The sequence below is a fragment of the Aureimonas glaciei genome, from assembly GCF_014643375.1.
Taxonomy (GTDB): Bacteria; Pseudomonadota; Alphaproteobacteria; order Rhizobiales; family Rhizobiaceae; genus Plantimonas; species Plantimonas glaciei.
Genome location: NZ_BMJJ01000004.1, coordinates 169419 through 225542, shown reverse-complemented (window position 1 = coordinate 225542; position 56124 = coordinate 169419). Strand labels below are relative to the sequence as shown.

At 67.0% G+C, this 56124-nt stretch carries 50 protein-coding genes and 1 pseudogene (2 of these 51 running past the window's edge); 31 read left to right on the top strand and 20 right to left on the bottom strand.

Annotated features, from left to right (window positions below):
* Nucleotides 1-638 carry the 5' portion of a GntR family transcriptional regulator gene (locus IEX88_RS10350; RefSeq protein ID WP_188850532.1) on the bottom strand. The gene continues 31 nt to the left of window position 1, outside the view, so the window shows 638 of its 669 coding nt (coding positions 1-638); its start codon is at nt 636-638; the stop codon falls past the left edge of the window.
* Nucleotides 639-777: 139 nt separating this feature from the next.
* Between IEX88_RS10350 and IEX88_RS10345 the strand changes: the two genes are divergently transcribed.
* The 5 genes from IEX88_RS10345 to IEX88_RS10325 all read left to right on the top strand — a co-directional run bounded on the left by IEX88_RS10345 (nt 778) and on the right by IEX88_RS10325 (nt 4889).
* Entirely contained in the window at nt 778-1566 is a 789-nt protein-coding gene (locus tag IEX88_RS10345) for an HpcH/HpaI aldolase family protein (RefSeq protein WP_188850531.1), read from the top strand.
* A gap of 28 nt (nt 1567-1594) precedes the next feature.
* Nucleotides 1595-2590 carry a DctP family TRAP transporter solute-binding subunit gene (locus IEX88_RS10340; protein WP_188850530.1) on the top strand — a complete coding sequence of 332 codons (996 nt, stop codon included), beginning with the start codon at nt 1595-1597 and terminating at the stop codon, nt 2588-2590.
* Between the two features lie 70 nt (nt 2591-2660).
* Entirely contained in the window at nt 2661-3164 is a 504-nt protein-coding gene (locus IEX88_RS10335; RefSeq protein WP_188850529.1) for a TRAP transporter small permease, read from the top strand.
* Nucleotide 3165: 1 nt separating this feature from the next.
* On the top strand, nt 3166-4443 hold the full coding sequence (locus IEX88_RS10330; protein WP_188850528.1) for a TRAP transporter large permease: 1278 nt from the start codon (nt 3166-3168) through the stop codon (nt 4441-4443).
* A gap of 251 nt (nt 4444-4694) precedes the next feature.
* On the top strand, nt 4695-4889 hold the full coding sequence (locus IEX88_RS10325) for a hypothetical protein (RefSeq protein WP_188850527.1): 195 nt from the start codon (nt 4695-4697) through the stop codon (nt 4887-4889).
* Nucleotides 4890-5220: 331 nt separating this feature from the next.
* Here IEX88_RS10325 and IEX88_RS10320 read toward each other — a convergent pair whose 3' ends face one another.
* The 8 genes from IEX88_RS10320 to argH all read right to left on the bottom strand — a co-directional run bounded on the left by IEX88_RS10320 (nt 5221) and on the right by argH (nt 14949).
* On the bottom strand, nt 5221-7017 hold the full coding sequence (locus tag IEX88_RS10320) for a TRAP transporter permease (protein ID WP_188850526.1): 1797 nt from the start codon (nt 7015-7017) through the stop codon (nt 5221-5223).
* 195 nt (nt 7018-7212) lie between these two features.
* Nucleotides 7213-8187, bottom strand: coding sequence for a TAXI family TRAP transporter solute-binding subunit (locus IEX88_RS10315; protein ID WP_188850525.1), 975 nt, complete (start codon nt 8185-8187; stop codon nt 7213-7215).
* A 402-nt stretch (nt 8188-8589) separates the two neighbouring features.
* Complete coding sequence (locus IEX88_RS10310; protein ID WP_188850524.1) at nt 8590-9462, bottom strand: polysaccharide deacetylase family protein; 873 nt, start codon at nt 9460-9462, stop codon at nt 8590-8592.
* A gap of 25 nt (nt 9463-9487) precedes the next feature.
* Nucleotides 9488-10915 (bottom strand): MmgE/PrpD family protein, encoded by a 1428-nt coding sequence (locus IEX88_RS10305; RefSeq protein WP_188850523.1) that lies wholly within the window; start codon nt 10913-10915, stop codon nt 9488-9490.
* A 75-nt stretch (nt 10916-10990) separates the two neighbouring features.
* Nucleotides 10991-11827 carry an ABC transporter substrate-binding protein gene (locus tag IEX88_RS10300; protein WP_188850522.1) on the bottom strand — a complete coding sequence of 279 codons (837 nt, stop codon included), beginning with the start codon at nt 11825-11827 and terminating at the stop codon, nt 10991-10993.
* 26 nt (nt 11828-11853) lie between these two features.
* Entirely contained in the window at nt 11854-12621 is a 768-nt protein-coding gene (locus IEX88_RS10295; RefSeq protein ID WP_188850521.1) for an amino acid ABC transporter ATP-binding protein, read from the bottom strand.
* Between the two features lie 11 nt (nt 12622-12632).
* Nucleotides 12633-13490, bottom strand: coding sequence for an amino acid ABC transporter permease (locus IEX88_RS10290; protein ID WP_188850520.1), 858 nt, complete (start codon nt 13488-13490; stop codon nt 12633-12635).
* 52 nt (nt 13491-13542) lie between these two features.
* Complete coding sequence (gene argH, locus IEX88_RS10285; protein WP_188850519.1) at nt 13543-14949, bottom strand: argininosuccinate lyase; 1407 nt, start codon at nt 14947-14949, stop codon at nt 13543-13545.
* Between the two features lie 105 nt (nt 14950-15054).
* Between argH and IEX88_RS10280 the strand changes: the two genes are divergently transcribed.
* Nucleotides 15055-16026, top strand: a complete 972-nt coding sequence (locus IEX88_RS10280) for a LysR substrate-binding domain-containing protein (RefSeq protein WP_188850518.1) — start codon at nt 15055-15057, stop codon at nt 16024-16026.
* Nucleotides 16027-16661: 635 nt separating this feature from the next.
* On the opposite strand, the gene IEX88_RS10275 is transcribed toward IEX88_RS10280, so the two are convergent.
* Both IEX88_RS10275 and IEX88_RS10270 read right to left on the bottom strand, forming a co-directional pair.
* Nucleotides 16662-18029 (bottom strand): ATP-binding protein, encoded by a 1368-nt coding sequence (locus tag IEX88_RS10275; protein ID WP_188850517.1) that lies wholly within the window; start codon nt 18027-18029, stop codon nt 16662-16664.
* The gene (locus IEX88_RS10270) at nt 18026-18691 is read right to left on the bottom strand and encodes a response regulator transcription factor (RefSeq protein ID WP_188850516.1); all 666 of its coding nucleotides are present in this window, start codon (nt 18689-18691) and stop codon (nt 18026-18028) included. The genes IEX88_RS10275 and IEX88_RS10270 overlap by 4 nt, the downstream gene beginning before the upstream one ends.
* A gap of 111 nt (nt 18692-18802) precedes the next feature.
* Here IEX88_RS10270 and dsbD point away from each other — a divergent pair, with 111 nt between their 5' ends.
* Genes dsbD through IEX88_RS10250 form a run of 4 tightly spaced genes read left to right on the top strand, consistent with a single transcriptional unit; the run spans nt 18803 to nt 22915 of the window.
* Nucleotides 18803-20737: a protein-disulfide reductase DsbD gene (dsbD, locus tag IEX88_RS10265; RefSeq protein WP_188850515.1), complete on the top strand. Its 1935-nt coding sequence runs from the start codon at nt 18803-18805 to the stop codon at nt 20735-20737.
* Nucleotides 20734-21537 carry a TlpA disulfide reductase family protein gene (locus IEX88_RS10260; RefSeq protein WP_188850514.1) on the top strand — a complete coding sequence of 268 codons (804 nt, stop codon included), beginning with the start codon at nt 20734-20736 and terminating at the stop codon, nt 21535-21537. The genes dsbD and IEX88_RS10260 overlap by 4 nt, the downstream gene beginning before the upstream one ends.
* 59 nt (nt 21538-21596) lie before the next feature.
* Nucleotides 21597-22295: a L,D-transpeptidase gene (locus IEX88_RS10255; RefSeq protein ID WP_188850513.1), complete on the top strand. Its 699-nt coding sequence runs from the start codon at nt 21597-21599 to the stop codon at nt 22293-22295.
* Nucleotides 22292-22915 carry a DsbA family protein gene (locus IEX88_RS10250; protein WP_188850512.1) on the top strand — a complete coding sequence of 208 codons (624 nt, stop codon included), beginning with the start codon at nt 22292-22294 and terminating at the stop codon, nt 22913-22915. The genes IEX88_RS10255 and IEX88_RS10250 overlap by 4 nt, the downstream gene beginning before the upstream one ends.
* A 343-nt stretch (nt 22916-23258) precedes the next feature.
* Here IEX88_RS10250 and IEX88_RS10245 read toward each other — a convergent pair whose 3' ends face one another.
* From IEX88_RS10245 to IEX88_RS10235, 3 genes are all read right to left on the bottom strand, one after another.
* A complete protein-coding gene (locus tag IEX88_RS10245; RefSeq protein WP_244640028.1) occupies nt 23259-24644 on the bottom strand; it encodes an aspartate aminotransferase family protein in 1386 nt (461 codons plus the stop codon).
* Between the two features lie 67 nt (nt 24645-24711).
* Entirely contained in the window at nt 24712-26199 is a 1488-nt protein-coding gene (locus tag IEX88_RS10240) for an NAD-dependent succinate-semialdehyde dehydrogenase (protein ID WP_188850510.1), read from the bottom strand.
* 240 nt (nt 26200-26439) lie between these two features.
* Complete coding sequence (locus IEX88_RS10235; RefSeq protein WP_188850509.1) at nt 26440-26922, bottom strand: Lrp/AsnC family transcriptional regulator; 483 nt, start codon at nt 26920-26922, stop codon at nt 26440-26442.
* A gap of 710 nt (nt 26923-27632) precedes the next feature.
* On the opposite strand from IEX88_RS10235, the gene ehuR reads away from it, so the two are divergent.
* From ehuR to doeB, 10 genes are all read left to right on the top strand, one after another.
* Nucleotides 27633-29015 (top strand): MocR-like ectoine utilization transcription factor EhuR, encoded by a 1383-nt coding sequence (ehuR, locus tag IEX88_RS10230; protein WP_188850508.1) that lies wholly within the window; start codon nt 27633-27635, stop codon nt 29013-29015.
* 121 nt (nt 29016-29136) lie between these two features.
* Complete coding sequence (gene ehuA, locus IEX88_RS10225; RefSeq protein WP_188850507.1) at nt 29137-29922, top strand: ectoine/hydroxyectoine ABC transporter ATP-binding protein EhuA; 786 nt, start codon at nt 29137-29139, stop codon at nt 29920-29922.
* 28 nt (nt 29923-29950) lie between these two features.
* A complete protein-coding gene (gene ehuB, locus IEX88_RS10220; RefSeq protein ID WP_244640027.1) occupies nt 29951-30811 on the top strand; it encodes an ectoine/hydroxyectoine ABC transporter substrate-binding protein EhuB in 861 nt (286 codons plus the stop codon).
* A gap of 133 nt (nt 30812-30944) precedes the next feature.
* A complete protein-coding gene (ehuC, locus tag IEX88_RS10215) occupies nt 30945-31604 on the top strand; it encodes an ectoine/hydroxyectoine ABC transporter permease subunit EhuC (RefSeq protein WP_188850506.1) in 660 nt (219 codons plus the stop codon).
* Between the two features lie 4 nt (nt 31605-31608).
* Nucleotides 31609-32280, top strand: a complete 672-nt coding sequence (ehuD, locus tag IEX88_RS10210) for an ectoine/hydroxyectoine ABC transporter permease subunit EhuD (RefSeq protein ID WP_188850505.1) — start codon at nt 31609-31611, stop codon at nt 32278-32280.
* Nucleotides 32277-33071, top strand: coding sequence for an ectoine utilization protein EutA (gene eutA / locus IEX88_RS10205; RefSeq protein WP_188850504.1), 795 nt, complete (start codon nt 32277-32279; stop codon nt 33069-33071). Before ehuD ends, eutA begins: the two co-directional genes overlap by 4 nt.
* A gap of 2 nt (nt 33072-33073) precedes the next feature.
* Entirely contained in the window at nt 33074-34057 is a 984-nt protein-coding gene (gene eutB, locus IEX88_RS10200) for a hydroxyectoine utilization dehydratase EutB (RefSeq protein ID WP_188850503.1), read from the top strand.
* Nucleotides 34057-35049: an ectoine utilization protein EutC gene (gene eutC, locus IEX88_RS10195; protein WP_188850502.1), complete on the top strand. Its 993-nt coding sequence runs from the start codon at nt 34057-34059 to the stop codon at nt 35047-35049. The genes eutB and eutC overlap by 1 nt, the downstream gene beginning before the upstream one ends.
* Nucleotides 35050-35082: 33 nt before the next feature.
* Nucleotides 35083-36276, top strand: coding sequence for an ectoine hydrolase DoeA (gene doeA / locus IEX88_RS10190; RefSeq protein ID WP_188850501.1), 1194 nt, complete (start codon nt 35083-35085; stop codon nt 36274-36276).
* 12 nt (nt 36277-36288) lie between these two features.
* Nucleotides 36289-37290, top strand: a complete 1002-nt coding sequence (gene doeB / locus IEX88_RS10185; RefSeq protein ID WP_188850773.1) for a N(2)-acetyl-L-2,4-diaminobutanoate deacetylase DoeB — start codon at nt 36289-36291, stop codon at nt 37288-37290.
* A gap of 181 nt (nt 37291-37471) precedes the next feature.
* Here doeB and IEX88_RS10180 read toward each other — a convergent pair whose 3' ends face one another.
* On the bottom strand, nt 37472-38068 hold the full coding sequence (locus IEX88_RS10180) for a GntR family transcriptional regulator (RefSeq protein ID WP_244640072.1): 597 nt from the start codon (nt 38066-38068) through the stop codon (nt 37472-37474).
* A 214-nt stretch (nt 38069-38282) separates the two neighbouring features.
* Between IEX88_RS10180 and dctP the strand changes: the two genes are divergently transcribed.
* The 9 genes from dctP (at nt 38283) to ampC (ending at nt 49402) form a co-directional block, all read left to right on the top strand.
* Nucleotides 38283-39272, top strand: a complete 990-nt coding sequence (dctP, locus tag IEX88_RS10175; protein ID WP_188850499.1) for a TRAP transporter substrate-binding protein DctP — start codon at nt 38283-38285, stop codon at nt 39270-39272.
* Between the two features lie 154 nt (nt 39273-39426).
* Nucleotides 39427-39969: a TRAP transporter small permease subunit gene (locus IEX88_RS10170; RefSeq protein ID WP_188850498.1), complete on the top strand. Its 543-nt coding sequence runs from the start codon at nt 39427-39429 to the stop codon at nt 39967-39969.
* Complete coding sequence (locus IEX88_RS10165; RefSeq protein WP_188850497.1) at nt 39966-41294, top strand: TRAP transporter large permease; 1329 nt, start codon at nt 39966-39968, stop codon at nt 41292-41294. Before IEX88_RS10170 ends, IEX88_RS10165 begins: the two co-directional genes overlap by 4 nt.
* Nucleotides 41291-42649, top strand: coding sequence for a malonyl-CoA decarboxylase domain-containing protein (locus IEX88_RS10160; RefSeq protein ID WP_188850496.1), 1359 nt, complete (start codon nt 41291-41293; stop codon nt 42647-42649). Before IEX88_RS10165 ends, IEX88_RS10160 begins: the two co-directional genes overlap by 4 nt.
* Nucleotides 42646-44169, top strand: coding sequence for a malonate--CoA ligase (locus tag IEX88_RS10155; RefSeq protein ID WP_188850495.1), 1524 nt, complete (start codon nt 42646-42648; stop codon nt 44167-44169). The genes IEX88_RS10160 and IEX88_RS10155 overlap by 4 nt, the downstream gene beginning before the upstream one ends.
* Nucleotides 44170-44545: 376 nt before the next feature.
* Nucleotides 44546-45535 carry an iron ABC transporter substrate-binding protein gene (locus tag IEX88_RS10150; RefSeq protein ID WP_188850494.1) on the top strand — a complete coding sequence of 330 codons (990 nt, stop codon included), beginning with the start codon at nt 44546-44548 and terminating at the stop codon, nt 45533-45535.
* A 75-nt stretch (nt 45536-45610) separates the two neighbouring features.
* Nucleotides 45611-47113 (top strand): ABC transporter permease, encoded by a 1503-nt coding sequence (locus IEX88_RS10145; protein WP_244640025.1) that lies wholly within the window; start codon nt 45611-45613, stop codon nt 47111-47113.
* 7 nt (nt 47114-47120) lie between these two features.
* Nucleotides 47121-48131 (top strand): ABC transporter ATP-binding protein, encoded by a 1011-nt coding sequence (locus IEX88_RS10140; protein WP_188850492.1) that lies wholly within the window; start codon nt 47121-47123, stop codon nt 48129-48131.
* 113 nt (nt 48132-48244) lie between these two features.
* Nucleotides 48245-49402: a class C beta-lactamase gene (gene ampC, locus IEX88_RS10135; RefSeq protein ID WP_188850491.1), complete on the top strand. Its 1158-nt coding sequence runs from the start codon at nt 48245-48247 to the stop codon at nt 49400-49402.
* Nucleotides 49403-49426: 24 nt separating this feature from the next.
* Here the strand turns inward: ampC and IEX88_RS10130 are convergent, their stop codons facing one another.
* From IEX88_RS10130 to IEX88_RS10110, 5 genes and pseudogenes are all read right to left on the bottom strand, one after another.
* Nucleotides 49427-49690 carry a hypothetical protein gene (locus IEX88_RS10130; RefSeq protein ID WP_188850490.1) on the bottom strand — a complete coding sequence of 88 codons (264 nt, stop codon included), beginning with the start codon at nt 49688-49690 and terminating at the stop codon, nt 49427-49429.
* On the bottom strand, nt 49681-50916 hold the full coding sequence (locus tag IEX88_RS10125) for a geranylgeranyl diphosphate reductase (RefSeq protein WP_188850489.1): 1236 nt from the start codon (nt 50914-50916) through the stop codon (nt 49681-49683). The genes IEX88_RS10130 and IEX88_RS10125 overlap by 10 nt, the downstream gene beginning before the upstream one ends.
* A 112-nt stretch (nt 50917-51028) precedes the next feature.
* A pseudogene (chlG, locus tag IEX88_RS10120) lies at nt 51029-51942 on the bottom strand (chlorophyll synthase ChlG).
* 63 nt (nt 51943-52005) lie between these two features.
* The gene (gene ppsR, locus IEX88_RS10115; RefSeq protein WP_188850488.1) at nt 52006-53343 is read right to left on the bottom strand and encodes a transcriptional regulator PpsR; all 1338 of its coding nucleotides are present in this window, start codon (nt 53341-53343) and stop codon (nt 52006-52008) included.
* Nucleotides 53344-53455: 112 nt separating this feature from the next.
* Nucleotides 53456-54265, bottom strand: a complete 810-nt coding sequence (locus IEX88_RS10110; RefSeq protein WP_188850487.1) for a cobalamin B12-binding domain-containing protein — start codon at nt 54263-54265, stop codon at nt 53456-53458.
* A 492-nt stretch (nt 54266-54757) separates the two neighbouring features.
* Between IEX88_RS10110 and bchF the strand changes: the two genes are divergently transcribed.
* Complete coding sequence (bchF, locus tag IEX88_RS10105) at nt 54758-55285, top strand: 2-vinyl bacteriochlorophyllide hydratase (protein WP_188850486.1); 528 nt, start codon at nt 54758-54760, stop codon at nt 55283-55285.
* A gap of 71 nt (nt 55286-55356) precedes the next feature.
* On the top strand, nt 55357-56124 hold the 5' portion of the coding sequence (locus tag IEX88_RS10100; RefSeq protein ID WP_188850772.1) for a ferredoxin:protochlorophyllide reductase (ATP-dependent) subunit N. The gene runs 468 nt beyond the window's last position; 768 of the gene's 1236 nt are visible here — the first part of the coding sequence; its start codon is at nt 55357-55359; the stop codon falls past the right edge of the window.

Genomic DNA, 56124 nt, shown 5'->3' with positions numbered 1-56124 from the left:
GACCGCCCCCAAGCCAAGTGATCGCGCAACTTGACGCCCGCGACCACGGGATCTCCGGAGACGATTTCGTCTAGAATACCATGGTGTTGTTCGACGAGGGGACGCAGTCGCTCTGGATGGCGCCCGTGCAGTTCCACCGAGATACGGTGCATCCGATCTTCCAGTCGTTCGAGGATCCTGATCATCTCCTCGTTTCCGTGCAGACGCGCCAAGGCTATGTGGAAGCCCATGTCCAGACGGTGAAACGTCCGGGCGTCGTTGTCGAGCAGGCAGTCGGCCTGCTGCACGAGGATCGCCTCGATCTGCTGCTTCTGGGCAGGCCCGACCCGTCCTGTCAGACTGGTGACAACGTGGGCCTCGACGACCATACGCACCTCGTAGAAGTCGGCGATCGCCCTGTGGGTCATCGGCTTCAGCATGAACCCGGCATTCGGAAGCACCACGATCAGGCCTTCGTTCTGCAAGCGGCCGATTGCTGAGCGGATCGGGGCAAGACCCAACTCCAGACGCTTGGAAAGCGACCTCTCCGAATAGACTTCTTCCGGATCCGTGCTTTCGAACAGGGCGGATTTGATACGGGTGTAGGCCTCTTCCTTCGAGAGCGTCCGCCCTGCTACCGGCTCTTCGATCGTGGTCATCGATGCACTCCTCTCTCGCCAGGGCCAGGGGCGCCCGGCGAAGTCAACTTGACAGTAGGCCTTGCTCAACTGCAATGTCAGTGCAATGTCGCTGCAATGTCAATTGCCGCAGAGTTGACGTGTTGGGAGGAGAGACAGAATGCAAAGAGGAAATCCACTGCTTTCGGGCAAGGGCAAACGCCAGCCGCTCATCGGAACCTGGGCGCAGACGAAAAGCCCGGAGTTCTGCGAGATCGCGGGCCGGGCGGGATTCGATTTCGTCATAATCGACATGGAACACGGATCGTTTGGCATCGAAGGTGCTGTAGAGATGATCAGGGCCGTAGAGGCCGCCGGCTCGGTCCCCGTCGTTCGGGTTCCCGACCACACGCGAACCAATATCTTCAAGGTTCTCGACGCGGGGGCCATGGGCGTGCTGGTGCCGAGCGTCTCCAACGCGGCGGAAGCCAGGGCCATCGTCGAGGCAGCCACCTATGGCCCCAAGGGGAAACGGGGTGCGTGCCCCTGCACACGAGGCACGGGACACGGCGTCGAAGACTGGAGCGCCTATCTCGACTGGACGCGCGACAATGTCTTCGTGGCGGCTCTCATAGAGACGCCTGAAGGGGTCGAGAACTTTGACGCGATCATCGCTGTTCCGGGCATCGATTACGTCACCCTCGGCCCCTTTGACCTGGCGCAGGCCCTTGGTCACGAGGGAAATTTCGCCCATCCGGACGTGCAGGCCTGCCTGGAGGACCTTGCCGCCCGCGCCCTCGCCAAGGATGTAGGCGTGATGGCGGTGTCGTTCGCCAGCGACGGCGCGGGGGTTCGAAACGACTTCGACCGTTGGATCTTGAAGGGTGTCGACGTGGTCGCCATCAGCAGCGACCGCTTCCTGCTGTCGTCCGGAATGAAAGGCATCGTGGGAGCGGTGCGATCCAACTGAAAAAAACACTTTCTGGGAGAAGCATGTGATGAAGCATTTTTCGAAGAACAAAGCACTCGTCGTGACACTCGCATTCCTGATGGGCACGGGGGCTGCTGCGGCACAGACGACGATGAAGATCGCAAACGTGGCCCCAGCGTCGCATCCCAGCGGCATCGTTCTCCAGGAAATCGCCGATGCCCTGAATGCCAGGGATGACATCAATCTCGACGTCCAGGTCTTCAACGACGGCGTCCTCGGGAGCGAGATGGAGACCCTGGACCAGATCAACTCGGGAGTGCTGGAGGGACAGGTTGCGCAGGGAATATCGATTTTCCAGCCCTACTCTCCCCAGTTCGGTGTCGAGGAATTGCCCTTTCTCTTCCCGACACGGGAAGCCGCCTATGCCGCCGTCGACGGAGAGTTCGGCCAGCTGATCGCGGCCAAGGCGGAAGAGCATGGATTCAAGATTTTAGCGTTCTGGGAGAACGGCTTTCGCCACTTCACCAACAGCAAGCGTGCCATCGTCGTCCCGTCCGACATGAGCGGACTGCGTTTCCGCACGGCAGAGTCGCAGATCCGGCTCGCGATGTTCGCCTCTCTCGGGGCCAGTGCGGTGGCGCTGCCCTTCACCGAGCTCTACGCAGCTCTTCAGCAGGGCGTGGTCGACGGCCAGGAAAATCCGTTGGCCTTGATCTCCAAGGCCAGCCTGGCCAACGTGCAGAAGTATCTCAGCACCTCCGGCCACATCTGGAACGCCGCTCCGATCGTCGTGTCGAAAGTCTGGTGGGACGGTCTGGACCAGCCCACCCAGAGCGCTGTCCAGACAGCCTTCGACGAAGCCAAGATGCGGGAGCGCCAACTGATCGCGCAAGGCGACGAGCAGCTCGTCGAAGAACTCAAGGCTGCGGGAATGGAGGTCAACGAAGTCGACAAGCAGGCATTCCAGACGGCCACCGAAACGGTATGGGCAAGATCTGAGGAAACGATCGGCGCAGATCTAATGGCACTCGCAAGGCAAATCCGGGGCGGAAAGACGCAATAGTCGCGACGCCGAGGCCTGCTGTCCGCGAGCGGTGGGCAGCGCGCTCTCTGATCGAACCGGGAGGAATGCAATGAAAAATCTGGACTGGATCATACTGGCCCTGGACAGAGTGCTGTGCATCGCATGCACACTCATCGTCGTGGCCTTTGCCTGCCTTCTGGCTGGACAGGTCGCGCTGAGATACGCGTGGGACGCGCCTCTCTTCTGGGTGGAGGAACTATGCCGTTTCCTCCTGGTCTACCTGACATTTCTGGGTAGCGCCCTCGCCTGGGGTCGCCGGGACCATATCGCCATCGACTTCGTGCTCGACGTCGTTGGCGGCAGGATCCGAAAAGCGATGATCGTGATGGTCGATCTCCTGCTGCTCGGCTTCTTCATCTGGGCGGTTTACGCCGGATGGGTATACGCTTCGGCATCCATGTCCAGGATTTCGATCTCGCTGGGCGTGCCCAATGGATACGCCTATGCTTGCGCGCCCATCGCATTCGCGATCATGGCCGTCCAGACGATCGTCTTCCTCATCCGAGGAGATCGAGACCTCGCGCAACCAACTGTTCCGGTTCGGGAGGTCTGAGATGCCCCTTGTCGTTCTCAGCATGAGCTTCGTCCTGTTTCTGCTGCTGGCTGTGCCGGTGGCCTTCGCCATCGCCATGGCGATACTCTCTTATCTGGTCTACGATGGGCGCTTCGCCGCGGACATTCTGATTCAGCGCTCCATTGCCGGCGTAAATTCGTTCCCCATGCTGGCGCTTCCCCTGTTCATTCTGGTCGGCTACCTGATGGAGCTCGGCAGCACGCCCAGGCTGATGCGCTTTGCCAACTCCTTTCTTCGTCCGCTTCCCGGCGGCCTCGCCGTCGCCAACGTCGGCGCGTCGGCGTTTTTCGGTGCCGTGTCCGGATCAGGCGTGGCAACCATCGCCGCCGTTGGCGGGGTGATGGGACCCGAAATGGTCCGGAACGGTTATTCCAAAGGATATGCGACCGCAGTCATGGCGGCTTCGGGCGGGCTTGGTATCTTGATACCACCCAGCGTTCCGCTAATCATCTTCGGCCTCATAGGCGGAGTTTCCATTGGCGCCCTCTTCCTGGCCAGCCTGGTCCCCGGCATTCTCGTTGCCGTTCTTCTTTCCGCAACGGCCATGATTGTCGCGAGACAGGAAGGCTATGGCGGAGGTGGCACGCTCGACTTCCGGGAAATCGCTGTCTCCTTTACTTCGGCCATTCCGCCTCTTTTGCTGCCAGTGGTGATCCTGGGCGGCATTTTGGGAGGCTATTTCACGTCCACCGAGGCCGCCGCGGTCGGCGCCGTCTACGCTCTTCTTCTTGCCGGACTTCTCTATCGCGAGGTGACCGTCGCAAAGATGCAGGACATTCTGGTGAGGACCGTGCTGACGAGCTCCGTCATCCTTATCATCATTGCGACATCCTCCGCTCTCGCTTGGGTCATCACGATCAATCAGGTCCCGTCGATGGTCGCCGCCTGGATGCAGGGCATCACCGACTCACCAGTGGTTTCGATCCTGCTCATCCAGGCCTTCTTCCTGATCTTGGGCGTGTTCATGGAGACGATGGCCATCATCATCATCACCACGCCGATTTTTCTCCCCGTGGCGATCGCCCTCGGCTTCGATCCGCTGGTCTACGGCGTCGTCCTCATCATGAACCTGATCGTTGGCTCCATGACTCCTCCGCTGGCAGTGGGCATCTACACCGCCGCAAGGGTGATCGGGGCCAAGCCGGTCGAAGCCAACCGCTATCTGGTCCGCTTCATCATCCCGCTTTTGCTCGCCAGCCTCATAGTTCTCTTCGTGCCATCCATCGCCACGACTCTTCCCCGTGCTTTAGGCCTCTGAACAAGTCAGTCGTGTCTCACATGACGGCCGGACGGCATCATCAGGCGTGCAATTGTTGGATGGAGATCGGCGCCGGCCTCTTGAGCCGGACAAAATCAAGCGACGTTTTTTGCGCCCAGGCCGTGGATGTCCTACGCGACCTGGCGACCTCAGCGCGAGGCCGAAATCCGTCCGAAACGGACATTTGCGGGCATTACAGGATGCCGCCTACAGAGATCCAAAGCGCAGTTGTCTGAAGGATAGGTGGGCGGATGTATGCCGCTCCCACCGCGATGAACTTCGAGATTTTCAATCGCTTCGTCGCAGGGCTCGAAGCCGCGCCCCTGCTCAAGAGCCTTGATCGCATCTCAGTCATTTCAGGGCAGCCCGGACAGCACCACGAGATGGTGGGAGCACTGCAGGGTGTCTTCGAGGGGGCTCGCCTTCGGTTGCTGGAAGGCGCGTAGCGAGGCGGCCCCTACCAGGACGTCCCCGATGTCGTCTGTCGACGCGAACGCCTCACGCCCGCAGAGTGAGTCGCCGGGTTGGACATTCGGCCGGCTGTGTCACGCCGACTCCGGGCAATGAGCGCTTGCCGCCATCACACCTGGAGACGGTTTGCAGCTTCAGGCGCCTTTCGCCGAGCACAGATGCCGGCGGAAAGGCGACGTGACGCGGACCCGGCACAATTGCACGCACGATCAGGTCCATCAGCAGGCGGAGCGACTAGTGGATCATGTGCGTCCTCGGGCGCTCCGTCTGGGCTGACCGCGGCCCGAGACCACAAATGCCGCAGGATCAGACGGGCCAGAAGCAGATGGCGGCGCCTGCGACGGCGGCAGCAAGGCGCGGCCCCGCCTTGCCGTTCGAGATGAGCGCGAAGGAAATGGCCCAGAGCGCCAGCGCGATCCGGACGAAGGCAAAGGCGGCCGCAAGCGGTTGATCAGCCATGTGAACGATCGCCGGATTGGCAATCATCGCCAGCGGGATGATGTAGAGGCCAATGCCGAGCCGCATGGCCGAGCCCGCGACCTTCAACCAGTTTTCGCCGGCCATGCCGGCCGCGATGAACACGGCACCGCAGACCGGTGGCGTGATCGTCGACAACAGCGCGAACCAGAAGACGAAGAGATGGGCAAGCATTGGTTCGATGCCGAGACGCTGCAGCGCCGGGCCCGCCACCGTCACGCAGATGACGTAGGCCGCTGTCGTCGGCACTTCCATGCCGAGCAGGATGCAGGCCAGCGCCGTGAGGATCAACGCGGGCCAGAGCGACTCTCCGGCCACGGCAAGAATGGCGGAGGTGACCTTGATGCCAAGGCCAGTCATGCCGAGCACGCCGACAACGATCGAGGCACAGATGATGATCGCCGCGATCATGGCGATCTGCCTGCCGGCCTCGATCGCCGCGATGCTAACCCGCCTAGCGAAAAGGCGCGGCGAGATCGACAGACGGATGTCGACGAAAAGCAGCAGCACGGCCGACAGGATCGCCAAGCAGGCGGCATATTGTGGCGTCGTCTTTGTGACGAACATCCCCCAGAGCAGGACCGTGAACGGGACGGCAAAAAACATGGTGGTGACCACGACGTCGCGGATTTTCGGCCGGTCGGCGGCATCGATGGCGCCAAGGCCAAGCCGACGGGCGAAGAGGTCGATGCCGATCCAGGTGGTCAGGAAGTAGAGGATCGCCGGCGGCAACGCTGCCGCCATGATCGAGCTGTAGGGAATGCCTGTGAGCTCGACCATGACGAAGGCGCCCGCCCCCATCAGTGGCGGCATGATCTGCCCGCCCGAGGAGGCCACGGCCTCGACCGCGCCGGCCAGCGCCGGGGGATAACCGAGCCGCTTCATCGCCGGAATCGTCACCGCGCCGGTCGAGGCGACATTGGCCGAGGCCGAACCCGAGATCGATCCGAACATTGCCGAGGACAACACGGCGATCTTGCCGGCACCGCCGCGCAGTCTCCCGGCGGCCAGCGCCGCGAGGTTCATGAAGCCCTGCCCCGCCTCGCCGGCGTTCAAAACGGCGCCGAGAATGACGAAGATGGCGACGATGCCAACGGAGACGCCGGTGAGCGAACCCCAGATGCCGCCTTCGGTGATCGTCATCGTGCCGAGAAAACTCTCCAGAGGAAAGGCTGGGTGTCCGTATTCTCCGGGGACGTATTGGCCGAACAGGCCATAGAGGAGACACACGAGGGCGACCAGCGGCAGCGGCCAGCCAATGGCACGACGCGCCATTTCCAGCGTCACGACGATCAGTGCCGCCGCCACCGCTATCTGGAGCCCACTGTCGAGAAAGCCGTATTGGTCGGACAGCGCATCGGCGTTGAGCGCGATGTAGAGGCAGCCGGCCTCGCCGACGAGCAGAAAGATCCAGCCGGAGACTCGCTGGAACGCCCCCCGTGCCTGGAACACGAAGATCCAGGGAAGCGCCAGCGCCATGTGAATGGGGCGCGCCACCAGCGCCGGGACGAGGCCGCTGAAAATCAAACCGAGATGAAAGGCGATCGAGATCAGTCCGAGCACCTGCCAGCCCAGAAGCATGGTGGGCCGCGCTGGGGCTCCGGTTGCCATAGTGCTCACTGTCATCGCATGAATCTCCCCCGAAAACGGGTCGCCGAGAGCCCGACGGCCCTGCCGCCGGAGGTCTGGGATGTGCCGGGGCTTGTTGAGTGGCGTCCTGCCCCCAAGGACTTGGAGGCGCGTGCCGGCGTCCGGTCGACGCTTCAGGCCTCTTGTCGAGGCTGAGGCGCGACCGGGAACCGTCTGTTCAAAAACTCTGGATCAGAGCAGACCGTCCGGAACGGGAAGACCGGCTTCCTTATAGTAGCGCGCAGCGCCCGGATGAAGCTTGACCGCGCCGTTGGCCAGAAGCTCGGGCGCCACCGCCTTCCACCACGGCGAAGCGGCGGCGAGCTGAGCCTTGGCCTCCCAGAAGGTCTTGGTCAGGAGATAGGCCGTATCGTCGCTCATCTCGGTGGTGGCGAAAGCGAGAACCGGAAGAGAGGTCGTGACCGTGTCGGCATCGACCCCAGCATAGCTCCCGGCCGGGATCACCTGGCGAGTCTGCCCGGTCTTTTCGACTTCGGCATCGCTCATCGTGAGAAGCTTGATCTTGGTTGTCGCCGAGGCCTCGATGACGTTGGGCGCCGGGAAGGAGCCTGCGGTGACGAAGCCGTCGATCTGGCCATTCGTCAGCGCATCCGCCGCATTGCCGAGTTCGGCATCGGCAATGGTGACCTTATCGGTCAGGCCGAACAGTCCGAGATATTTTTCGCCTTCGGTCGCGCCGAAACTTCCTTTTCCCAGCAGGATCGTTTTGCCGACCATGGCCTCGAGCGACTGGTCGCCACCGTCGCCGGCCATGACGAAGTGCATCGTCAACGACGGGATCGGAAAGAGGGTCCGGATATCGGCAAAGCGCGGATTGGGTCGCTTCTCGAAGGCGCCCTTGCCAGCCGCTGCCGCTGAGACCAGCGAGGGGGGCGCGGTAAAGACATAGTTGCCGGGACGCGCCGCTGCCTCCATCACGTTCTGCACCGACCCCTGGCTTTCCTCCACCGTCAGGATCACGCCGCCATCGGTTCCCGCCTTCAGCGCGTTCGCCAGCTCGACGCCCATCTGGTAATAGGACGTCCCGCTCTTGGCCGACTTGTAGGCGATCCGCTCCTCGGCGGATGCGGATGGCGCGCCGACGGCGATCGCCGTCACGAGCAGTGCTGCGACGGCTACGCTCGCCCTCTGTTGGAAAACGCGCATGTTCTTCCCTCCCCTTTCTTGATCAGCGAACAGATGCTGATCCGCCCGGTCTCGTGAACCCGGTCTGTTCTGTCAAGAGCGCAAGGTCCGGCCGGTCATCCAATCCGCCCCTTCAAGCAAGTCAGAGTGTGCGGACCGCACCGTCCAATAGAGGCCTGACGACCGGGCGAGTGGCCAGCGAAGCTCTATCTGACGGGAAATGGAGTCGTCTCTGGCACCGACAATGAACTCCCCGTCCGCGCCAGCCCGGCCTTCTCAGTCGTCGCGAAGCGGTAGATCAGCGACAGGTCGTCTCGCTCGCGCACAGGTCTCGTCACTTCGACTATCCTCGCTGTGTTGCAACGGAGCCGCGTGCGCCTGTTCATGCCGACGCGTCGAAAACAGGGCGAGCCCGTTACCGTCCTATTCGGCCATGCGCTCCATGCGTTCGAAGTGCTGCGTAATCTCGGCGCCGCTCGCAATCCAGACATCGCCTTTAGCCTGAACGTATCGCAGAAAATCGCGCAGCAGGTGCCAGCGCATCGGTCTGCCCGAGACCTGCGGATGCAGGACCATCGTCGTCACGCCGCCCCAGGCATGCGTCGCCTCGAACTCGTCGATCCAAAGCGGGAGGATGGCATCGCGGCCAAACAGCGGCCGCGGGTCGACCCGGCTCGACATGCCGAAATTCCAGTCGTCGAAGGCGAAATTGACCGGGATCTCCACCGGTCCCGGGCCGCCGTCTGCCAGGATGTGCCGGTAGGGGCGGATGTCGTCCCGGAAGGAGCTGGAATAGCGGATGCCCGATGCCGCGAGATGACTCATCAGTTCGGGAAAATTCTCGCCGGAGGGCGCGCGGTAGCCGATCGGCCTTACGCCGAGCGCTTGGCCCAACGCCTCAAAACCCCGATCGATCTCCTCGCGCGCCGCATCGATGTCGCCGCGGTCGGGGCGCCGGTGCAGATAGCCGTGATGGCCGATCTCGTGGCCGGCGGCAAGGATCGGCTCGCAGGCGGCAAGATGGGCCAGCGCCGTCCAGCCGGGGATGAAGAAGGTCGCCGGCAGCGCCAGTTCGTCGAGCAGCATGAGAATGCGGGCGATGCCGACGCGCCCGTCATAGCCGCCATGCGAAACAGTGACGAGCCGGTCGGCATTGGCCGGGGTATTGCCGATCCAGGCGGTTTCGGCATCCACGTCGAAGCCGATGAACAGCGCGCTCTTGGCGCCGTTCGGCCAGGGAAAATCCGGAGCGGGGGCAGCGCGGTTGAAGGGCACGGGGGGAAAGTCGGGGGTCATGCGAGGTCCTTCGATCGAGGCTGGCTCAGATAAATGCTTCGCGGCTGGCCGTGCCACCGCCCAGAACGTCTTCGAGGCTTCGGCAGTCCGACATGTTTTCCAGGTCCGCCACGGCCGCCTGCAGCGCGGCGAGGCCTTCCGGCGGCATCGCCATTTCGGCCAGGCCACGGAATTTCGCGGTGATGGCTGCTGCCGACATCGGCCGCTCGGGCGAGCCGGTCGGCCTCGGGACCATGAGCGAAGCCCGGGCGCCGTCGGCAAAGTCGACGGTCAGCACCGGCTCGTCCATCGGCAGCATCGCGGGGTCGACCTCGAAACTGATCATCTCGAATACGGCGGCGGTGCGCGGATCGTGGCGGCGGTTCGCGGCATAGCTGGCGAGACCGACATCCCCGAAAACGCAGCGCGCAGCCAAGGCATAGCCGAGGCTCATCTGCGTACCTGCCAGCGTGCCGGCCTCCTTTGTCCCGCACATTCCCAACAGCATCGCGCTGAGCCGGACATTGATCCGGGCTATGTCGGCGGCGGACCGGCCGGAATCCAGGAGAATGTCGCTGAGAGCGTCGACGGCCGAATGCGTTCCCCGGCAGGAAGCATAGGGCTTCAGCGAGACGCGGTTCAGCTTCCAGACGGTGCCGAGGCCCTCGGTGAAGCAGGCGAGATCACCGGGGATCTGACCGAAACTGCGGAAGAATCCACCCCAGACGTCGTCGAAGACCTGGCTCGGACCACTGAGTCCGCCGCGGGCGAGACGGGCGGCCAGGAGCCCGCCCTCAGCAGCTCGGCCGGCATGGATCTTCTTGGCTTGCGAGCCGTCGTGGATGAAGGCCCAGAGGCCGGAGGAAAAGCTTGTCGCGAGCGACATCGCATCACGCGTCGCGGCCGGCGACAGGCGCCAGAGATGGGCGACGGCGGCGGCCGCGCCGATCGTGCCGCAGGTTCCGGTCGAGTGCCAGCCGGCACCATTGTGGCCGTCGTATCCGCCAGCCGCCTCCAGCACACGGCGGCCGACCTCGTAGCCGACGACGACGGCACTGATCAGCCGGCGGCCATCGGTCGGCACCGTCACCGAGGCGAGCGCGGCCATGACCGCTGGCAGGACGACGGCGCCCGAATGGTCGCATCCACCGGTATCGTCCAGTTCGAAAGCATGGGCGGCGACGCCGTTGACAAGCGCGGCGTCGCGCGGATCGGCGTACCGAGCGGTGCCCCAGATCCGCGTGCCATTGTCGGCGCTGGTCGAGACCGCCCCCATTGCCACGGCAAACTCCCGCGACCGCGTGCCGGCCAAGGCCGCACCGAAGGTGTCGAGGATATGCACCTTGGTCTTGGCGACGAGGGCTTGCGGCAGGTCGGCAAAACGAAGCTCAGCACAGAAGGTCGCAAGGCTCTCCAGGGGAGTCGCCGGATTGGCATCGGACGGTGCCGAAGCGGCGTCTTTGACGGGGGACATGCGGCACCGTTGCAAAATTGCGGAGGGGATCGCGGGCCGGAGCGCCCCGCGATCCTGTCTTGGCGACGAGAAAGCCTACTTGACCGCTTCGCCGTTGATCATGATGCCGTCCAGCATGGCGCCTTCGAGCCCGTATTTGGCGAAGATCGTCTTGTACTCGCCCGATGCCATCAGCGCCTTCAGGGCGCCGGCATAGGCATCGCGCAGCTCGGTATCCTTCTTGGCAAAGCCCATGCCCTGGAAGACGGCGGTGAAGGGCTCGCCAACGACCTGGTAGCTGCCTGTCTCAAGGGCGACGAGATAGGGCAGTGTCTCGGAACCTTGGACGGCACCGTCGAGGCGGCCCTGCTTCAGCTGGGTGCGCGCGTCGGCCGAGCCTTCGGTGCCGACGACGACGAGGGCCGGCTTGCCGGCACCCTCGCAATTCTTGGCGCTCCATTTGGCGGCTTCATCCGGGAAGGAGGTGCGGCGGCTCATGCCGACGGTCTTGCCGCAGAAGTCGATCGGGCTCTTGTAGAGGTCCTTGTTGGCTTCCGTCGTGTAGAACTGCGCGCCCGACTTCATGTAGTCGACGAAGTCGAGGTTGTCGCGGCGCTTGGGCAGGTCGCTCATGCCGCTGTGGATGAGGTCAACACGGCCGGTGGCGAGCGAGGAGACCATCTGCTCGAAGCCGATATCGGCCCACGCCACGGTGACGCCGAGCTGCTTGGCCAGCGCCATAGCGAGGTCGATATCGAGACCTTTCAGCTCGTTGGTCGCCGGGTCCTTGTATTCCATCGGCGGATAGTTCGGCTGGTTGGCGATCGTCACCTTCCCGGCGTCTTTGACGCGGGCCGGCAGTTCCTGCGCCTGCGCTTGGGCGGTGAGGGCGAGGGCACAGCCCGTCGCGAGGAGTGCGAGCTTGGTGATCATGGAGTCTCCTGGGGTTGCGGTGGGAACTACTTCTGCACGGCCTTGATGAACTCTGAGGCGCGGAGGCTGTCCGGCTGGGTCAGAACCTTGGCGGCCGGGCCGACTTCCTCGATCCGCCCCGTCTCCATGAAGGCGACGGTGTCGGCGACGTTGCGCGCAAAACCGAGTTCGTGAGTGACGACGATCATCGTCATGCCGGTTTCGGCCAGATCCTTCATCACGTCGAGGACTTCGGAGACGAGTTCGGGATCGAGCGCCGAGGTCGGCTCGTCGAAGAGGATGATGTCCGGCCGCATGCCCATGGCGCGGGCGATCGCCACGCGCTGCTGCTGACCGCCGGAGAGTTCGGACGGGTAGCTCTCCATCTTGTCGCTTAGGCCGACGCGGGCAAGCAGATCGCGGCCACGCTCGCGCGCTTCCTTGACCGGCTCGCCGAGAACCTGGACCGGACCTTCGATGATGTTTTGCAGCGCCGTCATGTGAGGGAACAGGTTGAAGCGCTGGAACACCATGCCGGTGCGGCGGCGCTGGCGGGCGATCTCGCGGTCGCTGATCTCGTGCAGGCTGTTGCCGTCGCGGCGATAACCGAGGAGTTCGCCCTCGATCCATATGCTGCCGCTGTCGATCCGTTCGAGCAGGTTGATGCAGCGCAGGAAGGTGCTCTTGCCCGAGCCCGATGGCCCGATGATACAGCAGACCTCACCCCGGCGCACGTCGAGACTGACCTCGTCGAGCGCCTTGAAAGGCCCAAAATGCTTGCTGACGTCGATTGCCTTCACGAGAATGTCGGACATATCTGTCTCCCTCACGCCGTCGACTTGATCGACTTGGCGCCGCGGCCGAAATAGCGCTCGATGTAGATCTGGCCGACCGACAGGACGGAGACGACGAACAGGTACCAGAAGCTTGCGACGAGCAGGAGCTCAAGCACGCGGGTGTTGGCATAGTAGATGATCTGGGCGTTGTGCAGTATTTCGGAATACTGGATGACGCTGGCGAGCGAGGTGAGCTTGACCATGCCGATCACCTCGTTGCCGATCGGGGGCACCATGACGCGCATCGCCTGCGGCAGGACGATGCGGCGCAGCATCTTCATCTGCGTCATGCCGATCGCCCTGGCCGCCTCGTACTGGCCGGTGTCGACCGAGAGAAGGCCGCTGCGCACCACTTCCGATGTGTAGGCTCCCTGCTGGATGCCAAGCGCCAGCATGGTGGCGACGAAGGGCGTCATGATGTCGACGGTGCGGTATTCGAACAGTCCGGGAATGCCGAGCGTCGGGAAGATCAGCGCCAGATTGAACCAGAGCAGAAGCTGCAGCAGTGCCGGCGCGCCGCGAAAGATCCAGACATAGCCGATCGATATGCTCGACAGCACCGGATTGTCCGAGACGCGCATGATGGCGAAAACGACGCCGAGGACAATGCCGAGCGTCATGGCCGCGATGGTCATCAGGATGGTGTTGACGAGACCATTCATGATGGCCGGTGCGAACAGGAAGGTGCCGACATAGTCCCATTCGATCGCGCCATTGACGAAGGCGCGTACCAACGCCGCCATCAAGAGGCAGACGAGGATGGCCGAGCCGATGCGGCCGTAGTGCCGGCGTGGGACCAACTTGAGATGGCTGAGCTGATACTGGTCGGTCGTGGCGCTCAAGGTCATGCCTCTCTGTTGGGACGATCGGTTGCCGTCCGTCTGCCCCCTGGCGGAAGCATCATGTTGTCGCCCAGGCACGCTGGCGGGCGAGCAGATTCTGGAGCCGCTCGATCTGCTCGGCGACGCGGGCCGGTGCGGTGCCGCCATAGCCCGAGCGCGCCGCGACCGCAGCCTCGGGCGTCAGGCAGGGGAGGACGTCGGCGGTCAGGCGGGGATCGACGGAGGCAAGATCTTCCGGTGAGAGCTCGGCAAGCTCGATGCCGCGTTCCTCGCAAAAGCGCACCAGCGCCCCGGTCACTTCATGCGCTTCGCTGAACGGAACGCCCTGGCGCGAGAGCCAGTCGGCGACCTCGGTTGCCAGCGTGAAGCCTTCGGTCGACTGCGCCTTCAGCCGGTCGCGGTCGACCGCCATGGTCGCGATCATGCCGGACATCGCCGGCAGCACCAGCGCCAGCGTGTCGATGGCTTCGAAGGCCGCCCACTTGTCTTCCGACAGATCGCGGTTGTAGGCGAAGGGCAAGCCCTTCAGCGCCACCAGCATGCCGTTCTGAACGGCGATCAGCCTCGAAGCGCGGCCCCGGGTGAGCTCGGCAATATCGGCATTCTTCTTCTGTGGCATGATCGACGAGCCGGTGGCGTAGCCATCGTCGAGCACCACCCAGCGGAACTGTTTCGATGACCAGAGAAAGATCTCTTCCGCCAGGCGCGAGAGATTCGCGCCGTGCATGGCGGTGACGAACAAAAATTCGGCGACGTGGTCACGGCTGCCGACGGCGTCAATCGAGTTCTCGCACGGGGCGTCGTATCCCAGTTCCACCGCAGAGAGCTCGGGATGCACGCAGATCGCCGAGCCGGCCAGCGCTGCAGCACCGAGCGGCGAGCGGGCAGCGCGACGATCGAAATCCTGGAGCCGGTCGATGTCGCGGGCAAAACCCTGCGCGTGCGCCAGCAGTTGATGGGCGAAGGTGACTGGCTGCGCCGGTTGGAGATGGGTGAAGCCGGGCGCCAGCGTCGTCTGGTGATCGAGCGCTTGGGCGATCAGCGCGTCCTGAAGGAGGGCAATGCTGGCGGCGATGCTGCGGGCCTTGACGCGTAGATGCATTTTCAGGTCGTTGGCCGCCTGGTCGTTGCGCGAGCGGCCGGCGCGCATCTTGCCGCCGAGATCGCCGAGGCGATCTTTCAGCACCCGCTCGAGGAAGGTGTGGACGTCCTCGTCGGATGGCGACGGGACGACGCTGCCGGACGTGACGTCGATGCTCAGCTGCGCCAAGGCCGCTTCGGCAGTTTCACCTTCCGCGGCGGTGAGGATGCCAGCACGCACCAGCTCGCGGGCATGCGCTGCCGAGGCGCGCAGATCCTCCGGTGCAAGGCGGAAATAGGCCTCCGGCGCGCGTGACAGGGCCGCAAGAGCGGCGGAAGGTCCGCTGCGGAAACGAGCACCCCAAAGACGATCTGACGTATTCATATGCATCCACTCCAGTTGCCTATAGACTTGTCATCGCAACGGCTGATTGGACAAATGATTTGAATTCAAGCATCTATTCCAAATTGGAATAGTACGAGGCGGCAGATGCCGGCACTGCCCACAACCATGGCACTGAGGGTCGTCGCGGCCTTGGCACAGCACGGCACGGTGTCATCGGCGGCCGTCGCCTTGCACCTGACGCAGAGCGCGGTGAGCAAGCAGCTCAAGGGGCTGGAAATCCTTGTGGGCATGCCCTTGTTCCGGCGCACCACACATGGGCTCGAGCCGACGCCGGCGGGAATGATCTACATCGAACAATCGCGGATCGCGCTCGGCGCGATGGAAACGGCGGCGCTACGGGTCTCGAGCCTGCGCAACTCATCCGCCAGCCTTAGGATGCATGTTCTGCCGATCCTCGGCGACCGCTGGTTCATCTCCCGGCTTTCCGCGTTCCGGGCCGAGCACCCCGAGATCGACGTGGAGTTCATGACCTTTGCCTCCAGCGAGACCTTCAGCGAGGCCGACGTCGTTTTCCGCTTCGGCGACGGCCACTGGCCAGGCTGGCGGGCCGACTATTTTCTCGGACGCGACGTCGTTCTCGTCGGTTCGCCGCAGGCGCTCGCCTCAGGTGGCGGAATCCATGGCACGGCCGACGTCCTGCGCTATTCGCTGCTGGAGCATCCGCAGACACCGCTGAGCTGGGCCGACTTCATGCAGGCGCAAGGTCCAGATGGCGCGAGGCTGGTGCTGCCACCGACCTTGCGGCTCGGCTACTACTCGCTGGTGATCCGGGCGGCGCTCGGCGGACAAGGGCTCGCCCTCGTGCCGCGCAGCCTGATCTCGGAGGAACTGGCCAGAGGCGACCTGATCAATCCGATGCGCCTCGGCTATCCCAGCCGAAACTGCTACTGGCTGACCACACCCGACGACCGTCCTCGCGACGGGCAGCTCGGCGCCTTTTGCAACTGGGCGCTCGCCCAGGCGGAGCACACTGAAAGGGACAAGGATCAGTTCGTAGCCAGGGACGGTCGCTGGACAATGCGACAGTCAGGACCGGCGAAGCCGGTAGCGTCGTGACAACCCCAAGTGAAGTGAGCACCAGTTCTACCGCCTCGTGGCCAGTGCGATGCCGATCTTGCCAGGTGCGCGAGGCCAGATGCCTTTCGACTATTGATTTCCATCCGGAACTGGCCCGTGTCGGACTGGTGCCGCGAGAGGAACTCGAATTCGACGCTTGAGGAAAGCTCTTCCGAGAGCTGTCTATCTTCTACCGATTTTCCGCAGACTCATGAAACGTCAGAGCAGGTGTTGACGCGGCTCACCCGGGCCTCACGTTCAAGAACCGCTTCCAGGATCGGCTCATCGCTGGGGAGTGGTTTGCGATCGGGGGTTGATGAGGCGGTCCAGGACATCTTGAGCGCATAGTACGTCTTCGACGACAAGGAGCGCGCTGCCGCATCCTCGTGACGAGGGACTGAGCCTTCGAGCCGAAGCGGGGCGCGAGGATCGGCGTATCCCTCTCTAGTATCGACATCAGAGGCTTTAGGGCCTCGACCTTCTTGGACACCTCGTTCGCATCGCGCGTCCGCTCCTAAAACGCGCCGCTGTGCCGGGCCCAGCTCCGTCATGCGTCGGCCACGCCGAATGAGGGATCGTCGGACAAAGCTTGAGGAAGACGGAGGGCGCCGACCGGTCTTGTCCAGAAGCGGCGGTCAGGACGGCTGACACGGGCCGGGAAATTTGAGGGATGCCCTGAAGCCGCGGGGTACCAGATTTTCGATCGCGAGCGCCGCCCCCAGCCTCGCCGCACAGATCGACACGATCGTCAGCCCGAGCCCGCTACCGACAGCCGACTTGTTCGCTCCCCGGAAGAAGCGTTCGGCGGCGCGCTCCTGCTCCTCTTCCGGCATTCCCTCCCCTTCGTCGTCGACGAACAGGTGATCGGAGGACCATCCGACGCGCACGCTGCCGCCCGGCGGGGAATGGTTCACGGCGTTCTCCAGGAGATTGCGATAGGCCAGCGCCAGAAGCGTTTCGTTGACGCAAAGTCTGGCATCCTTTCCTGCCGCCGAAAACACGATGGTGACGCCGCGGCTTCTGGCGCTGGCGGCGAGGTCAGCGGCGTTTTCGACCAGGAATTTCTTGAGATCGATCGGCGGTCCGTCTCCGGAAACGCGAAAGGATTCAGACTCGGCTTCGGCGGTATCGAGGAGCTGGCGGACGAGACGCGAGGTTCGGTCGACAGCCGTGACGATGCGGGCAAGAGCCGCCTTGCGCACCTCTTCGCTGTCGGTGCGGGCGACGATCTCGGCCTGTGTCCTCAGTCCGGCGAGCGGCGTGCGGAGTTCGTGCGCGGCATAAGCGAGGAAATGCCGCTCGCGTTCGCGCGTTTCCCGCACCCTGCCGAACAGGCCGTTGAGAGCGGCCACCACCGGCTTGATCTCCGATGCAACGCCATCGGCCGCCAGCGGCGCCAGATCCTGGGCGTCGCGCCGGCCAAGGCCTGCTGCCAGATCGTCGAGCGGGCGCATGCCGCGCCCCACGCCGAACCAGATCAATGCCCCCAAGGCCGGAACGATCAGAATTATCGGTAGGAGCAGGCCCTTGACGACGTCGCGGACGAGGCGGGCCCGGACTGCCAGATTGTCGCCGATCAGAACCTGGATGCCGAGGGTGGCGTCCTGGATGGCGTAGACGCGCCAGACCGCGCCGTCGATGGTGCGTTCGGAAAAGCCGTTGGCCTGTTCCGAGAGCCGGACGTCCGGCGCGCCGTCGGACTTGCCGATCAGGGACCCGGTCAGCGACCAGATCTGGCAGGACAGCTGCCGCTCGTAGGGATCGTGCGTCCGGGCCGGCAGCTCCGGGCGATCGAGCGAGGCCACGGCGACGTCGATCTCCTGGCTGTCGACGAGCGAGGAGACCATCCGCGCCGCCTCCATCAGCCGGGCGTCGAGCACATGCTCCACCTCCGCGCGCGTGCTGAGAAAGATCCAGACCGTGGCCGAGGCCCAGACGAGGCCGGTCGACAGGACGAGGATGGCGAACAGCCGCCCCTTCAGCGAGCCCGCGGCCCGCGTCACGACGCGGCATCCCTGAGACGATAGCCGACGCCACGGACCGTCTCGACGAACGAGGCCCCAAGCTTGGCCCTGATATTGTGGACATGGACCTCGACCGCATTGCTCTCGACGCCCTCCTGGAAGCCGTAAAGCTTTTCCTCGATCTGGGCCTTCGACAGGATCGTCCGCGGCCGTTCCATCAGCGCATGCAGGACGCGGAATTCGCGGCGCGACAGATGGATCTTCTCCGGTCCGCGCGCGGCGGCAAGGCTGGCCGGATCGAGCGTGATGCCGTCCCAGGAGAGGCACGCCGCGGACCGGTTGACGGCCCGCCGCAGGAGCGCGCGCAGCCGGGCGGCGACCTCGTCGAGGTCGAAGGGTTTTCCGAGATGGTCGTCGGCGCCGTCGTCGAGACCGCCGACGCGGTCGGCGACGGAATCGAGGGCGGTGAGGAGCAGGACGGGCGTGACGCCGCCGCCCGCGCGATAGCGCGACAGAAGATCGCGCCCCGAGCCGTCGGGCAGCATGACGTCGAGGACGACGGCGTCGAAGCCTCCCGCCCTCAGCGCCGCCTCGCCGTCGCCGCAGGTGCGGGCGAGATCGGCGGTGAAGCCGTGCATTTCCAGCCCGACCTTCAGGCCATCGCCGAGAATGTCGTCGTCTTCCACGATCAGGATCCGCATGTCCGCCTCCGCTCTCGCCGCGCCACCCGTGTCCGTTCGGCCACGCAGCTTAAGCCTGCCTTAAGCTGGGACGCCGATCCGACCCCTGAGACTGTACCTTGAAGGGGCGCCATGCCGTTCGCACGTTTTCTGCCCCTGGCCGCGGCCGGCCTTCTGGCGGCCCTGACGCTGTCGGCACCGTCGCGGGCCCAGACGGCACCGCTGCCGGTCGAGCGTGCCTTCGCCCTCAGCGTCAGCGCTGCCGAGGATGGCGGCCGGCAGCTGACCTTCGCGATCGCCGACGGCTATTATCTCTATCGCGACAAGATCTCGGCGGCCACGCCCACCGGCGCCGCCCTGCCGCTCGATCTGCCCGAGGGCGAGCGCAAGGACGATCCGACCTTCGGGCCCATGCAGGTCTTCCATCACGCGGTCACGGCGCCGCTGCCGGCACTGGCCGGCGGCGAGAGTCAGATCGCGGTGTCGTACCAGGGCTGCCAGGAAGGCGGGATCTGCTACCGGCCGGTAACGACGACCGTCGATCTGGCGTCGACGTCGCCCGCCCGCGGTCTCCTGTCGCGTGCCGCAGGCCCGAAAGATCTTTGGTCCAGGCCGCCATCGGCGCCGATGTCGGTGGCATCAACCACACCCGGCGCTTCCGATCGCCAGGACCCGTCGCAGCCGCAGGCCTTGGTAAGCAACCTTCCCGCCGCCCCGGCCGGGGCGGAAGGGGCTGCCGAACCGGCCTCGGGCATCCGCGTCGATGCCGCGGCCGGCGGCCTGGTCACCACGCTCCTGGCCGATGGCGGGGCGTTGTGGGTGATCGCAACCTTCTTTGCCCTCGGCCTCGGCCTCGCCTTCACCCCTTGCGTCTTCCCGATGTACCCGATCCTGGCCGGACAGCTCAGCCGGACCGGCGAGCGGCTGTCGACCGGACGGGGCTTTGCCCTGTCGGCCGTCTATGTGCTGGCCATGGCCGCCGCTTTCGGCCTTCTCGGCGTCTTCGCCGCCTGGTCCGGGCAGAACCTGCAGCTGGCCCTGCAGTCGCGCACCGCCATCCTGATCGTCTCGGCCGTCTTCGTCGTCCTCGCTCTGTCCATGTTCGGGGCCTTCGAGCTGCGCCTGCCCGCGGCCTTTACGAACGCCATGACGCGCCGGACGGCCGGGGCGCGCGGCAGCCTCGCCTCCAGCGCGACGCTCGGCTTCACCTCGGCGCTGATCGTCGGGCCCTGCGTGACCGCGCCGCTTGCCGGCGGTCTTATCTACATCGCCCAGTCCGGCAGCGTCGTTCTCGGCGCTTCGGCGCTCTTCGCGCTGGGGCTTGGACAGGGCATCCCGCTCATCGTCTTCGGCACCGTCGGCGCCCGGGCGATGCCGAAACCCGGCCGCTGGATGGCGGTCGTCACCCGCCTCTTCGGCTTCGCCTTCCTCGGGCTCGCCGTGTGGATGCTGTCGCGAATCCTGCCGCCGGCGCTGATCCTCGGCCTCTGGTCGGCCCTGCTCATCGGCGCCGGTGTCTTCCTCGGCGCCTTCGACCACCTGACTTCCGCGTCGGGGCCGCTCCCCCGCGCCGCCAAGGCCAGCGGCCTTCTGGCGATCCTCTATGGCGCGATCCTGGCCGTCGGTGCCTCGGCCGGTGCCGGCGATCCGCTCCGCCCCCTGGCACTCCTGTCGCCGGGGAGCGCGCCTGTCGCGGCAGCCGACATCGGCTTCCGGACCGTTCAGGATCCGGCCGAACTCGCCTCGACGATCGCCGCTGCCCGACGCCCGACGCTCCTCTACTTCACCGCCGACTGGTGCGTGACCTGCGACGTCATCGAGCGCGCGGTCTTCGGCGACTCCAGCGTCCAGGCCCGTCTCGGCGGCTTCCAGCGGCTGAAGGTCGACCTGACCGAGGATCAGGCCGGCGGCCGGGCGATGATGCGCGACCTCGGCGTCGTCGGCCCGCCGACGATGCTGTTCGTCGATGCCGCGGCCAAGGAGGTTCCCGGCTCGCGCCTCGTCGGCGACATCACCGCCGATTCCTTTCTCGCCGCCGCACGGCTCGGTCACGGGGGCACGCGATGACCACCCTCGTGATCGGCCCCCTCGCCTTTGCCGGCGATCGGCTCGCTTTGCTCGCCACCATCCTCTTCCTGCTCGTCGCCGGCGCCATCCTGGCCTGGCGCGTCGACGCGCGCTTGGGAAGCTGGGCGATGACCCTCGTGCCGCTCGGGCTCGTCGCGGGGCGGCTCGGCCATGTCCTCGTCCAGCCCGCGGGCTTCATCGAGGAGCCGCTGCGCATCCTGGCGATCAGCGATGGCGGATTCTGGCTTCCGGCGGCGCTCGCCGCCGCGGTCGCCTACACGCTCTACGCCTTCAGGGCCTGGCGGCTGCGGACCTGGTCGCTCGGGGCGCTCGCGGCGACGGCCTTCGTCTGGACGGTGGCCTGGCAGCTCGTCGCCACGACCGAAGCGCTCGCGGCGCCGGAAACGTCGCTTGCCCTCCTCGACGGGGAGACGACCACCCTGTCGGCCTTTCGCGGCGGACCGGTCGTCGTCAATCTCTGGGCCACCTGGTGTCCGCCCTGCCGGCGCGAAATGCCGATGTTGGTCAAGGCCGCCGCCGAGCGCCCCGACACCGCCTTCGTCTTCGCCAACCAGGGCGAAGGCCCGGGCGCGATCATCCAGTATCTCCAGCGGTCCGGGCTCGTCATCCCGACCCTCGTCCTCGACCAGGGTTTTGCACTCGCCCGCCATTACTCGGTCCAGGGCTATCCCGCGACGCTCTTCCTCGACGCCGACGGCGTGCTGCAGGACATCCATTTCGGCGAAATCTCGCGCGAGACGCTCGACGCCAAGCTCGCCAAGGCCGGGGCCACGCCGTGACGCGCCTTTCCTCCATGCCGTCGGCATGCCTCTTTTCATCCCGAGACCGAAAGTCCCCCATGCATTCCTTCACCCTCTCCACCCTTCGCGCCGGCGCGGTCGTGATCGCCGGCCTTTCCGCCGCCGCCTGCACGACCACCAGCGCCCCCGCCCCCGTGGCCTTCGCGCCGGAGCCCCGCATCGATGCCAATGCCGCGCGCATGTACGGCGCGGTCCTCGACGATGGCTGGGCCATTCCGGCGGTCGACCCGGTGAAGATGGACCCGCGCAATGTGCGCCAGGTCGTCGATTTTCCGACCCCGGAGCCGGTCGGCACCGTCGTCGTCGATCCGCACGAGCGTTTCCTCTACCTCGTGATGGAAGGCGGCAAGGCGATGCGCTACGGCGTCGGCGTCGGCAAGGCCGGGCTCGAATTCACCGGCGAGGGCATCATCCAGCGCAAGGCGGCCTGGCCGCGCTGGACGCCGACGCCCGACATGATCGCCCGCGAGCCCGAGAAATACGGCCCCTTGAGGCAGGGGATGGACGGGGGGATCGAGAACCCGCTTGGCGCCCGCGCCCTCTACCTCTTCAAGAACGGCCAGGACACGCTGTTTCGCATCCACGGCACCAATCAGGAATGGTCAATCGGCAAGGCCGTCTCGTCCGGCTGCATCCGCATGCTCAACCAGGACGTGATCGACCTCAACACCCGCGTGCCCCCTAAAACGCGCGTCGTCGTCCTCGGCGCGCCGGTGCAGCCAGGAGCCACCGCATGAGCTTCCCGACCGCCAACCGTCGCGACGTGATCCGGCTGGGACTGTTGTCCCTGTCGGCCGCCGCCCTCTCTCCGGCGATGGCATCGGCGGCCGTCGATCCGATGTCGAAGGAGGCCGTCCTTTTCGACCCGGAGGTGCCGGTGCTCGGCAATCCGAAGGGCGACGTCACCCTCGTAGAATTCTTCGACTACCAGTGCCCCTACTGCAAAAGCGCCCATCCCGGCATCGCCCGGCTCGTCGCCAGGGACGGAAAAATCCGGCACGTGATGAAGGACTGGCCGATCTTCGGCGCGCCCTCGGAATACGCCTCCCGTCTGACGCTCGCCGCCGGCCGGGGGCACGCCAAGGCGCAGGCCGCGCTGATGGCGACCAAGGCGCGGCTGACGATCGAGGACGTCGACACGGCGCTGGCGAATGCCGGCTTCGATCCGCGAAAGCTGAAGACCGCCTATGAGGCGGACCGCAAGCGCATCGACGGCATTCTCCAGCGCAACGGCGTCCAGGCCGAGAATTTCGGCCTGATGGGAACGCCCGCCTACATCGTCGGCACCGTCCTCTTTCCCGGCGTCATGGAAACGGCCGTCCTCGAAGCCGCCATCGTCCAGGCCCGCAAGGGCTGATCGCGGGCGAGCACGGTCACGGAACGGCGGCCGCGCGGACGGGCGGCTACCGCGCAATGGTTCCAAGGATCAAGCCATTTAAATGTCAGTGGCTCATCTCGCTCGTTCCTGGCCCAAATTGCCGTCCCTGGCGGTATGGCGCACCAGTTCGAAGCGGCTGGTGGTCGTTACGAGGCTCCCTGTTTCGGGTTATGCCAAGAGGATCGGTCGTGTTCCCACCCGGGGTGTCGCTCGGGCGGGAGCGTCGCGGAGAAAGCGATCGGTGGCAGGTCTGAAGGCAAGGCTTGTCCCCCCTCTTCCGGATGCCGGCCGATCCATTCGATCGGCCGGCAGGGAGCGTCGGTCAGCCCGCGAGGGTTTTCGACACCGCGACCACGGCGTCCCGGGTTTTCGCGACGATCGTATCGGCCTCTTCGCGCGTCAGGCAGAGCGGCGGCGCGAAGCCGAGAATATCGCCCTCGGGCATGGCACGGGCGATGACGCCGCGTTCCAGCAGCGCGGCGGCGATCTGCGGGCCGACCTTCTGCGCCGGGTCGAAGAAAACGCGGTCGTCGCGGTCGGCGACGAATTCAACGGCGGCGATCAGGCCATCGCCGCGGACCTCGCCGACATGCTTCAGCCCCGCCATCGCATCGGCGAGACCGGCGCGGAAATGCGCGCCCACCGTGCCGGCGTTCTCGACCAGGCCGAGGCTGTCGATGAGCTCGAGATTGGCGACGCCTGCCGCTGCGCAGAGCGGATGGGCCGAATAGGTCCAGCCATGGCCCATGGCGCCCATCTCGTCCGCCCCCTGCACGATCACGTCCCAGACCTTGTTCGAGACGATCGTGCCCGACAGCGGCAGATAGGCCGAGGTCAGGCCCTTGGCGATGGTGATGAGATCGGGCTGCATGCCGTAGTGGTCGGAGCCGAACATGGTGCCGAGGCGGCCGAAGCCCGTAACGACCTCGTCGGCGACGAGCATGACGTCGTATTTCGTCAGCACCGCCTGGATCTTCTCCCAGTAGCCGGCCGGTGGCGGGACGATGCCGCCGGTGCCGAGGATCGGCTCGCCGATGAAGGCGGCGACGGTCTCCGGACCTTCGGCGAGGATCATCGCCTCCAGCTTTTCCGCGCAGAAGGTGGAGAACTGCTCCTCGGTCTGCGAACGGTCGGCTCGGCGGTAGAAACACGGCGCCTCGGTATGCAGCACCGGCGCCCGCGGCAGGTCGAAGGCGTTATGGAAGAGTTTTAGGCCGGTCAGCGATCCCGTCATCACCCCCGAGCCGTGATAGCCGCGCCAGCGCGAGATGATCTTCTTCTTCTCCGGCCGGCCGACCACGTTGTTGTAGTACCAGATCAGCTTGATGTTGGTCTCGTTGGCGTCCGAGCCGGACAGGCCGAAATAGACCCGGCTCATGTTCGCCGGCGCCCGGTCGATGATCATCTTGGCGAGGCGGATCGAAGGCTCGGAGCCGTGGCCGGCATAGGAATGGTAGTAGGCGAGCTTGTGCGCCTGCGCCGCGATGGCATCGGCGATCTCGGTGCGGCCGTAGCCGACATTGACGCAATAGAGCCCGGCGAAGGCGTCGAGGCTCTCGCGCCCGTCGCGGTCGACGATGGTGCAGCCCTTGCCCCCGGCGATCACCCGCACCGGCGATTCGCCGCGGGCATGGGTGCCAGCATGGGTCGAGGGATGCATGAAATGGTCGCGGTCGTAGGCGGTGAGTTCGTTGGTCTGGTCGAGCATGGGAAATCCTTTCGGAGGGATCGGTCGAGGATGCGGCCGGCGATCGCCGGCGGAGACGAGGCGGCGGTCAGCCGAGGTCGAGGCAGACATATTTGAGGTCGGTGAACGCCTCGAGCCCGTGGCGGGAGCCCTCGCGGCCAAGGCCGGACTGCTTGACGCCGCCGAAGGGCACGGGCGCGCCGGTGATCTTCACCCGGTTCACCGCGACCATGCCGTAGTCGAGCGCTGCGCTCATGCGGGCGATGCGGGCGCCGTCGCGGGTGACGAGATAGGCGGCGAGGCCATATTCGGTATCGTTCGCCCGAGCGATCACCTCGGCCTCGCTGTCGAAGGCGACGACGGCCGCGACCGGGCCGAACGTCTCCTCGTGCATGATCAGCGCCTCGGCCGGCACCTCGGCGAGAATGGTCGGCGCGTAGAAGAGCGGGCCGGCCGCGTGGCGGTGCCCCCCCATGACGAGCCGGGCGCCCTTGGCCACGGCGTCCTGCACCTGCGCGTCGACCTTGGCGACGGCGCGCGCGTGCATCAGCGGACCGATCTCGCTGCCGTCCGTAAGGCCAGGACCGACGTTCAACGCCGCGACCTTCCGCGCAAAAGCCGCGACAAAGCGGTCGTGCAGCGGCCGCTCGACAAAGATGCGGTTGGCGGCGAGGCAGTCCTGGCCGGAGGTGGCGAATTTCGCGTCGACGGCGATGTCGATGGCCCGGTCGAGATCGGCATCGGCGAAAATGATCAGCGGCGCGTGGCCGCCGAGTTCGAGGATCAGGCGCTTGACCGTCGGCGCGCACTGCGCCGCGATCAGCCGGCCGATCTCCGTCGATCCGGTGAAGCTGAGGGCGCGCACGCGGGCGTCCGCGCAGAGCCGGCCGACGATCGTCGCGGCATCGCCGGTGACGACGTTGAAGACGCCCGCGGGCATGCCGGCGCGCTCGGCGAGTTCCGCCAGCGCCAGCGCCGAGAGCGGCGTCTCGGACGAGGGATGGGCGACCACGGTGCAGCCCGCGGCGAGCGCCGCGGCGGCCTTGCGTGTCAGCATCGCCGCCGGAAAATTCCACGGCGTGACGAGGCCGACGACGCCAAGCGGCACGCGCGAAACGCTCATCGCGGCGTTAGGCAGATGGCTGGCGACGCTCTCGACCGACACGCGCTTGGCCTCCTCGGCATAGAAGGCGACGAAGGATGCGGCATAGTCGATCTCGCCCCGGGCCTCGCCGAGCGGCTTGCCCTGCTCCAGCACCATCAGGAGCGCCAGGTCCTCCTTGGCCGCGAGGATGAGGTCGTTCCAGCGGGCGAGAATGGCGCCACGCGCCTGCGGCAGCAGCGCCTTCCACGCGGCGAAGGCGGCGGCCGCGGCGTCGATCGCGCGCTCCGTATCCTCGGCCGAGAGGGAGGCGACGAAGCCGACGGTGGATCCATCGGCCGGATCGGTGACGGCAAAGCTCTCCTGCCCGGCCGTCCAGCGGCCACCGACATAGGCGAAATCGCGCAGAAGCCGCCGGTCGGCGAGGCGGGCAAGGGCGGGATGGATGTCGGGCCTGGCGAAATGCGCGCTCATCGTGTGCCTCCAGCGGTTCGGACTGGCTGAAGACTAGCGGTCACTGCGCCGAGGAATGGGCTGTTCTGCGGGGCCAGGAGAGAGGATGTGTCTCGAATGCCGGTCTGGAAGAGAGAGTCTCTCTCGGGAGCGCCGGCCATCCGCTCCCGCATCACCCGGCTGCATGCGCGCCTCGTTTCCGTCAGCCCTGCGTCGATCCCGATGGAAGGGCGAGCCCGGCGGGCAGCCTGTCTGACCGCCTCAGACGTCCGCAAACAGGGCCGCCGGCGCGTCCGGCTCTTCCTTCACGGTGCGGGTGACGATGTAGGTGAAGTAGCGGGCGATGCCGATCTCCCGCGACAGCCAGGCGTCGATCAGCCGCTGGTAGGCGTCGACGTCGCGCGCGACGATCTTGAGGACGTAGTCGACGCCGCCGCCCGTGGACCAGCAGGCCAGCACTTCCGGCGCCTCGCGCACGACGCGTTCGAACCGGTCGAAATCCGCCTGCCGGTGCTGGCCGAGCGTCACCTCGACGAGCACCGTGGTGATCGGCGCGACCAGCCGCCAGTCGATCCGGGCGCGATAGCCCACGACGATCCCGGCCTTCTCCAGCCGCTTCAGCCGCATCCAGCACGGCGTCGCCGAAAGCCCCACGCGGTCGGCCAGCGCCAGCTTGGTGACGCGGCCCTCGCGCTGGATCTCGGCGAGGATTTTCAGGTCGATGGCGTCGAGGCGCTGGGTCATCGCGGCGGTCCCATGCCCGTCGCCGCGCAGGCTATGACCAAGTGCGGCGCGGCAGGCGAGCCCGTGCCCGGCAGGCTGGAGCCGCGGTCGCGCGCCATCCCGGCACGGCGCTCTCCCTTTCCAGCAATCCCCGACCTCGGAGCTTCGTCATCCCGGCCTCGAGCCGGGATCCATGCCAAATCGCTGAAGAATATCTCTGTGATCGGCGGTCGCCATCCTGAACCGAAGCGGCGCGACAGGCGCCTCGGCATGGATCCCGGGTCAAGCCCGGGATGACGAGGTGCGGGGGGAGAGGGGCGCGCGAACCAGCATAGGGCAGCGAATGGAAAAACAGGTCGGGCGACGCTGCTCACCTGTCCAAAAGCGCTCGCCCTCTCCGCTTCGTCATCCCGGGCTTGACCCGGGATCCATTCCAAATCGCTGAAAAATGCCCCCTCGATCGGCGGTCGCCATCCTGAATCGGAGCGGCGCGACTGGCGCCTCGGCATGGATCCCGGCTCAAGGCCGGGATGACGAGGTGCGGGGGGAGAGGGGCGCGCGAACCCGCATGGGGACGGGAATGGGAGGCCTCGTTGGGTGCTCGTAGCCGGCATGCTGATCACCCCTCTTCATGTCGGTGCGCCGTGGCCAAGGCGGCCCTATCACCTCGGCCGGGGCCAACGACCCAAATCGAACTTGTGCATTGTCATGATTTCAGGAAAAGTACCATCATGACAATGTGGTTTATCGACCAGGCCGCGCTGAAGCGGCCCATCTACCTGTCGCTGGCCGACCAGATCAGCCGGGCGATCGTCGACGGGCGTCTGGCCAACGGCGTGCGCCTGCCGCCGCACCGGGTGCTGGCGGACAGTCTCGGCCTCTCCGTGCAGACGGTGAGCCGCGCCTATGACGAGCTCATCCGGCGCGGCATGCTGTCGGGCGAGACCGGCCGCGGCACCTTCGTGCGCAAGGAGGAGCCCGACGGATCGCTCCCCTACATTCCCGAGCGCCTCGGCGAGGTCATCGACCTGTCGATCCTGAAACCGGTCTGCGAGGCCATGCACATCGACCGGATGAAGGCGGCGCTGGCCACGCTGGCCGTCGACCTGCCGGCCAGCGCCGTGCTGTCCTTCCGGCCGAACATGATCTTTCCCCGCCACCGCGCGGTCGCGGCCGACTGGCTGCGGGGCAACGGGCTTTCCGTCGCGCCCAGCCACATCTGCCTGACCAACGGCGCCACCGCCGGCATGACCATCGCCTTGATGAGCATCGCCACCCCCGGCTCGACCATCGCCACAGAAGCCATCGGCCACCACACGCTGGTGCCGCTCGCTTCCTATCTCGGCCTCAAGCTGGCGGGTCTGGAGATCGACGAGGAAGGCATCCTGCCCGCCGCGCTCGATGCCGCCTGCCGCAACGAGGTGGTGCGCGGCGTCTTCGTCCAGCCCTCGGTGATCAACCCGATGGCGACGCTGATGAGCGCGGCGCGGCGCGAGGCGCTGGTCGAGGTCGCTCGGCGGCACGATATCGCCATCATCGAAAACGACCCGCTCGGAGCCTTGATCGAGGACCGCCCGCCGCCGATCGCCGCCTTCGCGCCGGAGCGCACCCTCTACGTCACGAGCTTCACCAAGACGGTCCTGCCGGGGCTGCGCACCGGCTATCTCGCCGTGCCGGACCGCCTCCTCTCGGCGGTCACCAACCGCCACCTCGTCACCAACTGGGTGGCGACGCCGATGATCGCGGAGCTCGCTACCCGCTGGGTCGTCGACGGCACCGCGTCCGACCTGGTGCGCTGGCAGCGCGCGGCCCTGCGCAAGCGGCAGGCGATCGCCGCCCGGATCCTTCAGGGCACGCCCTTCCGCGCCCACCGCGAGGGCCTGCATGTCTGGCTGCCGCTCGCCAGCCGCGCCGCCGAGGATCTGTTCGTGGCGCAGGCCCGGCTGCGCGGCGTCGCCGTCGCCCCCGGCCATTCCTTCCAGACCGGCGCCGCATCCCAGCCGGCGGTGCGCCTCTCGATCGGCTCGACCAGCGAAACAGAGCTGGAGACGGGACTGGCGGTCATCGCCAATCTCTACCATTCCAATCCCGAACCCCTGCTGCTTGCCATCTAGGCAGGACGGTCAGAATCACGGCACTTCCGCCTATATTGTCATGGTATTATTTTGCCAATTGACATGATTTGATCCGATCGACATCGTTGCGTCACCAGAGGCCCACCCAGAGGGAGGCGACGTGGCACAGCCCCTTATCCAGCTCGAACACGTCACCAAGCGTTTCGGCGACCTGACGGTCCTCGACGATCTGAACTTCGAGGTCGGGGCCGGCGAGAAGCTGGCGCTGATCGGCCCGTCCGGTTCCGGCAAGACCACGATCCTGCGCATCCTGATGACGCTCGACGATCTCTCGGGCGGGCACATCCTCGTCGACGGCGAGCAGCTCTTCCACATGCCGCGCGGCGAGACGCTGGTGCCGGCGGACGAAAAGCACCTGCACCGGATGCGCGCCAAGATCGGCATGGTGTTCCAGCACTTCAACCTGTTTCCGCACAAATGCGTGCTCGACAATGTCACCCTCGCGCCGATCCTGACGCAGGGCGTGACACCCGACGCGGCGAACAAGCGGGCGATGGAGCTGCTCGACATGGTCGGCATGGCGGAGAAGGCCACGGCCATGCCCTCGCAGCTCTCCGGCGGCCAGAAGCAGCGGGTGGCCATCGCCCGGGCGCTCGCTCTGCAGCCGAAGATCATGCTGTTCGACGAGGTCACCTCGGCGCTCGATCCCGAACTCGTCGAGGAAGTGCTCGCCGTCATGCACCTCCTGGCGCGCGAGACCGACATGACCATGCTGCTCGTCACCCACGAGATGAGCTTCGCGCATGATTTCGCCGACCGCATCCTGTTCTTCGACCGCGGCAAGATCGTCGAGTCCGGGCCGCCGTCGGAAATCTTCGTCAATCCCCAGGAGGAGCGCACCAAGGCGTTCCTGAAGAAGGTCGTCGCTGCAGGTCAGCGGGTCTGAACATCCCAACGCAACCGGAGAGAACGTGATGATGAACCGCAACCTGCTTCGCCGCGCCGCCCTCGGCGCCCTGTTCACCGCCACGGCGCTGGCCGGCATCAATGCCGCGACCGCCGACGAGGCACTGGACGCGCTGAAGGAACAGGGCTTTGCCCGCATCGCCATCGCCAACGAGCCGCCCTTCACCGCGGTCAATGCCGATGGCAGCGTCTCCGGCGCCGCGCCAGACGTCGCCCGGGCGGTGTTCAAGAACCTCGGCGTCGACGACGTCGTGGCCTCGATCTCCGAATATGGCGCGATGATCCCCGGCCTGCAGGCCAAGCGCTTCGATGCCGTCACCGCGGGCCTGTTCATGAAGCCCGAGCGCTGCAATGCCGTCGCCTATTCCGAGCCGGTCCTCTGCGACGCAGAGGCTTTTGCGCTGAAAGCCGGCAATCCGCTCGGCCTCAAGAGCTACAAGGACATCGCCGACAACAAGGACGCCAAGATCGGCGCGCCCGGCGGCGGCACCGAGGAGCGCCTGGCGCTGGAGGCCGGCGTACCGCGCGAGCGCGTCATCGTCGTGCCGGACGCTCAGAGCGGCCTGACCATGCTGCAGCAGGGCCGCATCGACGTCTACTCGCTGCCGGTCCTGTCGATCAACGCGCTGGTCTCCAAGGCCGCGGACCCGACCATCGAGGTCGTCGCCCCGGTCGAGGGCGCACCGGTCTATTGCGACGGCGCCGCCTTCCGCAAGGACCAGACGGCGCTCCGCGACGCCTTCGACGTCGAGCTCGCCAAGCTGAAGGAATCGGGCGAGTTCGCCAAGATCATCGAGCCCTACGGCTTCTCGGCCAAGGCGGCGATCTCCACTTCGCGCGAAAAGCTCTGCGCCGTCGCAGCGAAATGATGCCGGCCTGCCTGCGCTCCGCTCGGACCGATCGCAGGCAGGTCGAGACACCGAGGACCGCCTGGCCGTCGCTGAATGCGGCGGCCAGCCGGCCCCTTCCCTTCCGACCAATCCGGCGAGAACCCTGACCCCGATGGACATGTGGCTCGGCTACCTCAACCTGATCCTGCAGGGCGCGGTCATCACCGTGCAGCTGACGATCTACGGCTGTGCCTTCGCGCTGGTGGTCGCCTTCCTCGCCGGCCTCGGGCGGATCTCCTCGATTGGGCCAGTCCGCTGGTTTTCGGTCGCCTTCATCGAATTCTTCCGCGGCACCTCGATCTTCGTCCAGCTGTTCTGGGCCTATTACGTGCTGCCGCTCTTCGGCCTGACGATGACGCCGATGCAGGCGGGCGTGCTGGCGCTGGGGCTCAATGTCGGCGCCTACGGCGCGGAAGTGGTGCGCGGCGCCGTGATGGCCATCGGCCGCGAGCAGCGCGAGGCCTGCATCGCGCTCAATCTCTCGAAGATGCAGGCGCTGCGCCACGTCATCCTGCCGCAGGCGGTGGTGGTGATGCTGCCGACCTTCGGCAACAACGCGATCGAGCTCTTGAAGGCGACCGCCATCGTCTCGCTGATCTCGCTCTCCGACATGACCTTCCAGGCCCAGGTCGTGCGCTCGCAGACCGGCAGCACCGCCTTCCCCTTCCTCACCATCCTCGTCCTCTACTTCGCCATCGCCTCGGTCATCTCCTTTGGCGTCCGCCGTCTCGAAAAGCGCCTCGCCCACGGGCTCGACGGCGTGAGGAGCTGAGCCGATGGAATGGGACTGGAATTTCGTCGTCGAGATCCTGCCGACGCTGGCGGAAGGCGCCAAGATCACCATCCTGGCGACGCTTCTGGGCTTCGCCTTCGCCGCCGTCTTCGGCCTGGGGCTCGCGCTGCTGCGCCGATCGCCGAGCAAGGCGATCTCCTGGACCACGGCGTCCTTCGCCGAGTTCATCCGCGGCACGCCGCTGCTCGTGCAGCTCTATTTCCTCTTCTACATCCTGCCCGATCTGGGTCTCACACTGTCGCCACTGACGGCCGGTGTCATCGGCCTCGGCATCCACTACGGCACCTACACGGCCGAGGTGTACCGCGCGGGCATCGAGAACGTCGCGCGCGGCCAGTGGGAGGCGGCCAAGGCCTGCAACCTCTCCAGCGGCCAGACCTGGCGGCACATCATCCTGCCGCAGGCGATCGCGCCGATGGTGCCGGCGCTCGCCAACTATCTGATCGCCATGTTCAAGGAGACGCCGCTGCTCTCGGCCATCACCGTGCTCGAACTGATGAACCAGGCCCGCTCGATCGCCAACTACAACTACCGCTACATCGAGCCGATCACCCTCGTCGGCGCCTTCTTCCTCGTCATCAGCCTCGTCGCGGTGGTGATCATCCGCCTGCTGCAGCGCCAGTTCGGCGCCATCAACGGCAGGCGCGCGGCATGACCGTCCGGATCGAACAGGCGACGGCGCCGATCGGGTTCGACGCCCGCGCCATCGAAAAGCGCGTCGGCCTGATCCTGCTGGCGACCGACCACACGACGGAGTCGGATTTCCATCGGCTCGTCGTCTCGGACCGCGTCGGCACCTTCGCGACGCGGGTCGAATACGCCAATCCGACGACCCCGGAAAACTTGCGCGCAATGCAGCCGCGGCTGACGGAAGCCGCGGCGCTGATCCTGCCGGGCGAGGATCTCGACGTCGTCTGCTTCGGCTGCACCTCGGCCTCGGTGGTGATCGGCGACGCGGCCGTCGCCGCGGCGATCCAGGCGGCCAAGCCGGGCGTCCCCGTGGTGACCCCGGCCGCCGCCGGCGTCCTCGGCCTGAAGGCCTTCGGCGCGCGGTGCATCAGCGTGCTGACGCCGTACACGCCTGAGACCAGCGCGCCGATGGCGGGCTATTTCGAGGCCGCGGGTTTTCAGATCGACCGCTTCATCTGCCTCGGCCTCGACGACGACCGCGAGATGGCGCGGATTTCCCGCGCCGCGCTGATCGAGGCCGCCGTCGCCGCGATGCATGAGGGTTCCGAGGCGCTGTTCATCTCCTGCACCGCGCTGCGCTCGGCGAGCGTCGCCGCGGAGCTCGAGGCGCGCATCGGCCGCCCGGTGGTGACCAGCAATCAGTCGAGCGCCTGGGCCTGCCTGCATCATTGCGGCATCGCGCCGAGCCTTGCCGGCACCGGCCGGCTGATGGCGCTGCCGATGCCGGCCCCCTCGCTCCTGACCGGCGGAGCCTGACCGTGGCGAGGGTCGAGATCCATGCCATCGAGGCCGCCGGGGCACGCATCGCCGGCGCCGTCCGCCGGACGCCTGTCGAACGCTCGGCGAGCCTCTCGGCGCTGGCCGGCGTGCCCATCCACCTGAAGCTCGAACACCAGCAGATCACCGGCGCCTTCAAGCTGCGCGGCGCCACCAATGCCATCCTGTCCCTCTCGGCGGCGGAGAAGGCGCGCGGCGTCGTCGCCGCCTCGACCGGCAATCACGGCCGCGCCCTCGCTTATGCCGCCGCGGCCGCCGGCATCCGCTGCGTCGTCTGCATGTCGGCGCTCGTGCCGGAGAACAAGCTCGCCGCCATCCGCGCGCTCGGCGCCGAGACGCGCATTGTCGGCCGCTCGCAGGACGACGCGCAGGTCGAGGTCGACCGGCTCGTCGCCGATGAGGGTCTGGCCGGCATTCCGCCCTTCGACCATCCCGCCGTCATCGCCGGCCAGGGCACGCTCGGACTGGAGATCCTCGCCGACGTGCCGGACAGCCAATGCGTCCTCATCCCGCTCTCCGGCGGCGGCCTGATCGCCGGCATCGCCGCGGCGATCAAGGCGAAGAACCCGTCGGTGCGCGTCGTCGGTGTCTCGATGGCGCGCGGCGCCGCGATGCAGGCGAGCCTGGCCGCCGGCCGGCCGGTGGCGGTCGAGGAACTGCCGACCCTCGCCGATTCGCTCGGCGGCGGCATCGGCCTTTCCAATCGCTGGACCTTCGACATGGTGCGCGCCTTCGTCGACGAGGTCGTGCTCCTCAGCGAGGCCGAGATCGCCGCCGGCATCCGCCACGCCTATGCCGAGGAGCGCGAGATCGTCGAGGGCGGCGGCGCCGTCGGCATCGCCGCGCTTCTCGCCGGCAAGGTCCGGCCCTCGGGGCCGACGGTCGCCCTCCTCTCCGGCCGCAACATCGCCATGGACCTGCACCGCCGCATCATCAGCGGCGCCGACGGGCTGGAGGCCACCTGATGCCCGAGATGAAGATTTTGACCGAGCGCGAGTTGCGCACCCTCGTGCCGCTCGACCGCGACGCCATCGCCGCCGTCGAGGACGCCTTCGCGGCGCTGGCGACGAAGCCGGTGGCCATGCCGCCGATCCTCCGTCTCGACATTTCCGAGCACCGCGGCGAGGTCGACGTGAAGACGGCCTACGTGCCGGGCCTCGCCAACTTCGCCATCAAGATCAGCCCCGGCTTCTTCGACAATCCGAAACTCGGCCTGCCCAGCGTCAACGGCATGATGGTGCTCCTGTCGGCGACGACGGGCCTCGTCGAGGCCCTGCTCCTCGACAACGGTTACCTCACCGACGTGCGCACCGCGGCCGCCGGTGCCGTCGCCGCAAAGCACCTGTCGCGGGAGGACGCCTCGGTCGCCGCCATCTTCGGCGCCGGCGTGCAGGCGCGGCTGCAGCTGAAGGCGCTGACGCTGGTGCGGCCGATCACCGAGGCGCGGATCTGGGCGCGCGATGCGACCAAGGCGTCGGCCGCCGCCGCCGACCTCTCGGCCGAACTCAGCATTTCCGTCGCCGCCGTGGCCGACCCGGAACAGGCCGTTCGCGACGCCGACATCGTGGTGACGACGACGCCGTCGGAGGTGCCGATCCTCATGGCGGACTGGCTGCGGCCCGGCCAGCACGTCACCGCCATGGGATCGGATGCCGAGCACAAGAACGAGCTCGACCCCGCCGTCCTCGGCCGCGCAACCCTCTACGTCGCCGACCGGCTCGCCCAGACGCGCCTGCTCGGCGAACTGCACCACGCCATCGCCGCCGGCCTCGTGGCGGCGGACGCCGATTTCCCCGAGCTCGGCGCCATCATCGCCGGCCGGGCGCCGGGACGGCCCTCGCCCGAGGCGCTGACAATCGCCGATCTCACCGGCACGGGCGTCCAGGACACGGCGATCGCCACCCTCGCCTTCGCCCGCGCCGTCGCCGCGGGCGCCGGAACCGTCTTCCACAGCTGATCCCCAAACCGATCCCGCCAACAGGTGCCCGACATGACAGAACCCAGCCTGAATTTTTCCCGCGACGAATATGCCGAGCGGCTCGCCAAGACGCGGACGGCGATGGCGGCGAAGGGGATCGACCTTCTCTACGTCTCCGACCCGTCCAACATGGCCTGGCTGACCGGCTATGACGGCTGGTCCTTCTACGTCCACCAGGGCGTAATCGTGCCGCCGGAGGGAGAGCCGGTCTGGTACGGCCGCGGCCAGGACGGCAACGGCGCCAAGCGCACCAGCTACCTCGGTCACGGCAACATCGTCGGCTATCCCGACCATTACGTGCAGTCGACCGAGCGGCACCCGATGGACTTCCTGTCCGGCGTCATCGCCGACCGCGGCTGGGAAAAACTCACCATCGGCGTCGAGATGGACAATTACTGGTTCTCGGCCGCCGCCTTCGGCTCGCTGCAGCGCCATTTGCCGAATGCCCGCTTCGTCGACGCCACGGCGCTCGTCAACTGGCAGCGGGCGGTGAAGAGCCCGCGCGAGCTCGACTACATGCGCATCGCCGGCCGCATCGTCGGCGCCATGCACCAGCGCATCGTCGACAAGATCGAGCCGGGCATGCGCAAGAACGACCTCGTCGCCGAGATCTACGATGCCGGAACGCGTGGCGTTTCCGGCCCGGACGGCCACTTCGGCGGCGACTATCCAGCGATCGTGCCGCTGCTGCCGTCGGGCGCCGACGCCTCGGCGCCGCATCTCACCTGGGACGACAAGCCCATGAAGCTCGGGGAAGGCACGTTCTTCGAGATCGCCGGCTGCTACAAGCGCTACCACTGCCCGCTGTCACGCACCGTCTTCCTGGGAAAGCCGACACAGGCCTTTCTCGACGCCGAGAAGGCGACGCTGGAAGGCATGGAGGCCGGGCTCGCCGCCGCCAAGCCGGGCAATGCCTGCGAAGACATCGCCAACGCCTTCTTCGCGGTCCTGAAAAAGTACGGCATCACCAAGGACAACCGCACCGGCTACCCCATCGGCATTTCGTATCCGCCGGATTGGGGCGAGCGCACCATGAGCCTGCGTCCCGGCGACAAGACCGAATTGAAGCCCGGCATGACCTTCCACTTCATGACCGGCCTCTGGCTCGAGGACATGGGCCTGGAGATCACCGAATCCATCCTGATTACCGAGACCGGCGTCGAGCTCCTCGCGGACGTGCCGCGCCAGCTCGTCGTGAAGGGCTGAGCCGTGCTCGACCTGACACAAGGGACGCCCTCGCCCGTCGAGCCGACGGTCGATTTCGAGGCCGACGGCGTCCAGCACGGATTCCTCAGGCTGCCCTACAGCCGCGACGATTCCGCTTGGGGCTCGGTGATGATCCCGCTGACCGTGGTGAAGAATGGCGAGGGCCCGACGGCCCTCCTCACCGGCGGCAATCACGGCGACGAATATGAGGGGCCGATCGCGCTGTTCGACCTGGCGCGGCGGTTGATCGCCGAGGAGGTCAGCGGCCGGGTGATCATCGTCCCGGCGATGAACTATCCGGCCTTTCGCGCGGGCACCCGCACCTCGCCGATCGACAAGGGCAACCTCAACCGCTCCTTTCCCGGCCGGCCCTACGGTCAGCCGACGGAAAAGATCGCCGACTATTTTCAGCGCACGCTGCTGCCGCTCGCCGACATCGTACTCGACTATCACTCCGGCGGTCGCACGCTCGATTTCCTGCCGTTTGCGGCCGCCCACATCCTGCCGGACAAGCGTCAGGAGGCGGCCTGCTTTGCCGCCGTCTCGGCCTTCGGCGCGCCCTGGTCGATGAAGATGCTGGAGATCGATTCCGTCGGTATGTTCGACTCGGCGGCTGAGGAAATGGGCAAGACCTTCGTCACCACCGAGCTCGGGGGCGGCGGCACAGCGACGGCCAGGACCGCCGGCATCGCCAAGCGCGGCGTCGCGAACCTGCTGCGCCATGCCGGCATCCTGGCGGGCGCGGTAGACGTGCAGGAGACGCGCTGGCTCGACATGCCCTCCAGCGACTGCTTCACCTTCTCGCAGCATGACGGGCTGATCGAGCCGCTGGTCGACCTCGGCGACCGCGTGCGGCAGGGCGACGTCCTGGCGCGGATCCATTCGGTCGAGCGCACCGGGACCGCGCCGACGGAATTTCGCGCCAAGCTCGACGGCATCCTCGCCGCCCGGCATTTCCCGGGCCTCGTCAAGTCAGGCGACTGCCTCGCGGTGGTCGCGACGGAGGTGCCGTAGCCGCCGGCGCGATCGACGGTCGAGATTTCCGGTCGGATGTGGGGGATCGGCGCCGGGCGATAAACCGAGGATCAAAGGACCGGCGACCCCTCGGATCGGCAAACGATCCAGCTGCCGGCGCCGGATGACGCTCGATGTCGATCACGCCGTCGTTGCCCGCACCGCTGGCGTGGAGACGCGCTCAGCGAATCCCGAGCTGGGCATTGAGGTCGCCGAACCGCTCCCCCTGCACGACGATATGCGCGCGAAGGGCGTCCTCCGCCGCGGCGCCGTCGCCGGCGGCGATGGCGGCGACGATCGCCTCGTGTTCCCGCAGCGACTGCCGCATGCGGTGGGCGACGCGCAGCTGTAGCCGGCGGAAGGGTTTCAGCCTCTGATGCAGGCGAGCCGCCTCGCCTTGCAGGAAACTGTTGCCGCTGGCGGCATAGATGGCCGCGTGGAAGCGCTCGTTCTCGTAATAGTAGCCGTCCGGATCGTTGCGTGCCGCCGCCTGCCGACAGTCCTCAAGCCGCAGCTGCAGCGTCGCGAGCGCCGCGGCGCCGATGCGCCGGGCCGCCAGCCGTCCGGCCAGCCCTTCGAGCTCCGCCATCACCTCGAACATCTCGACCAGCTCGCCGATGCCGACCCGGCGGACGAAGGCGCCGCGGTGGCGGATCTGCTCGACCATGCCGATAGAGGCGAGCTGGTTGATCGCCTCGCGGACGGGCGTCCGGGACACGCCGAAACGGCTAGCGATCTCGCTCTCGTCGAGCCGCTCGCCGGCGGCCCGCTGCCCCATGGCGATCTCCTGCTCGAGATGGTCGCGAACGTCCGCCGCTTTCGCCTGCGCAGCCGTGCCGGGACGCCTTGCGGCGACAGAAGTCCCGGACTGTTCCGGATCGAGGGTTGTGCTTTCTGTCATGGCAAATCGTATACAACATCATTGACAATGCATGCAATGGACTGTTCCCTGACGGCAATGCGCCAACGAGCGCCAATCCTGGGAGGGAACCATGAAGACGATTTTGACCGCGCTGGCCTGTGGGCTGACCCTGACGACCTCGTCGCTTGCTGCCGACGTGGTGCTGCGCGCCTCGCATCAGTGGCCGGGCGGCAAGGGCGACGTGCGCGACGAGATGGTGCAGATGATCGGCAAGGACGTCGCGGCAGCCAATGTCGGGCTGTCGATGCAGGTCTTCCCCGGCGAGTCGCTGTTCAAGGCGAAGGACCAGTGGGGCGCCGTCACCAAGGGGCAGGTGGACATCACCGCCTTTCCGCTGGACTACGCCTCCGGCCGCCACCCCGAGTTCTCCGCCACGCTGATGCCGGGTCTCGTCGGCAATCACGAGCGCGCCGCGCGGCTGAACGACTCGCCCTTCATGGACGACATCAAGGCCTCGATCGACAAGGCCGGCGCGATCGTCCTCTCGGACGCATGGCTCGCCGGCGGCTTCGTCTCGTCCAAGGGCTGCATCACCTCGCCGGAAAGCGCCAAGGGCCAGACGCTGCGCGCGGCGGGGCCGGCCTTCGAGCAGATGCTGGTCGGCGCCGGCGCCTCGATCTCGTCCATGCCGTCCTCGGAAATCTACACCGGCATGCAGCAGAACGTCCTGGACGGCGCCAACACCTCGTCCGGTTCGCTCGTCTCCTACCGGGTGTTCGAAGTCTCGAAGTGCCTTACCGCGCCCGGCGAGAACGCGCTCTGGTTTATGTACGAGCCGATCCTGATGTCCAAGCGCTCCTTCGACCGCCTTTCCAAGGAACAGCAGGACGCTCTCATCGCCGCCGGCGAGAAGGCCGAGACCTATTTCGCCACCGAAGCCAAGAAGCTCGACGACGAGATGATCGAAGTCTTCAAGAAGAGCGGCGTGGAAGTCGCCGAGATGTCGAAGGCCGACTACGACGCCTGGCTGACCATCGCCAAGGAGACCTCCTACAAGGAGTTCGCCGCCAAGGTGCCGAACGGCCAGAAGCTGATCGACGAGGCGCTCGCGGTCGAGTAGCCGCGCCCGGGCGGCGGCGCACCGCCGCCGCCCTCTTCGATCGCCGCAGCGCGTTGTTCCGACGCGCGAACGGCTCTTCGGGCCATTCGTTTTGCATGATCCTCTTCGCCCGCCTTCGCGGCGCCGCGGGACCGTGCCTCAGCAGGGGACGCGCATGCGGCTCTATATCGCCATCGTATCGGCCCTTTCCCGCATCCTCGCCGTGATCGCCATGTTCGCGCTGCTGGCCGCGGTCCTGGTGGTCAGTGACATGGTGTTCGAGCGCTATGCGCTCGGACGCTCGACCGCCTGGCAGACCGAATTCACCACCTATGCCATCGTCGCCGCGACCTTTCTCGGCGCCCCCTGGGTGCTGATCGAGCGCGGCCACGTCAATGTCGACCTGCTGCAGATCTCGGTGCGGCCACGTCTTCGCGTCGTGCTGGAGGCCTCCGCGGGGCTGGCCTCGCTTCTGTTCGTGGCGCTCCTCGCCTATGCCGGCTGGCTGCATTTCCACGAGGCGCTGTCGAACGGCTGGACGAGCGACACGGTGACGGCGACGCCCCTGTGGATCCCGCTTCTGCCGATGCCCGTCGGCACCGGCGTCCTCGCTCTGCAATACATCGCCGAACTGATGCGTCTGTTCAGCGAGACGCCGAGCGAACGAGCGACGCGCCAGGCGCCCTTTGCCGACACCACGAAGGCGGCCCGGCCATGAGCCCCCTGTTCAGCGGTCTTTCCATGCTGGCGGCCCTTCTCGGCCTCCTGGCCATCGGCACGCCGATCGCCTTCTCGCTCGGCCTCGTCGCCATGGGGGCGCTGTTCTCGGTCTATGGCGCCTTCTTCCTCGAGACTCTGGGCGAACAGTTCTTCAGCGCCCTCTCCTCCTTCAGCCTCGTCTCGGTGCCGATGTTCATCCTGATGGGCGCGGCCGTGGCCTCCTCTCCGGCGGGTAAGGACCTCTACGAGGCGCTCGACCGCTGGCTGAACCGGATTCCCGGCGGCCTCGTCCTCTCCAATCTCGGCGCCTGTTCGATCTTCGCCGCCCTGTCGGGCTCCTCGCCCGCCACCTGCGCGGCGATCGGCAAGATGGGCATTCCCGAGATGCGCCAGCGCGGCTACCCCGCCGAGATCGCCGCGGGCTCGATCGCCGCCGGCGGCACGCTCGGCATCCTGATCCCGCCCTCGGTGACGATGATCGTCTACGGCATCGCGACGGAGACCTCGATCGGCCGGCTGTTCCTCGCCGGCGTGCTGCCGGGCCTGATGCTGACCATTCTGTTCATGGGCTGGACGATCATCGCCTGCAAACGGCGGGGCCTCGGCCTGTCGGAACTCAGCCAGCGCTTTTCCATGAAGGAGCGGTTCGAGGCCCTGCCGCGGGTGCTGCCCTTCCTCGCCATCATCGTCGCCGTGCTCTTCGTCCTCTATGGCGGTGTCGCGACGCCTTCGGAGGCGGCAGGCGTCGGCGCGCTGTTCTGCCTCATCCTCGTCGCGGTCATCTACGGCATCTTCTCCAAGACCTGGAAGTTCCGGCAGATGCGGACGATCTTCCGCGACACGCTGAAGGAAAGCGTGATGATCATGCTGATCATCGGCGCCTCGGAGCTCTTCGCCTTCGCGCTGTCTTCGCTCTACATCACCCAGTCGATCGCCCAGTATATCGGCGATCTCGACATCAACCGCTGGGCGCTGATGGGCGTCATCAACCTCTTCCTGCTGTTTGCCGGCTTCTTCCTGCCGCCGGTCGGCGTCATCCTGATGACCGCGCCCATCCTGCTGCCGATCATCATCGGCGCCGGCTTCGATCCCTACTGGTTCGCGGTGATCCTGACGATCAACATGGAGATCGGGCTGATCACGCCGCCGGTCGGCCTCAACCTCTACGTCATCAACGGCATCGCCCCGGACATCTCGCTCGCCCAGATCCTCAGGGGCTCCCTGCCCTATGTGCTGTGCATGGTGCTCGGAATCGTGCTCCTGTGCCTCTTCCCGCAGATCGCCCTGTTCCTCCCCGATCTCGTCATGGGCCCGTCGACATGAGCCGGACCTCCTTGCTTCAGGACCTGTTGTCGTCGATCGCTTCGCGCACCGGCTTTTTGTCCGATCCGCGCAGCAGGCGCCTGACGCTCGCCGAGACGGCGAAACTCTGCCACGACCTCGTCTCGGCAAGGGGCGAGCCGTCGGGCGTTCGGATCGCCACGCAGATCCTTGTGAGCTTCCGGCAGATGGACGAGGACGAGGCCGATGGCTTCTTCGCCCTCCTGGCGGACGAGTTCGGCCCGCCGGCCGGGCGCCTGCGCAAGGCGGCCGAGGCCTATGCCGCGACGCCGACGGCGGAGACGCTGTCGGCCTTGCAGCACGCCGCCGAGCCGCCGCGGCAGGAACTCTTCCGCCGCCTCAATCTGGCGGCCGGCGGGACGGCGGAACTGGTGCGCCTGCGCGAGCGCCTGCTGCCGCGCCTGAAACGGGACCCGGCCCGCCTGGAGGCCGTGGACGAGGACCTCCGCCACCTCTTCCAGTCCTGGTTCAACCGCGGCTTTCTCGTCCTGAAGCGCATCGACTGGGATACACCGGCGAGCGTCTTGGAGAAGATCATCCGCTACGAAGCGGTGCACACCATCGGCAACTGGGACGAGTTGCGACAGCGCCTGGCGCCCGGCGACCGGCGCTGCTTCGCCTTCTTCCACCCCTCGATTCCCGACGATCCCCTGATCTTCGTCGAGGTCGCGCTGACCGGCGAAACGCCCGCGTCGATCACCGAAGTGCTCGACGCCGACCGCCTGGTCCGCCCGGCGGCGGGCATGACGACGGCGGTGTTCTATTCCATCTCCAACTGCCACCGCGGTCTAGCCGGCATTTCCTTCGGCTCGTTCCTGATCAAGCAGGTGGCCGAGGACCTGAAGGCGGACCTGCCGGGCCTGAAGACCTTCGTCACCCTGTCGCCGGTTCCCGGCTTCCAGTCCTGGCTGCAGAGCCTCGGCGCCAAGCCCGTCCCGGCGCTCGACGCGGCGGAAGCCAAGGCGCTGGCGATCGTCGCGGAAACCGGCTGGGCGGCGGACCCGGCCAGGGTCGAGGCGGCACGGCCTGGCCTGCTGGCGCTGGGGGCGCGTTATCTCCTCAAGGCTAAGCGCCCCGACGGCCAGCCGCGCGATCCCGTGGCGCGGTTCCATCTCGGCAACGGCGCCCTGTTGAACCGCATCATGCATCTGGCCGACCCATCTGCGCGGGGCCTGGCGCAGTCGGCGGGGCTGATGGTGAACTACCTCTACGACCTTCCCAGACTGGAGCAGCATCACGAGGCCTATGCGGCGGAGCGGCAGGTGGCCGCGAGCCGCGCCGTCACCGCGCTTCTGTCCAGTCGCTTCAACGACAATCCCAACAGGGAACCGGCATGACCAACCATCTCTACGACGGCCTCCTCGCCGTCGGCGCGACGACCCCCGACAAGACCTTCGCGCTCCTGCCGGGGGGGCGGCACTTCACCTATGGCGAAGTCGGCACCGTCTCGGCGCGCCTCGCCCATGCGCTTCTCGCCGCCGGCCTCCAGCCGGGCGACCGGGTCGCGGTGCAGGCCGAGAAGAGTCTCGAGGCGCTGATGCTGTATCTCGCCACCGTCCGGGCCGGCGGCGTCTTCCTGCCGCTCAACACCGCCTATACCGCCACCGAGATCGACTACTTCCTGTCCGACGCCACGCCACGGATCTTCGTCTGCGATCCCCGCAAGGTCTCTGAACTCACCCCCGTGGCGGAAAAGGTCGGCGCCAGGATCGAGACGCTGGCGGCCGACGGATCCGGCTCCCTCGCCAGCGCGGCCGAAACCCAGCCTGCGCGCTTCACCAATGTCGCCCGCGCGCCGGGCGATCTCGCCTCCATCCTCTACACCTCGGGCACGACTGGGCGCTCGAAGGGCGCCATGCTGACCCACGCCAATCTTCTTTCCAATGCCGAGGTGCTGCGCGACACCTGGCGCTTCACGGCGGACGACGTGCTGCTGCACGCTTTGCCAATCTTCCACACCCATGGCCTCTTCGTCGCTTCCAACACCGTGACCATCGCGGGCGGCGCGATGATCTTCCTGCCGAAATTCGATCCGGAGGTCGTGTTCGCGCATCTGCCCGAGGCCACCACGATGATGGGCGTGCCGACCTTCTACACCCGCCTTCTCGCCGATCCCCGGCTGACGCCCGAGACGACCGGGCACATCCGCCTGTTCACCTCGGGCTCGGCGCCGCTGTTGGCCGAAACCCACCGCGCCTTCGAGGCGCGCACGGGCCAGCGCATCCTCGAGCGCTACGGCATGACCGAGACCAACATGAACACCTCGAATCCCTATGACGGCGAGCGCCGGCCCGGAACGGTCGGCATGCCGCTGCCGGGCGTCGACCTGCAGATCGCCGATCCCGAGACCGGCGCGCCGCTGCCGCAGGGCGAGATCGGGGTGATCGAGGTAAAGGGGCCGAACGTCTTCGCCGGCTATTGGCAGATGCCGGAAAAGACCGCGTCGGAATTTCGCGACGGCTGGTTCATCACAGGCGATCTCGGGCAGATCGACGCGGACGGCTATGTCGCCATCGTCGGCCGCGGCAAGGACCTGATCATTTCCGGCGGCTTCAACATCTACCCGAAGGAAATCGAACTGGCGATCGACGAGCTGCCGGGCGTCGCCGAGAGCGCCGTCATCGGCGTGCCGCATGCGGACTTCGGCGAGGGCGTCGTCGGCGTGGTGGTGACGAGCGGCGAGACCAGCGAAGCCGAGATCATCACGGCTCTCGGAGACCGCCTCGCCCGCTTCAAGCAGCCCAAACGCATCGTCTTCGTCGACGAGCTGCCGCGCAACACCATGGGCAAGGTGCAGAAGAATCTTTTGCGCGACCGATTTGCCGATCTCCTCGGCGACAGCCGCAAGGCCGGCTGAAACCCCGGCGGATGGCATGGGAAACAACCGTGCGCTGGGCAAGCTCCCCCGAACGACGGGCTCGATAATACGGGCCCGGCTTTCGCAGGACGGCCGCGTCTGCGGCATCGAGAGGGCGCACGAGGGCCGCCATGCCGGCGCCCCAGGAGAAATACAAAAATCGCACGAGATCAATGATATAGAACTAAATCTAGAAACAGTCTAAACTTGCACAGCAGAAATCTTGATATCGTTTGCGCGGCAAAGAACGTCGCGGCTTTCAATACACAATAAGTTTATGGATACACATGCAGAGGCACGGCATATTTGTTGACTGATCGGGTAGACTTTTCGTAGACGGAGAATTGTCAATGTCCGTCGTAGGGAGACCCGGAAGATGAAGCTGCTCCTCGCCGCCATGGCGATCGCCGCCACGAGTTTGATGCCGTTCGCCGCTTCGGCCGCCGAAATCACCGTCTATTCCGGCCGCGGCGAAAGCTTCACGGCACCGATGTTCAAGCTGTTCGAGGAGCAGACCGGCATCAAGGTGAATGCGCGCTACGGCAGCACGGCCGAATTGTCGGCCTTGCTGCGCGAGGAGGGCGACAAGTCACCGGCCGATCTGTTCCTGGCGCAGGATGCCGCCTCGCTGGTTTCCAACGAAGCCATCTTCGCGCCGCTGCCCTCCGAACTCTCCGCCAACGTGCTCCCCGGCTTCAAGCCGGAAAGCGACAAGTGGATCGGCACCTCGGGCCGCGCGCGCACCATGGTCTACTCGGTCGAGCGGGTGACAGAGGCCGAGTTCCCGAAGAGCGTCTACGACCTGACCGCGCCGGAGTGGAAGGGCAAGGTCGGCTTCGCCCCGGGCAACGCCTCGTTCCAGGCCTTCCTGACGGCGGTGCGTGTCGTCGATGGCGAGGAGAAGGCCAAGCAGTTCGTCGAAGGACTCGTCGCCAACGAGGCCAAGACCTACAAGAACAACACCGACCAGTTGCAGGCGATCGCCGACGGCGAAGTCGACGTGGCGCTGGTCAACAACTATTATCTGACCCGTTTCAAGCTGCGCGACGCCAAGTTTCCGGTCGCCCAGACCTTCTTCGAGAAGGGCGACATCGGCAATCTGATGTTCACCTCGGGCGCCGGCGTCCCCGCCGCCTCGGACAACCAGGAGGCCGCGCACAAGCTCATCGGCTTCCTGCTGTCGCCAGCCGCGCAGCAGTATTTTTCGGCCAGCATCGGCGAATATCCGGTGACCGGCGGCGTGATCCCCAATGACACGCTCGGCGCCGTCGCCGATCCCGCCGCCTTCGCCCCGAAGGTCGAGATCGAGGCGCTGGCCGATACCGACGGCACCAAGAAGATGCTGACTGAACTCGGCCTGATCTAAGCCGTCCGCATGGCCTACGACGCCCGCAGGGCGCCTCTTCTGCTTGCGCTCCCGGCGGTCCTCGCCGGGAGCGCAATGCTGTTGCCGCTGCTGTATCTCGTCATCCGGGCCGGCGGCGTCGACCCCGGCGAGCTCGCGGCCCTGGTGCTCAGGCCGAAGACGCTCGTCTATCTCGGCAACACGCTCTCGCTCGTCGGCTGCGTCCTGGCGCTGACGACGCTGATCGCGCTGCCGCTGGCGCTGATCGTCGTGCGCTCGGACCTCGGCTTCTCCAGGCTTCTCACCCTCTTGGCAGTGCTGCCGCTGGCGATCCCGGGCTATGTCATGGCCTATGCACTGATCGGCCTGTCCGGCTATTACGGGCCTCTGTCGGTGTTCTTCGGCCTCAGGCTGCCGCGACCTGAAGGCCTGTTCGGCGCGACGCTGGCGCTCGGCCTCTACACCTTTCCCTATCTGTTCCTGACGCTGCGGTCGGCCCTCGTCGGCATGGACCCGGCATTGGTCGAGAGTGCCCGCTCGCTCGGCCGCGCGCCGCTGGCGGTGTTCTGGCGGGTCACGCTGCCGCACCTGAAACCGGCCCTCCTGTCCGGCTGGCTGATCATCGCGCTCTACACCATCGGCGATTTCGGCGCGATCGCGCTGATGCGCTTCGAGGTCTTCTCCGCGGCGATCTACAGCCAGTATGCCAATGCCTTCGAGGTGCACTACGCCGCCTGGCTGTCGCTGATGCTCATCGGCATCGCCGGCGCCATTCTGCTCGTGGAGACGCGGCTTTCCCGCGGCACGCGCGTCGTGCGCAGCGGCCAAGGCGCCCGTCGCCTTCTGGCGCCGATGAAGCTGGGCCGGTGGAAGCCGCTGGCGGTGCTCTTCGTCGCCGCGGTGGCCTTAGCCTCGCTCGGCGTGCCGGCGCTGGTGATCCTGTTCTGGCTGACGCGCGCCCCGACCGAGATCGACTGGGCGGCGATACCCTCGGCCGCCTGGCAGACGCTGGCGATAGCCGGACCGGTGGCGCTCGTCGCGGTCGCCATCGCTTTGCCGGTGGCCCTGTTTCACCTCCGCCATCCCGGGAGAACCTCCTTCGCCGTCGAGCGCCTGACCTGGTTCGGCTACGCCATGCCGCCTCTGCCTTTCGCGCTGTCGGTGGCCTTCCTGTCGCTCGCCGCCTTGCCCGGCCTCTACCAGAGCCTGCCCCTGCTGGTGGCCGCACTGGCCGTTCACCTGGCGGCGGTGGCGCTCGGGCCGATCAGGAGCCGGCTCGTGCAGATCGGCCCCCGGACGGAGGAGGCCGCACGCGCGCTCGGCCGCAGCAGCGCCGCCGCCTTCGCCTTTATCACCCTGCCGCTCGTCGCGCGCAGCCTCGTCGCCGGGGGCGTGTTGGTCTTTATGGCCGCGGCCAAGGAGCTGCCATTGACGCTGCTGCTGTCGCCGATCGGCACGCGGACGATGGCGATGAGCATCTTCTCGCGCACCAGCGAAGGCGCGCTGTACGACGCCGCGCCCTATGCCGCACTGACCATCCTGTTTTCCGGCCTCGTCGTCGGGCTGATCCTGCGCTACGAAGGCGCCCCGCGAAGTTGAGACCCGCATGACGCCCATCCTGTCCCTCCGCCGTCTCAGCCGTCGCTTCGGCGGGACCCTGGCCGTCGACGATGTCTCGCTCGACATCGCCGCCGGCGAGATCCACGGGCTGATCGGCCCTTCCGGCTGCGGCAAGTCGACCCTGCTGCGGATGATCGCCGGCTTCGAGAACCTCGATGCCGGCGAGATCCGACTGTCGGATGAGCGCATCGACGGCATCGCGCCGGAGCGTCGCGGGATCGGCATCGTCTTCCAGGACTATGCGCTGTTCCCGCACATGACCGTCGCCGGCAATCTGCAGTTCGCCATGAAGGCGACGCCGCGCAGCGAGCGCCCCGCAAGGCTTGCCAGCCTGTTGGCCATGGTGAAGCTCGAAGGTCTGGAGCAGCGCTTTCCCGACCAGCTGTCCGGGGGGCAGCAGCAGCGCGTCGCGCTCGCCCGGACCTTTGCCGCCGCACCCCGTCTGGTGCTGCTGGACGAACCCTTCTCCAATCTCGACGCCGAGCTGCGCGAGACGGCCCGAGACGAAATTCGGGGCGTTCTGAAGGCGACCGGCCTGTCGATCCTCCTGGTCACCCACGACCGCGAGGAAGCGCTGACCTTCTGCGACCGCATCAGCGTGATGAAGGACGGGCGGATACGCCAGACCGGCACGCCGACCCTCGTCTATGATCGCCCGATCGACGCCTTCGTGGCCGGCTTCCTCGGTCCCGTGACCATTCTGGCGGGCAGAGCGGACGGCGAAATGGCCGATACCGCCGCGGGACGGCTCGCCATCACCCCCGGGGGACACGGACACCTCACTCTGGCTTTGCGGCCGGAAAGCCTCGCCGTTGCGGCGGAGGGGCCGCTCCACGGCACGGTGGCGACGCGCTCATTTCGCGGCGCCCGCCTGAGTCTCGGCGTGATGCTGGGCGGCCTCCAGGTCAATGTCGATGCGCCCCCGGCCTGTCCCGCCCAACCCGGCGACGCGATAGCCCTCGTCCAGCGGGCGCCGGCCATCGTTCTGGCGAGCTGAACAAGCCCGCAGGCAAGCTTAGGTTTCTTGCGCGGCCTTCGGCAGGTCGCTACAGAGGCAGCCCGCATGCGCCGGCCCGACCGGTGCCCTGCTCCGAAACATCCGAGGCGAAAATGAACCTGGCGATCCCGCGCACCTTGGCTTTTGCCGTCATGACGACCCTGCTGGGTGCCCCCGCCATCGCGGACGAGACCCGCGCCACCGTGGATGCCGTCATCGAGCCGCTGATGGCCGAACACGATGTGCCCGGCATGTCCGTCGCGATTGTCCACCAGGGCAAGCGCCAGGTCTTCCACTACGGCGTCGCCTCCCGCCAGACCGACGCCAAGGTGGACGACGAGACCCTGTTCGAGATCGGATCCTTGTCGAAGCCGTTCACCGGCACGCTTCTGGCGCGGCTCGAAGCGGAGGGCGCCGTCGATCTCTCAGCCAAGGCCGAGACGCTCATGCCGGCGCTGGCGGGAAGCCCGATCGGTGGGGCGACCCTCCTCGATCTCCACACCTATGTCGCCGGCGGACTGCCCTTGCAGTTCCCGGACGGCGTCGACGAGACGAATTTCGAAAACTATTTCAAGAAGTTTTCCCCGACCGACGCGATCGGCGCGAGCCGCCTCTATTCCAACGCCTCGATCGGGCTGTCCGGCTACTTGGCTGCCGCCAGCGCCGGCGCGTCCTTTTCATCGCTGATGACGGAAAAGATCCTGCAGCCGATGGGTCTCGCCGACACGTTTCTGGACGTCCCGGCGAATCGCAAGGGCGACTATGCCCAGGGTTACACCCGCGACAACGCGCCCGTGCGCGTCAATCCGGGCCTCTTCGACGAGGAAGCCTACGGCGTGAAGACCACGGCGAGCGATTTCCTCCGCTTCGTCGAGGCGTCCATGGACCCGAAGGGGCTCGACGACACGATGCAGGCCGCCCTGCGCCAGGCGCGCGCCGGCGTCTACAAGGTCGGCGCGATGCACCAGGGCCTCGGCTGGGAGCTCTATGGCGCGCCGGCCCGGCTCGACGATCTTCGCCAGGGCGCCGACGCCGACTTCGTTCTCAAACCCAACCGCGTCGAGCGTCCCGATGCGCCGGTGACGGGCGCGGAAGTCGGCACCGTGTCCAAGACCGGCTCGACCGGCGGTTTCGGCGCCTATGCGCTGTTCCAGCCCGCGCGCGGCACGGGAATCGTAATCCTCGCCAACCGCTTCTGGCCGAACCCGGCCCGCATCGAGGCGGCGCATGCGATCCTGAAGACGCTCGATCCGGAATTTGCGGCGCAGTAGCCGCCAAAATTCTCGCCGCCGCGGTCAGCGCCGCAAACGGCCGAACACATCGAGGAGATGGGCGGCGAAGCCGAGCCCCAGCCAGAGCGCGATCCAGTGCGGCGCCTGGCCGAGCAGCGCAGCCCGCAGAGCCAGGATCAGCGCCACGCCCGAGGCGGCGTTGGCCAGGAGCGGCAGACGGGCCTGCCGCTTCGCCGCAAAGAGGATGGCGAGGCCCTCCAGGCCGAGGATCACCAGCGCCAGAAGCGCCACGGTCCCGTCGCGAACCAGGCCCTCGATCAGCGCCATCGCCAGCGCCCGGGCCAGGCCAGCCGCGCCATGTCGCCGAGATCCTTGAAGAAGACCCTGACATAGGCCATCGGATCGGCGCGGCCGAGCCGCTTGTGCAGGTAGGAGTCCCAGACGAGACGCTGGATGTCCCTGTCGGCGCAGAGCGCGACGAAACGCTCGCGCCGCCGGTCGCTGCGGTACCAGAAGGATTGCAGAAAGCCGAGAACGAGGAAGATGCGCCCGTGCGCCCGCATGAAGCGCCGCCGCACCCCGGTCAGCGCGCGGGCGTCGCCGCTGGCCAGAAACGCCGCCGCCGCGCCCGCCGCCAGTTGCCCGCACAGCATGGCGTAGTAGATGCCCTCCCCCGAGGAGGGCGCGACGACGCCGGCGGCATCGCCGACGAGAAGGGCATCGCGGCCGTTGTCCCAGCGCTTCAGCGGCTTCAGCGGCAGCGCCGCCCCCTCCTCGCGCAGCGTTTCGGCGGCTCCGAGCCCGGCCGCCTCGCGCAGCAGCCGCGTCGCCTCACGGAAATCGAAGCCCTTCAGCGCGCTGCCGACCCCGACGCTCGTCGTCTCGCCATGCGGAAACACCCAGCCGTAGAAATCGGGCGAGATGCGTCCCTGATAGTAGACGTCGCAGCGTGCCGGATCGACGCCGGAGCAGTCCGTCGCCGGCGGCGAGCGGACGATCTCGTGATAGGCGAAGACGAAGGGCGGCCGTTTTTCCCGCCCGAAGAGCTGCCGACGAACCAGCGAATTGGCGCCGTCGGCGCCGATCACGAGGCGCGCGTGAACGGTCTCCTCCCGGGCGGAAGGCTGCTTGCGCCGGAACGTGACGGCGAGATTGCCGGGCTCGGTCTGGCGGACCTGGAGAAAGGTCGCGGCGACCACCGCGGCACCGCTCCCGGCCGCCCGCTCGCGCAGGAAGGGGTCGAAGCTGTCGCGATCGACCATGCCGACGAAGCCGCCGGTGATCGCCATGTCGACGCTCGCCTCGGAGGGCGCGACCATGCGGGCCGAGGCGATGCGGGCGCGCAGGAGATGGGTGGGAATGTCGAAATCCTCGATCAGCCGGGTCGGGATCGCCCCGCCGCAGGGCTTCGTCCGCCCCTCCCGGTCGAGCAACAGGACCGAGTGGCCGGCCAAAGCGATCTCGCGCGCCGCCGTCGCGCCGGCCGGACCGCCGCCGACCACGACGACATCGTAGGCATCCCTCGCCGTCTCGTCGTCATCCCGCCGCGTCATCGGCGACATCCCGGAGGGATGCCCGATTGAAACGGCTCGGCCCGCGGAAACACGGCAGGCGCGCCGCGTCCCGCAAAGGAGGCGGAGACTGACCGGGGCGGACAAACGGCGTTCACGCGGCGCCCCCCGCCAGGGCCGCGACGGCAAAGGCGCTGGCCAGCATGCCGAGCACGTAGAGCGTCGTCCCCGTCGCATTGTACCAGGCGGCAAAGCGCTGGGGATCGCTGAGGAGGCGCGGCATGCAGACCGTCTGTCCGGTGAGCAGAAGAACGACGACGCTGGCATGCAGCGGAAATCCCCAGGCCAGGAGAAGCACCACCACCGCCACCTGCGGCAGCGCCATCACCAGACAGGCGAGGCGCGCGGCGCGATCGGTTCCGAGCTGCACCGGCAGGCTGGCGAGGCCATCTGCCGGTCGCCCTCGACCGCCTTGAAATCGTTGAGCGTCATGATGCCGTGCGCGCCGAGGCTGTAGAGCAGCGCCAGCCAGACAACGGGCCAGCCGGGAAAGCCGCCGACGGTCGCCGCCGCCGCGGTGAACCAGGGCAGGCCCTCGTAGCACAGGCCCACTGCCCCCGGGCCCCACCAGCCGCTGCGCTTCAGCCGCGGCGGTGGCGCGCTGTAGGCCCAGGCCAGCGCCAGCCCGACGATCGCCGCGCCGAAGACCCACGGGCCGAGCCACAGCGCGACGAGAAGGGAAAGCGCCGTGTTGCCGATGGCGATCCCAAGCCCCCAACGGCCCGGCATGCGGCCGGAGGGAATGACGCGGCCGGGCTCGTTGATCGCGTCGACGTCGCGGTCGTACCAGTCGTTCACCGCCTGGCTGGTGCCGCAGACCAGCGGCCCGGCCAGAAGGATGCCGCCGAGGACGTAGGGCCAGCGATCGCCGACGGATGCCCCCGACGAAACCACGCCGCATCCGAAGGCCCACATCGGCGCGAACCAGGTGATCGGCTTCAACAGTTCCACCACCGCCGAAAGGCTCGGCATCGGCGGACGGTGGCTGAGGACGATCTGATCGGTCATGCCAAAACCTAACGTTGACGCCAAAATGTGTCAATTTAAATTGACATGTACGCCGACGCAGCCTTACTCGGACGCCTCGTCCTGCTCGATGCCATAGCGGCGCAGCTTCATGTACAGGCTCTGGCGACTGAGGCCGAGCATGTCGGCGGCGGAGGCGCGGTTGTTGTCGGTCAGCCGCAGCGCGGCCTCGATGCAGAGCTTTTCGATGATGTCGGCGGTGTCGCGAACGAGGTTCTTCAGCGGCACCCGACCGACGAGCTCGATCAGCTGCGCCGCCGCGTTCGGGCCCTGGCCCGCGAGCCCGGCCTGCATGGCTTCGGCCAGCGGCACCTCGCGGATGGCGAGGCCGAACAGCGGCCCGCCGCGGCCGGAGAATTTCGCCGCCGAAATCTCGACGGTGCCGCGACCGCCGAGCTCGTCGCGGATGACCGAGGAGAAGCGGCGCATCGTGCCGTGCTCGCGCAGATTGGCCATCAGCACCTGCACGTCGACGCCCGAGCCGCCGAGCCAATTGTCGAGTTGCCTGTCCTCGACGAGGTCGAGCGCCATCACCCTGATCAGCTCGAGAAAGGCCGGGTTGGCTTCCAGGATCGTCGCCTCGCCATTGACGACGACGACACCGTCGGGAAGGCTCTGCGCCGCCGCCGCCATGTGGCTGTCCGCCCCCGGAAAAGGCTCGGACGCCGCCCCGTCGGCCAGGCGAAGCAGAAGGTTCGTCCGCCCGAATTCGCGGAAGGGGGTGGCGCGAACGGAAAGGCGCTGTTCGGAGCCTAGGGGACGCGCCGCGAAGGTGGCAGGACGCGCCCGCGTCTCCACGGCGCGGAGCGCGTCCAGCGCCAGGGACTGGTCGTCGCGGGCGAAGACGGCGCCCACCGACAGGCCCGTCAGCTTGTCGATCGGACGGGCCAGAAGCTCGGCGGCCCCCTGGTTGGCCTCGAGGATCTTCAGCGACCGGCCATCGACGACGAGGAGAGGCTCGACGGAAAAGTTGAAGAGCATGCGGTAGCGGGATTCGATATCGCGCAGCTTGCGATAGTCCTTTTCCATCTCGACCTGCGCCGAGACCAGCCGCTGCTGCATCGCCGATATTGGCCGGAGATCGGTGCCGAAGGCGATGCGCGAGCGCGCGCCATCGAGGGAAAGGACGTGGTAGCTGACCGGCAGATCCTCGCCCGTGGCGCCGGGGTGGTTGACCTGGCGCGCGCGCGTCGGCGAGGCTCGTTCCGCCTCGGCCAGGAGGGCGTCGATCTTGGCGCGACTGTCGGCCGCGACCGTCGTGTTCCACTTCCGCCCGATCCAGCCGTCGACGCCCCATGCCTTCAGGCCGGGATCGGCATAGGCGACATCGACGACCTCGCCCGCCGGAGACAGGACGACGGAGAGGAAGCTGTTCGCGGTCATCAACGCCGCGAGAGACTCGGCGCCCAATCCCGAAAACAGATCGCGGGGGGAGTTGAAGGAACGTGCCACCTCACAGGAAACCAGCTTGCCCTCGTTGATGAACAGACCCTCGTCACTCCGCCGCTGCACGATACCGGGACCCCATCCGCGCGACGACGCTCGCCTCTGCCTGTCGCACGGCGGATGCGGCATCCTCGGCAAGACGATCGAACCCGGCGTCGAGGAGGAGGCGGGCATTCTCCAGAGCGAGGCTGCCGCCGCCCAGGATGACGACGGCGCGGTTGGACGAGGTCTTGCGCAGCCTGGCGATCATCGCCGTCAGATCGGGAAGGAGCGCCTCGGAATGGACCGACAGGCCGATGACGTCGTAGGGGCTGGCGGCGACGAGGCGCAGCATCTCTTGGCCGTCGCCGGCACCACAGCAATCGACGGCCCAGCCGGCGTGGCGAAACCGCTCCTCCACCAGCGCGAGACCGAAACTGTGCTGGTTCCCGGGGGCGGGCGCGAGCAGGACACGGCGCGCACCGGCCGGGACGGCGACCGCGTGCTGCATCATCGCCAGTCCCATGAACAGCCGCTCCAGCCGCGCGACGGCGATCGTCACCGCCAGGAAATCGCACTCGTCCGAGAGCCATAGCTCGCCCAGAAGCCTGGCTGCCGGGGCGAGATAGGCGTCCTCGAAGCGATGGAGATCGCCGGCCTCGGCCAGCCCCGTCGCAGCCAGGGCCGCAAATCGGTCCACCCGGCTGTCGAGCAGCGCCTCGACGAAGGCCGAGAGCGCCGGGGTGGGCTGCCGGTCCGGCCCCGGACGGCCGGCGCTTTCCCCATCACTGCGGGCCGCATCGTTGGGGGCCGCGACGGTCGGCGCGACCGCCGAAACAGCCCGGGCGGCAGGGGGAGCAAAGCCGGCCTCCCCGCACACCCCTGGCGGCCCTGCGGCCCTGTCGCCCCGTCGGGGATAATGACCGTCGGTGAAACAGGGGGGTGGCGGGGATGTCGGAGCCGACTCCCTTTGGCCGGCATGACTGCTGCGGATTGAAACCATGAGCGCGCCCTCCCCATTGCCGCCGATCCTGTCTGCCCTTCCCCGCCGCCTCGACCGCGGCGGCATCGCCCTTCCGGATTCCCGCCTTCCTACGGCCATCCGGTCGCCCTCGCCCTGCCGTGCAGGGCGCGGCGCTTCCCCTCGTGCGTCCAACCTTGGCGTCCAACCATTGCGCGAAACGCCGGCATCCGCCGGTCGCGACAATCAACGGTCATGCTGCCACTTCACCAGCGGCGAGTAAAGCCAGGGACGGTGATTTGTAAACAACAATAGACGTCATCTTTGATTGACACTTTTCCTTTTCGGGATTTAGATCGCGGTGATGGCGAAGCGGCCAGCGGGCGCGAAAGGGGGAGGACGATGGCGAGAATGGCAGACCGGCCCGGCGCTCCCAAAGCGGGGTCGCTCTATACGCCGGAAGAGCGGCAGCGCCGCGATTCCTCGCCCTGGACGCTTGTCCAGGGCATCCTCGCACCGCTTCAGTTTCTCGTCTTCGCCATCAGCCTCGCCCTCATCCTGCGCTATCTCGTGACCGGCGAAGGGCTTGGCGCCGCCAATGCCTCGATCGTGGTCAAGACGCTCGTCCTCTACACCATCATGATCACCGGCTCGATCTGGGAGAAGGTGGTGTTCGGCCAGTATCTCTTCGCCCGGCCCTTCTTCTGGGAGGACATGGTCAGCATGCTGGTGCTGGCCCTGCACACGGCCTATCTCGCCTGCCTGTTCGGTGGCCTCCTCGATCACCGCGGTCTGATGCTTCTGGCGCTGGCCGCCTATGCCAGCTACGTCGTCAACGCTGCGCAGTTCGTCCTGAAGCTGCGCGCCGCGCGGCTCGCCGCGCCGCCGCAACCGAAGCGCCTGGCCGGATCGCCGGCGGGGCTGGAGGCTTCGCGGTGAACGCGCCCCTCTTCCCGCGCTCGACCGCGACCGTCCCGGTCACGCCGGACCCCGCGGGCACCCGGCAGCCGCTGCGCCAGCGCGGCCAGCGCGAGGTCTTCTGCGGGCTGACCTCGATCATCTGGCTGCACCGCAAGATGCCGGACGCCTTCTTCCTGATCGTCGGCTCGCGCACCTGCGCCCATCTGATGCAGTCGGCCGCCGGCGTCATGATCTTCGCCGAGCCGCGCTTTGCCACCGCCGTCATCGACGAGCGGGACCTGGCCGGCATGGCCGACCTGCACGAGGAACTCGACCGCGTGGTCGAAAGGCTGCTCGCCCGCCGTCCGGAGATCCGGATGCTGGTCCTCGTCGGCTCCTGCCCGTCGGAAGTGATCAAGCTGGATCTGGGCAAGGCGGCGGAACGGCTGGGCGCGCGCCACGCGCCGGCCGTTCGCATGCTCTCCTATTCCGGCAGCGGTATCGAGACGACCTTCACCGAGGGCGAGGACCGGTTCCTCGCCGCCCTCGTCCCGCAGATGCCGGCCGAGGCGCAGGACGCGCCGCCCTCGCTGATCGTCGCGGGGTGCCTTGCGGACGTCGTCGAGGACCAGTTCCGGCGGATTTTCGAGGCGCTGGGGATCGGCCCGGTCGCTTTCCTGCCGCCGCGGTCCGCGGGCGCGCTGCCGAGCGTCGGTCCGCAAACGCGGCTCCTCCTGGCGCAACCCTATCTTGCGGAGACGGCGCGGGCCCTGCAGGGCCGCGGCGCGCAGCTCCTCGCCGCCCCCTTCCCGCTCGGCGAGCAAGGCACGACCGCCTGGCTCCTCGCCGCCGCCGACGCCTTCGGCGTGACCCGCGAG

What these genes read in the sequence shown, in the direction of transcription:
- IEX88_RS10240 (WP_188850510.1), bottom strand. Translation starts at nt 26,199, where the DNA reads ATGAGCGCGCATTTCGCCAGGCCCGACATCCATCCCGCCCTTGCCCGC.
- IEX88_RS10260 (WP_188850514.1), top strand. Translation starts at nt 20,734, where the DNA reads ATGACCACCCTCGTGATCGGCCCCCTCGCCTTTGCCGGCGATCGGCTC.
- IEX88_RS10165 (WP_188850497.1), top strand. Translation starts at nt 39,966, where the DNA reads ATGAGCCCCCTGTTCAGCGGTCTTTCCATGCTGGCGGCCCTTCTCGGC.
- ehuB (WP_244640027.1), top strand. Translation starts at nt 29,951, where the DNA reads ATGATGAACCGCAACCTGCTTCGCCGCGCCGCCCTCGGCGCCCTGTTC.
- IEX88_RS10295 (WP_188850521.1), bottom strand. Translation starts at nt 12,621, where the DNA reads ATGTCCGACATTCTCGTGAAGGCAATCGACGTCAGCAAGCATTTTGGG.
- IEX88_RS10345 (WP_188850531.1), top strand. Translation starts at nt 778, where the DNA reads ATGCAAAGAGGAAATCCACTGCTTTCGGGCAAGGGCAAACGCCAGCCG.
- IEX88_RS10330 (WP_188850528.1), top strand. Translation starts at nt 3,166, where the DNA reads ATGCCCCTTGTCGTTCTCAGCATGAGCTTCGTCCTGTTTCTGCTGCTG.
- ehuR (WP_188850508.1), top strand. Translation starts at nt 27,633, where the DNA reads ATGACAATGTGGTTTATCGACCAGGCCGCGCTGAAGCGGCCCATCTAC.
- IEX88_RS10160 (WP_188850496.1), top strand. Translation starts at nt 41,291, where the DNA reads ATGAGCCGGACCTCCTTGCTTCAGGACCTGTTGTCGTCGATCGCTTCG.
- ehuD (WP_188850505.1), top strand. Translation starts at nt 31,609, where the DNA reads ATGGAATGGGACTGGAATTTCGTCGTCGAGATCCTGCCGACGCTGGCG.
- eutC (WP_188850502.1), top strand. Translation starts at nt 34,057, where the DNA reads ATGCCCGAGATGAAGATTTTGACCGAGCGCGAGTTGCGCACCCTCGTG.
- dctP (WP_188850499.1), top strand. Translation starts at nt 38,283, where the DNA reads ATGAAGACGATTTTGACCGCGCTGGCCTGTGGGCTGACCCTGACGACC.
- IEX88_RS10310 (WP_188850524.1), bottom strand. Translation starts at nt 9,462, where the DNA reads ATGACCCCCGACTTTCCCCCCGTGCCCTTCAACCGCGCTGCCCCCGCT.
- dsbD (WP_188850515.1), top strand. Translation starts at nt 18,803, where the DNA reads ATGCCGTTCGCACGTTTTCTGCCCCTGGCCGCGGCCGGCCTTCTGGCG.
- ppsR (WP_188850488.1), bottom strand. Translation starts at nt 53,343, where the DNA reads ATGACCGCGAACAGCTTCCTCTCCGTCGTCCTGTCTCCGGCGGGCGAG.
- IEX88_RS10280 (WP_188850518.1), top strand. Translation starts at nt 15,055, where the DNA reads ATGCCGGCACTGCCCACAACCATGGCACTGAGGGTCGTCGCGGCCTTG.
- IEX88_RS10235 (WP_188850509.1), bottom strand. Translation starts at nt 26,922, where the DNA reads ATGACCCAGCGCCTCGACGCCATCGACCTGAAAATCCTCGCCGAGATC.
- IEX88_RS10245 (WP_244640028.1), bottom strand. Translation starts at nt 24,644, where the DNA reads ATGCTCGACCAGACCAACGAACTCACCGCCTACGACCGCGACCATTTC.
- IEX88_RS10180 (WP_244640072.1), bottom strand. Translation starts at nt 38,068, where the DNA reads ATGGGGCAGCGGGCCGCCGGCGAGCGGCTCGACGAGAGCGAGATCGCT.
- IEX88_RS10290 (WP_188850520.1), bottom strand. Translation starts at nt 13,490, where the DNA reads ATGACCTTGAGCGCCACGACCGACCAGTATCAGCTCAGCCATCTCAAG.
- bchF (WP_188850486.1), top strand. Translation starts at nt 54,758, where the DNA reads ATGGCAGACCGGCCCGGCGCTCCCAAAGCGGGGTCGCTCTATACGCCG.
- IEX88_RS10325 (WP_188850527.1), top strand. Translation starts at nt 4,695, where the DNA reads ATGTATGCCGCTCCCACCGCGATGAACTTCGAGATTTTCAATCGCTTC.
- IEX88_RS10315 (WP_188850525.1), bottom strand. Translation starts at nt 8,187, where the DNA reads ATGCGCGTTTTCCAACAGAGGGCGAGCGTAGCCGTCGCAGCACTGCTC.
- ehuC (WP_188850506.1), top strand. Translation starts at nt 30,945, where the DNA reads ATGGACATGTGGCTCGGCTACCTCAACCTGATCCTGCAGGGCGCGGTC.
- IEX88_RS10150 (WP_188850494.1), top strand. Translation starts at nt 44,546, where the DNA reads ATGAAGCTGCTCCTCGCCGCCATGGCGATCGCCGCCACGAGTTTGATG.
- IEX88_RS10130 (WP_188850490.1), bottom strand. Translation starts at nt 49,690, where the DNA reads ATGGCGCTGATCGAGGGCCTGGTTCGCGACGGGACCGTGGCGCTTCTG.
- IEX88_RS10300 (WP_188850522.1), bottom strand. Translation starts at nt 11,827, where the DNA reads ATGATCACCAAGCTCGCACTCCTCGCGACGGGCTGTGCCCTCGCCCTC.
- argH (WP_188850519.1), bottom strand. Translation starts at nt 14,949, where the DNA reads ATGAATACGTCAGATCGTCTTTGGGGTGCTCGTTTCCGCAGCGGACCT.
- IEX88_RS10320 (WP_188850526.1), bottom strand. Translation starts at nt 7,017, where the DNA reads ATGACAGTGAGCACTATGGCAACCGGAGCCCCAGCGCGGCCCACCATG.
- doeA (WP_188850501.1), top strand. Translation starts at nt 35,083, where the DNA reads ATGACAGAACCCAGCCTGAATTTTTCCCGCGACGAATATGCCGAGCGG.
- ampC (WP_188850491.1), top strand. Translation starts at nt 48,245, where the DNA reads ATGAACCTGGCGATCCCGCGCACCTTGGCTTTTGCCGTCATGACGACC.
- IEX88_RS10250 (WP_188850512.1), top strand. Translation starts at nt 22,292, where the DNA reads ATGAGCTTCCCGACCGCCAACCGTCGCGACGTGATCCGGCTGGGACTG.
- IEX88_RS10145 (WP_244640025.1), top strand. Translation starts at nt 45,611, where the DNA reads ATGCTGTTGCCGCTGCTGTATCTCGTCATCCGGGCCGGCGGCGTCGAC.
- IEX88_RS10255 (WP_188850513.1), top strand. Translation starts at nt 21,597, where the DNA reads ATGCATTCCTTCACCCTCTCCACCCTTCGCGCCGGCGCGGTCGTGATC.
- IEX88_RS10125 (WP_188850489.1), bottom strand. Translation starts at nt 50,916, where the DNA reads ATGACGCGGCGGGATGACGACGAGACGGCGAGGGATGCCTACGATGTC.
- IEX88_RS10340 (WP_188850530.1), top strand. Translation starts at nt 1,595, where the DNA reads ATGAAGCATTTTTCGAAGAACAAAGCACTCGTCGTGACACTCGCATTC.
- IEX88_RS10170 (WP_188850498.1), top strand. Translation starts at nt 39,427, where the DNA reads ATGCGGCTCTATATCGCCATCGTATCGGCCCTTTCCCGCATCCTCGCC.
- IEX88_RS10305 (WP_188850523.1), bottom strand. Translation starts at nt 10,915, where the DNA reads ATGTCCCCCGTCAAAGACGCCGCTTCGGCACCGTCCGATGCCAATCCG.
- IEX88_RS10270 (WP_188850516.1), bottom strand. Translation starts at nt 18,691, where the DNA reads ATGCGGATCCTGATCGTGGAAGACGACGACATTCTCGGCGATGGCCTG.
- eutA (WP_188850504.1), top strand. Translation starts at nt 32,277, where the DNA reads ATGACCGTCCGGATCGAACAGGCGACGGCGCCGATCGGGTTCGACGCC.
- IEX88_RS10335 (WP_188850529.1), top strand. Translation starts at nt 2,661, where the DNA reads ATGAAAAATCTGGACTGGATCATACTGGCCCTGGACAGAGTGCTGTGC.
- IEX88_RS10155 (WP_188850495.1), top strand. Translation starts at nt 42,646, where the DNA reads ATGACCAACCATCTCTACGACGGCCTCCTCGCCGTCGGCGCGACGACC.
- IEX88_RS10140 (WP_188850492.1), top strand. Translation starts at nt 47,121, where the DNA reads ATGACGCCCATCCTGTCCCTCCGCCGTCTCAGCCGTCGCTTCGGCGGG.